Genomic DNA, 52437 nt, shown 5'->3' with positions numbered 1-52437 from the left:
GCCCTGGGGTGGCGAACACCCCAGGAATTCGCCCTAGCGGCGGCCCTGCAGGCCGCCGAATGAGATCCGGAAGCTCACCTTCCGGCCGGACCAAAATCCGGGGGACCCTCATGAGATCCGGAAGCTCACCTTCCGGCCGGACCAAAATCCGGGGGACCCTCAGGAGGAGCCTCGGCTGGATCTTGTGACGACTCCATCGGCTGCCCCACCGCAGGCCCGTGTCCGCGGTACGCCCCCGCAAACGAGCCTCGACACCCACAGCCGGGGAGTTGGAAAACCGAGCTTACCCGGTCCCTACGACCTTTAGCACCGGGGCGCCTGGACATGCGTCGCAGGCTCCCCGACCCGAAGGGTCAAGGAATCCGGTGCCGTCACGGCCGGCACCAAACCGATAAGCTCGGGGTTTCCACGCCCCAGGGCGGCGCGTACCACCCCGTGACCATGATAGGCGCGTCCCCGCCCTCAGTCCAAGAGCCAGAGAGGAGCTTTGCCGGGGCGAAGGATCGTCAGGTCGAGAGAGGCTCCCGGCCCCACGATCCCGAGGAGGCCGGCATGACCCAGGCATCGCACTTCACCATGACCCTCGACCTTGCGGTCCAGGACCCCTCCGCCGTTCTCGAAGCGGCGGCCACGCATCTGACCCGCACCGGCACCCTCGCTTCGGTCGAGGCGGCCCGCGCCCATCTCGCCGGCGACGTGCCGAAGGCCCTCGCGGCCCTGATCGGCCTGCGCAACCTCGCCTGGGCCGGGGGCACGGCGACGAAGATCGACTGCACGCCCAGCGAGGCCGAAGGCTCCGCTCAGGGCGGGCTCTGAGGCGATCGGCAGCCCGATCCGGCCCCCCTCCGAGCACGAGGGGGGCCCTTCCCCCGTGCGGGATCGCCGCGGCGAAGGAGCGGACCATGGCCGAGTACGTGATGACCACCGTGACCATTGGGGGGCTCCTGAGGGGGCAGGGGGCGGTCGAGGCGCTGATCGAGGCGGCGGGAGCGTATTTCGAGGACGCCGAGATCGGGGTCCGCGACGCCCTGTCCAGGGGCAGCAGCATCACCTTCGAGGCCCTCCAGAATTTCGGAAACACCCCTGGCCTCGACGCCTTCTGCCGGGCGCAGGGACTGACCTGGCATCGGTCGTGGGTCGCCCAGGTCGGGCAGTTCGGGGCCGGTCTGGAATACTGGCGCCCCGGTCTGGAGGCGCCGCTCGAGGAGGCCGCCGACGAGGGCGGCGCGCCGATGATGACGCTGGCGGCCCTGAGGCGCTGCCACCAGGCCCGTCAGACCCTGGCCAACCTGATCGATCGTCTCGGACAGGCCGACGCCGCCACCGTCCCGCCTCTGAGCTTGGCGGCGGACTGCGCCTGATCCGGCCCCGCGGCCCCCTTCCAGAGTCGGAGGGGGGCTTCGCCTGCGTGAGGGTTTCGAGGTCGGGGAGAGAGATGCCCGGCCGCCCTCGCGAAAGGACGATGGACCATGACCAGCGCGAAGGCCACCACGAAGACCGCTGCCAAGATCACCCTGACCGAGGCGGTCGCGATCCCGTTCGACAAGCTGGCCCTGAGCCAGGCGAACGTTCGCAGGATCGCGCAGGGGATGAGCATCGAGGATCTGGCCGAGGACATTGCCCGGCGTGGCCTGCTGCAGTCCCTGAGCGTGCGCCCGATCCTCGACGGGCAGGGCCAGGAGACCGGCCGCTACGAGGTGCCCGCTGGCGGCCGGCGCTACCGCGCGCTCGAGCACCTCGTGAAGACCCGGCGCATGACCAAGGGCACGAAGGTGCCTTGCATCGTTCGTCCGGCCGACAGCCCGATCAGCGCGACCGAGGACTCGATGGCCGAGAACGCCATGCGCGAGGCCCTGCACCCGCTCGACCAGTTCCGGGCGTTCAAGGCGCTCGCCGACGGCGGCATGTCCCACGCCGAAATCGCCGCGCGCTTCTTCGTGTCGGAGAAGATCGTGACCCAGCGCCTGCGGCTGGCCGGGATCAGCCCGGTGCTGCTCGACGCCTATGCGGCCGGGGAGCTGACGCTGGAATGCCTGATGGCGTTCTCCGTCACCGAGGATACCGAGCGCCAGGTCAAGGTGTGGGAGGCCCTGTGCAAGCGGGGCGGCGTGAGCAACTGGTCGATCCGGCAGGCCCTGACCGAGCGCACGGTGAGCGTGGGTGATGCCCGCGCCCGCTTCGTCGGCGAGGAGGCCTACGTGGCTGCCGGCGGCATCGTCCTGCGCGACCTGTTCGCCGAGCGCGGCGACGGCTGGTTCCAGGATGCCGCCCTGCTCGACCGGCTGGCCGAGGAGAAGCTGGCCGCCGTCGGGCAGGAGGTGGCGGCCGAGGGCTGGAAGTGGATCGAGGTGTCGCTGTCGCTGATGACGGGGCGGACCTACGGCCTTCGCACCCTGCGGACCCGCTCCGAGCTGAGCGAGGCCGAGGAGGCGGCCTTCGAGGCAGCGGTCGCCAGCTACGACGCGCTCAACGACGAGTACGGCTACGGCGACGACATCCCGGAGGAGGTCGCCGAGCGGCTGGCCGCGCTGGAGGCCGAGATCGCCGAGTATGAGCGGCGCTCCAACATCTACGACCCGGCCGACATCGCGATCGCCGGGGCCTTCGTCACCCTCGACTACGACGGCCGACCGACGGTGAGGCGCGGCTACGTCCGGCCGGAGGACGAGCCCGTCGCAGCCCCGGAGGGGGAGGCCGCGACGGCGGGCGCGACGCAGTCCATCGGCGCAGGCTCCACGGAGGCGGGGACGGATGGACGGACCGTCCGGCCGGAGCCAAGCGTGATGCGCACGATCATCACCATCGGCGGCGGCTCGGCGTCGTCGAGCCCCACGGCCGAACCGGAGGAGGCCGACCGGCCGCTCTCGGAGCAGCACCGGACCGAGCTGACCAGCTACCGCACCATCGCCCTGCGCGAGGCTTTGGCCGACGATCCCGAGTCCGCCTTCATCGCGGTCCTGCACGCCATGGTGATCCGGGTGATCGTCAACGGCTACCGCACCGGAACTTGCCTGGAGGTATCGACCACGTCGAGCCGGGTCGACCCCTCTGTCCAGGGCCTCGACGGTTTCCGGCCGGCGACCGCCCTCGACGCGCGGCGTGAGGCGTGGGCCAAGCGCTTGCCGGAAGACCACCCCGCGATCTGGGACTTCCTGATCGATCTGGCTCCGGAAGAGCGCACCGAGCTGTTCGCGCTCTGCGCGGGCTTGAGCGTCAACGCGATGCACACCCCCTACGACCGGCGCCCCGAGGCGCTGCCGCATGCCGACCGGCTCGCCCGGCTCGTCGGGCTCGACATGACCCGCGACTGGGCGCCGACGGCGGCCAACTACTTCGGCCGCGTCACCAAGACCCGGATCCTCGCGGCGGTGCGCGAGGCCAAGGGCGAGGACACCGCGCGCCTGCTCGACGGCCTCAAGAAGGGCGACATGGCGCGCGAGGCCGAGCGGCTGATGGCCGGCAGCGGCTGGCTGCCCGAGCTGCTGCGCACCCCCGGCCTCGACGCCGAGGGGGCGGCCGTGCCGGCCGACCCGGCCGCCAGGGGCGACGCCGCGATCGATGCGGTGGAAGAACCGAGCGAGGCTCTGCCGGCCTTCCTCGCAGATGACGCGGATGCGGCGGACACGGGGTACGCCATCGCTGCCGAGTGAGGCAGAGCCCGAGCCGGGTGGGTGTTGTGCGCTCGTGCCCGTCCCGGCCCCGATCGCTGCGAGCGTCCTGCATGACCGCGTCGGGGTCGGGGTCAACGGGCAAGCCGTTCCCGCTCGCCCGAGGGCTCGCGTGACCCCGCCCCGCGCCCGCGGTCGCCCCGACGCATCAGCGATCGGGAGGCCGGATGATGTGTCGAGTTCTGAACAAGCGTAACGGCACCCACGACTTGGCCGTCTACATCGGCCGCGGCTCGAAATGGGGCAACCCGTTCGTGATCGGCCGGCATGGAAACCGCGCCGAGGTCATCGCGAAGTACGGGCTGTGGCTGGCCGACCGGCATCACCTGCTGCGCGCGCTGGACGAGTTGCGCGGGCGCGATCTCGTGTGCTGGTGCGCGCCACTGGCCTGCCACGGCGATCTTCTGAAGTACCTCGCGAACGCCAGCCGCGACGAACGGATCGCGTGGTGGCGCGGGGTAAAGGAGGCCTACGCCATCGTTGCCGTGTAGCGCTCCACGCCGCCCAGCCTGTCTTGCTGACGTCTCCCCCCCGAGCCTCGCGGCTCGGGGCTTTTCGTCGAGGCCTTGGGGCTGGCCTGTGCCTCGCGCGGAGCCTCCGGCAGGAGCTTTCTCGTCTCCCGGTCGTAGTGGCCGAGACGCGTCCGCTTCGCCAGCCGGGCGCGCTTGCGCGTGTAGAACGGCGCGACCATCGGATAGCCCTCCGGCAGGCCCCACTTCGCCCGATAGGCCTCGGGTGTGAGGCCAAAACTCGTCAGGTGGCGCTTGAGCATGCGATAGGACTTGCCGTCCTCGAAGGAGATCAGCTCCTTCTCCTGGATCGAGGCCTGGATCTCCTCCCGCGTCGGCCGTTTCCGGCCATGGCCGAGCCGCGCTCGCATTTGCATCTGCGGAGGCAGGTCGACCGGTAGGGCCGGCGGACTGACCTCGTGCAGGACGAGGCCGCTCTGCGGTCCCTGTCGGATCTGCGTCAGGACTGCGCCGACCTGCCGGATCAGCGGACCCACCTCGTGCGGGCCGAGCCTGTTGTTGGCGAGATACGATGTCACGATGCGAACCGTCATGCCGACGTTCGAGCGGTCGTGGTCACCCTGCGGCCGTTCCAACCGACGGGTCCTCCTCCCAAGGAATTTGGCGGCCATCTGAAGCGTGGCCGTTGCGATAGTCAACACGAGACCCGATCGGAGATCGACGGGATCGTGTGTCTATCATGGGTCTTCATGTGGAGACCAGTAGAGCGGGTCGTATCACGAGAGTGAGAGGAGGCCGGACGGAGATGAGCCGGCGCGAGGACAGAGAAAGTCCTGCGGGTCGGCCGATCATCCGCCAGGAGGCCGCCCGTGAACGTCCCGATCCGTACCCAGCAGCTCCGTCACAGCACGGCCCTCACCTCGACCCCTACGCCGGAGAGTCTGATCCGGGCCGGTACGCGCCTCGCGGAAGGGCTCGCGCAGGGCCGGACGCTCGATGCCGCCGCCTTACGGGCGGCGATGGAAGTCGCCTGCGGCGGCAGCGACGCCGACGGGCTGTGGCTGTGGAAGGACGCCTACGAGGCCGGCGAGGTCGCCCAGGTGCTGTTCCTGCGCCGGTTCTGGCCGGCGATCCGGGCCAAGGCCACGACCCCGGCCGCGCGGCTCGCCCTGCTCGCCCGCATCACCGCGATGCTCCCGACCCAGACGCGCCGCTCCGAGGAGAGCGAGGCGTTCCAGCAATTCTCGACGCCGCTCGCCCTCGGCGCCGTCGCCGCGCTGGCCGCCATGCTGCGCCCGGGCGAGCGGGTGCTGGAGCCGTCGGCCGGCACCGGCCTGCTCGCGATCCATGCCGAGCTCGCCGGCACGCGCCTGCATCTCAACGAACTGGCCGCGACCCGCGCCGGCCTGCTCGCCGCGCTGTTCCCGGCCGGCGGCGTGACGCGGTTCGACGCGGCGCAGATCCATGACCGGCTCGATGTGGGCGTAATCCCGGACGTCGTGCTGATGAACCCGCCGTTCTCGGTCGCCGCGGGGGTCGAGGGCCGCTACCGTGACGCCACCGCCGATCACCTGCGCTCGGCGCTGACGCGGCTCGCCCCCGGCGGGCGCCTGGTCGCGATCACCGGTGAAGGGTTCCGGCCGGATCGCCCGGCGAGCGCGGGAGCGTTCGCGGCGATGGCCGAGCGCGGCGGGCGGCTGGTGTTCTCGGCCGGACTGTCCGGGCGGGCCTATGCCAAGCACGGCACGACGGTCGACGTGCGCCTGAGCGTCTTCGACCGGGTTCCGACCGGAGAGGCGGGTGAATCGGCAGCCCCGCTCGGGATCAGCCCCGACACGGCGTCGCTGCTGGACGCCGTCCTGGCGGGCCTCCGGCCCCGTTGCGCTCCGGTTCCCGCATCGGTCCGGGCCTCCGCCCCGGCTCCGCGCAGCGCCATCCCCGGCTTGGCCCGGCGCCAGGCGCCTGCGCGGCCGGTGCCTGCTATAGGCCCAACGCCCGCCCCGGCGAGTGAGGACGCCGAGCCGATCGCCTACACGGTCATCGAGGAGCTGCCGGCGACGCTGGTGGCCGAGGCGGCCCTGTACGAGGCCTACGCGCTGGAGACCCTGCGGATCGAGGGCGCCCACCCCCATCCGACCCCGCTGGTGCAATCGACCGCCATGGCCTCGGTGCGCCTGCCGCGGCCGAGCCATGCCCCGCGCCTCCCAGTGCCGATCGTGGCTCAGGGCCTGCTTTCGGAGTGCCAGCTCGAGACCGTGATCTACGCCGGTGCCGCGCACGCCCGCCACCTGCCGGGCCACTGGACCGTCGACGAGACCGGCACGATCCTCTCGGCCGCCGCCGCGGAGGCGGAAGGAGCGGTGCGCTTCCGCCAGGGCTTCTTCCTCGGCGACGGCACCGGCGCGGGCAAGGGCCGCCAGGTCGCCGGGATCATCCTCGACAACTGGATGCAGGGCCGGCGCCGGGCGCTGTGGGTGTCGAAGTCCGACGCCCTCCTGGAGGACGCCCGGCGCGACTGGCGCCATCTCGGCCAGGAGCCGCTCCAGATCGTGCCGCTGTCGCGCTTCGCCCCGGGCAAGCCGGTGACGCTGCCCGAGGGCATCCTGTTCACCACCTTCGCGACGCTCCGCGGCGGCAGCCGCAGCGGGGCGGGCTCGCGCCTCGATCAGGTCTGCGATTGGCTCGGGCCGGACTTCGACGGCGTGATCGCCCTCGATGAGGCCCATGCGCTGGCCAACGCCGCGGCCGGGTCGGGGGATCGCGGCGTGGTCGAGGCCTCGCAGCAGGGGCGTGCCGGGCTCAGCCTCCAGTATCGCCTGCCCGAGGCCCGCGTGCTCTACGTCTCGGCCACCGGGGCGGTGACGGTGGAAAAGCTCGCCTACGCCCACCGCCTCGGCCTGTGGGGCGGCGGATCCTTCCCGTTCCCGACCCGCACCGACTTCGTCTCCGCCATGCAGCAGGGCGGCCTGGCCGCCATGGAGGTGCTGGCCCGCGACCTGAAGGCGCTCGGCCTCTACACCGCCCGTTCGCTCTCCTACGCCGGCGTCGAGGTCGAGATGCTCGACCACACGCTCACCCCGGAACAGACGGCGATCTACGACGCCTATGCCGATGCCTTCCAGGTGATCCACACCCATCTCGACGCCGCGCTCAAGGCCTCGGGCGTGACCGGGTCGTCGGGGACGCTGAACCGGGCGGCGAAGTCGGCGGCCCGCTCGGCCTTCGAGTCGAGCAAGCAGCGCTTCTTCAACCACCTGCTCACCGCGATGAAGTGCCCGAGCCTGATCGCCGACATCGCGGCGCAGATCGAGGCCGGCCACGCCGCCGTCGTGCAGATCGTCTCGACCGGCGAGGCGCTGATGGAGCGGCGTCTGGCGGGAATCCCCTCGTCCGAATGGGGCGACCTTCAGGTCGACGTGACCCCGCGCGAGTACGTCATCGACTATCTCGCCCACGCTTTCCCGACCCAGCTCTACGAGCCCTACACCGACGCCGACGGCAACCTGCAATCCCGGCCGGTGACCGACGAGGACGGGCGCCCGGTCCAGTGCCGCGAGGCGGTCGAGGCCCGCGACGGGCTGATCGAGCACCTGTGCGGGCTCGAGCCCGTGCAATCGGCCCTCGATCAGATCCTCCATCACTTCGGCGTGGGGGCGGTGGCCGAGGTGACCGGCCGCTCGCGCCGGATCGTGCGCCAGACGGGCAAGGACGGCATCGACCGCCTCGTGCTCCAGAACCGCCCGGCCGGTGCCAATCTCAGCGAGACGCAGGCGTTCCAGGATGACGGGAAGCGGATCCTCGTGTTCTCCGACGCCGGCGGGACCGGCCGCAGCTACCACGCCGACCGGAGCGCGCAGAACCGGCGCCTGCGCGTCCACTACCTGCTGGAGGCCGGCTGGAAGGCGGACGCCGCGGTGCAGGGGCTCGGCCGCACCAACCGCACGAACCAGGCCCAGCCGCCGCTGTTCCGGCCGGTCACGACCGACGTGAAGGGCGAGAAGCGCTTCCTCTCCACCATCGCGCGACGCCTCGACACCCTCGGGGCGATCACCCGGGGCCAACGCCAGACCGGCGGCCAGGGCCTGTTCCGGCCCGAGGACAATCTGGAGGGGCCCTACGCCGCCACGGCCCTGCGCCAGCTCTACTGGGCGATCGTGCGCGGCGAGATCGAGGGCTGCCCGCGCCAGACCTTCGAGGCGATGACCGGACTGTCCCTGGTCGACGATGCCGGATGCCTGCTCGACGAGCTGCCACCGATCGGCCGCTTCCTCAACCGGGTGCTGGCCCTGCGCATCGCCCTGCAGAACCGCCTGTTCGCGGCGTTCGAGGAGCGGCTGGCCCTGGTGATCGAGGGCGCGATCTCGGCCGGGATCTACGACGTTGGCGTCGAGGTGCTGACGGCGGAATCCTTCGTCGTCACGGATCGCGAGGTGGCCTACACCCACCCCGAGAGCGGGGCGCGCACCCACCTCCTCACCATCGCCGAGCGGCGCCGGTTCCGGCCGCTCGACCTCGACGGCGCGCTCGCCTTCCTCGCCGACGGCTTCCGGCCCGTGGTCAACGCGAAGTCCGGCCGGCCGGCGCTGATGGGCAAGGCGGCGAGCGAGACCCGCGAGGACGGCTCCGTTGTGGCGCGGGTGCGGCTGGTGCGCCCGCTCCAGCGCCAGATCCTCGACCGCGACGCCTTCGACCGCTCGCGGTTCGAGGAGGTGACGCAGGAGGCGTTCCGGGCCGCGTGGATGGCCGAGCTCGCGGCCCTGCCCGAGTTCGAGGAGCGCACCCTGACCGTGGTGACCGGCCTGCTGCTGCCGATCTGGGACCGGCTGCCCGGCATCGACATGCGGGTGTTCCGCCTCGTGACGGATGCGGGCGAGCGCATCGTCGGCCGGGTGGTCGAGCCCGAGGACCTGCCCGTCACCCGGGAGCGGCTGAACCTCGGGGCCGGCACCGCCATGGCCCCGGCCGAGGCCTTCGCCGCCGTCCTCGGCGGGCGTGCCAGCCTCCAACTCGCCGGCGGCCTCCAGGTCAAGCGCGTCCGCGTGATGAGCGAGAACCGGGTCGAGGTGATCGGCGCGAGCGAGGGCGCGCGGGCCGGGCTCAAGGCGCTCGGGCTGTTTGCCGAGGTGATCGCCTACCGCACTCGCCTGTTCATCCCGAGCGGCGCGCACGGAGCGCCGATCCTGGCTGCGGTGTTCGAGCGGCATGCGCTGTTGCGTTGCGTCGCCACCTCCGCTCACGCTTGATGCCCGCACCCGACGGAGGCCGCCATGCCGACCCATCCCCCCGCCGCGGACATCGCCCGCCAACTCGCCGACGATGTCGAGGCGTTCTGTCGGCGCTACCTCTCGAACGGCCACCGCTCCGGCCGGTTCTGGTGCGTCGGCGACGCCTTCAACACCGCAGGCGGGTCGCTCTATGTGCGCCTGACCGGCCCGACCAGCGGCAAGGGCCGCCGCGGCAAGTGGCAGGACGCGGCGACCGGCGAGCACGGCGACCTGCTCGACCTGATCCGGCTCCAGTGCGGCGCCGGCTTGCGCGAGGCCCTGGCCGAGGCGCGGGCGTTCCTGAGCCTGCCCCTGCCGCCCGATGCGGAGCGGTCCCGCCCGCTCCCGGAGGCGCGCGACACGACCGAGTCGGCCCGGCGCATGCTGCGCTACGGCCGGCCCGTGATCGGCACACCGGCGGCACTCTACCTGCGCAGCCGTGGCCTTGAGCACGCCATCGGCCTGCCCAGCCTCCGCTTCCACCCTCGCTGCCTGTATCGGGCCTCGCGCAAGCACCCGGGCCCGGACACGTACCACCCGGCCCTGCTCGCCACCGTCACGGATCTCGCGGGCGCCGTCACGGCGGTCGGCCGGACCTGGCTCGCCGCGGACGGGCGCGGCAAGGCCGACTTGCCCAAGCCGCGTCGGGTGCTCGGCACCCTGATCGGCCACGGCGTGCGCTTTCCCGGCACCGCCACGGATCTCATGGTGGCCGGGGAGGGCGTCGAGACGGTGCTGTCGCTCCACCGCCTGATGCCGGGCGTGCCGCATGTGGCCGCGCTCTCGGCCGGGCACCTCGGCGCCCTGATCCTTCCTCCCGGCCTGCGCCACCTCTACATCGCCCGCGACGCCGACGAGGCCGGCGAGCGGGGAGCCGCGATCCTGCGCCGCCGCGCCGAGGCCGAGGGTATCTTGGTGACGGACCTGGATCCCCGTGAGGACGACTTCAACACAGACCTGCGCCATCTCGGTCCGCGCGATCTCGCCCTGCATCTGGCGCCACAGCTCGACCCGAACGACGCGGCGGCCCACCTCCGGTTCGAGGCGGCGGCGGCCTGATCCGGTCTGGCCGATCGAGGCGTTCGGCTGAGGAGCCGCCGGCTGTTCCGGGCCGGACGAGAGCCGGCGTCCACGGCCTTCTCGAGAGGGCGACGGATGCCGGGCCGGGGGCCTTGGGTGCAACGGCCCCGGCCGACGATTTTCCGCCGCCGCCTGACGGCGGCTTTGCATCGCGAGGCAAAATCGACGGCCGGGCGCCGTCCTCCGCTTCGCTCCGGCCCGCGCATGCGCGGGTGCGCCAGGCTCCCGGGCCCGGCCTTGGGTCGCCACAAAGGCCGCGATGGACGCGAGCCTCGGACCCCGAGGAGCCCGCGATGCTCGATCACACGATCCACGATCTCGATGCCGACCTGCCGACGGCCGATGCGTCCCTGCTCGACGAGTTGGCGGTCACCGGCTACCGCCCGTTCGAGGAGCACGACGATCCCCGGCCGCTCCCGGCCCAGCGCGCGATGGACCAGGGCCTGCGGGGAGCGATGAGCGCCCTCGAGGAGGCCTTCGCCGACACCCGCCTGGAGGACGATCTCGAGGACGTGCTGTGGGGCTTCGTCAACGTCTTCCACCGCCGCGTCGAGCAGATCGAGCGCAAGCTCGACGAGAACGAGCAGGCGCAGAAGGCGAGCCAGCGCGAGCAGGACGGCAGCGAGGTGCTGTCGGTCGAGCTGGAGCGCCTCACCGCCCTCGGGCTGACCCTGTCGGAGCGCCGCAACGCCTTCGAGTACGCCCGGGACACCGCGGCTCATCTGTTCACACGCACCACCCGGTCGCTGTGGCGTCCGCACTCGGGCTCGCGGGTCAACCACGCCACCATGACCGCGGCGATGATCGACTCGCGCGACTACATCAGCGCGCGGCGGCGGGCCGAGACCGAGATCCACCTGCCGCAGGGCACCCGCATCGCCTTCACCGGGGGCAAGGAGTTCCAGGACGTCACGGTGATCTGGGACACCCTCGACAAGGTCCGGGCCAAGCATCCCGACATGGTGCTGCTGCACGGGGGCGGGACCGGCGCCGAGCTGATCGCGGCCAAATGGGCCGAGAACCGCAAGGTCGCCCAGGTGGTGTTCAAGCCGGACTGGAAGCGCCACAGCAAGGCGGCCCCGTTCCGTCGCAACGACACGATCCTGGAGCAGATGCCGATCGGCGTGGTCCACTTCCCCGGCGGCGGCATCAGCGACAACCTCGCCGACAAGGCGCTCTCGAAGGGCATTTCCGTGCGGCGGGGCGTGAAGGCCGGCGCTTAGGCGCCGGACCCCTCCCTGAAATTGCCTGAAACAGCTAATTCAGGCATAATGGGCGAAACGAGGAGGTGGCAATGGCGAGTTTCACCCTGACGGATCTCGGCAACCGGTCCGGCGAAGTGGTCGAGGCGGCGTTCGGCGGTCCGGTCGACATCACGAAGCGCGGCAAGCGCAAGTTCGTCCTGCTGACGGCCGAGCAGTTCGATCGTCTCGCGGGTGCCAGCCGCCAGCGCGCGCATCGCGTCGAGGATCTGGCCGGCGTGGAGCGCGACGAGATCCTCGCCGGGCTCGATGCCGTCGCGCAGGATGAGGGACGGGATGATTGAGCCGCAGCACGGGGACATCATCCTCTATTCCTACCTTTGGGCGCGCGAGTACGACCGGGGCGAAGAGGCGGGTCGCAAGGCGCGTCCGACCTGCGTCATGCTCATCGTCGCCGGCAAGGACGGCCGCCAGAGGCCCCTCCTGTTCCCGATCACCAGCCAGCCTCCGGGCTCGTCGCCCCATTTCGTGGAGGTGCCGGAGACCGAAGCTCGCCGCGCGAAACTCTACACCCCGGCCTGGATCATCGTGGACGAATTCAACACCGACGATCTCAATGCGTCATGGGCGATCGAGGACGCCACGCCACTTGGGCGGTTCTCGCGGAAATTCATGTCCCGGATCGCGGCGGCCGCCGCGGTCGCCATCAGGGCCGGCACCGCTCGCCGCATTCCGAGAACGTAAGCAGACCGCTCCAGCCATTTGCGCTCAAGTGCCGGGCAAATGCCATGCCTCCCCGCGCAACGCGGCGGCATGGCGGCTGTAGGCGCGCTCGAAGGCAACCTGGACACGAGGGTCGGCCACGATTTCCGAGACGCTCGCGGCGATCCGGTCGTAGTCGGAGCGAGGAATCCGCACCTCGGTGTGCTTGTCGCGGTACACCACCCGGCGCACGCCGTCCTCGTCCTGCTCGGACAGTACGAAGCCGTAGCGCTCGCAGGCGATCCGCTCCTCGTCCCGAAGCTGGAACCCCTCGATCAGGTCGCCCACCTGATCGACGCCGATCGCTTCGATCGTCGAGAACCCGAGATCGATCGAGAGCCGCACATCGCACGGATCGGCGACGTCGAGGGAAATCCGAGTGCCACGAGCAGACACGGATCTCAGCCGGGCCCATGACGGGTCCGGGATCGAGGGGCGAGCCGTTTGCGACGAGTCCATGCAATCCCTCCATCCATCAACGAGAATGAGACCCCTCACTGCCGGGTTGGGGTCGTTTCTTCGATCTCCCGCAGACACAGATCGAGGACCCGCCGTCGGGCCCCGGAACAGGCAAGGCGGTTCCACAGGTCGAGAAGTTCGAGCGTCTCAAGATGCTCGACCGGCAATTCGGCCGGATCGCGGAACGCCGACGGGGAGAGGCCGAGCAGCCGGGCAATCTCTTCGAGGTGCCGCCTGGTGACGGAGCTGTCGGTCATGAGGCGAGCATCATAGCCAATAAGAGCGCGTTGCCCTAGGGTTGTAGAACTTTCAATTAGGTAGCGCACTGCATCGGTCGCCGGGGAGCTGCCCGCGTCAGGCTGAAACGACCCTCCCCAGCGGTCGAGCTGCAGACGGGGAGGGCGGTGGCAGCGTCGTCCCGCGCTGGGGCCATCACGAGCGGCGGCGGTGCGTGGGAGGGCGCCCTCCCGAGCCACCCTGGAGACCCGTCGCGGGTCGGAAACGGCCAGCGCGCCCCGTCCGGCCAGCGCGGTGGCCGGCCGATCCGACCCTGCGGAACCGGCGGTGAACCGCGGCAGCGAGGTTCGCCACAGCGACGGACCGTCCCAACACGATGGCGACAAGGGAACAGACGCCGTCCCCGCCCGCAACCGTCCGGCCCGACGATTTTCCCCTGGCGCTGCGCGCCATTCCTCGCGGGACAAAATCGTCGGTCCGGCCAGTCCTCCGCTGCGCTGCGGCCCTTCGGGTGCGGTCGGCGCCGTCGCCTGTTTGAGGGGTCGCATCGCGCCGGGACGGTCCCGAGCGCCAGGGAGACCCAGCCGATGCCGCGCCCCACCTCGACCCTCCCCGCCCACACCCGCTTCGCCCTCGTCACCCACGTCGCGGAACTCCAGGCCGAGCTGGCCTCGGTCACCTGCCCGCGCGAGCGCCGCACCATCGCCGCCGAGCTGAAGGCCGCCCGGGCCGCGGTCGCCCAGCTCTCCACGGAGGGCTGAGGCCCTCTCCCGAGGCCGCCGACGGGCGGCCTTCGATCCATCGCGAGCGGCAGGCACACCCCTGGTTCGTGCCTCGCGGTGAGCCCGGTCACAGGCCGGGGTATCGGCGCGCGCCGCTCCGGCACCGGTCGGTCGGTCAGGCCGCCTCACGGCCGCCGATCCCAGCGTCATTCGCATCGGAGGCCGCGTCCTGAACGCCGGCATCGGCGGCATCGTCCTGCACGTCCCGTGTCTGGAAGCGATTGGCGCCGACCAGGGCGCGCATCTCGGGGCGGCGGTAGTAGACTGGACGGCCGCAGCGGATCGGCTCGACGCCGCCGACGAGCAGGATCTGCTCGTCGCGCCGCATGGTGTTGATGATCTCGTCGGGCATGATGAGCGCCCGCTTCTGCAGGCTGGTCGAGGCCGACAGGCTCACCCCGCCCGAGCCCTTTCCGCCGGAGCGGGCCTGCTGGCTGTAGGAGACGATCTCCTGGGTATAGGACCCGCACCGCTCGGACAGCCACTTGGCGGTATCGACGTCGGTGATCGCGGAAAACGACTGCCACGACGTCGACTCGAACCAGGCGGACACGGCATCCTTGTCGCCCCATTGCTGGCGGAGCTGGCCGAGCGATTGGTACACGAGCACCATGGCGATGCCGTACTTGCGGCCGGCATCGCGGGCGACCTCGATCAGGCTCATGTTGCCGAGGCGGGCCGCCTCGTCGAGGATGAAGGCGACGCGACCGTCGAGCTCGCCGTTGGCGTGATAGAGCGCGTTCATCAACCCGCCGATGATGACACGCGCCAGGCCCGGATAATCCTGAAGCGTCTGGAGATCGAGCGAGACGAACACGTCGAGATCGTCGTCGATCAGGTCGAGGCTGGAGAAGTCCCCGTCCGACACGATGGCGGCATATTCCTTGAACGAGAGCCAGTTGGTGAGGTCGGCCGCGGTGGCGTAGACGCCCGAGAAGGTCTGCTGCGCCATGCTCTTGAACGGGCCGAGCGCCAGCTTGGCGAACGAGCCCTCGTTCTCGCTACGAAGGATCAGGATCAGCCGGTCGATGAAGTCCGTTTCGGGCTCGGAGATGATCTCGCGCAAGGCGCGCAGGGTGCGTTTTCCTTCGTAGGCTTGGTTCAGGCAGATGTAGGCCAGGACGCCCCGAATGAGCTGAAGCGCCGAGTTGCGAAAGAAGTCCTTGGGATCGTCGCGCTTGACCGGGCCGGTGGCGATCCAGCCGACCACGGCCGAGATGTCCTTCTCGGCGCTGTTCTCCCCCTGGCCGATCCAGTCGAGCACGTTGAAGCCGCTCCTCGGGTCCTTCGGGGTGATGCAATGGATCGGCCGCTCGACATTCTTCCCACGGAGGGCGCTGCGGTACTGCGCGAGCATCGGATGCAGCTCGGTCGAGGGATCGAGCACCACCGCGTTGCCCGGCCACGACAGCAGCATCGGGACGACGGCGCCGGTGGTCTTGAAGCCGCCGGAGCCGGAGAAAACGAGGCCGTGGGTCGAACCGAAATCGCAGTTGAATCCCATCAACGGCTTGCGCCCGCCCGAGCCCCAGGTCCTGGGATCGTTCGGCTTGAACACGCGCGAGGTGCTCTTGGGATCGAGGTCGGGCCGGTACAGCTCGCCGAGGACCAGGTCTCCCTGTTGCGGGAAGATCTCCCCGGCGAGCTTCATCGTCGCCCACTCGGCATCGCCATGGGCGGCCGATTTCGAGCGGATCGGCTTGTTGTAGCCGCGTGTGGTCCGCTTCACCCTCACCAGTGAAACCAGCGGCGTGATGAAGGCGACGAAGCCCGCGAACGTCACGGCGCAGAACAGCGGAATGTCGGTTCTGCGCAGGAGCGCCCGGCCATCGGCACCGGGGTCGAGGGTGACGAGGCGCAGGTACTCGGCGCGCAGAGTCCAGGCGATCAGCCCGATCAGGAACAGCGAGACGCCGGCCGCGACGACCCGGCCGCTGTCGCCCGGCCTGGTCAGGCCAGCGGCGGCGAACAGCACGAGGGCAGGGAACGCCACCGCCGCGACGCGGAGAGCCTGGAGCATAATCGAATGCCCCGGTTCGACCACGTAGATACCGCCGAGCAGCGGCGGCAGGATCGTGCCGATCAGGAGATGGAGCGCGAACCCGATCGCGACGACGAGGGCGGCGATGACCCACTTCATGTCTTGAACTCCTTGTCACCGCGCCGGGCGAGCTGCTCGACGACGTCGGGATCGCGGAGGCGCTCGGCGCCATCCAACAGGAGGCCGAGCAGGACGTTGCTCGGGAGATCGGCGAGGCCGGCCTTGATGACGAGGCCGCCGAGCTGGATCTTGCGATAGGCGTCGGCGCGCCGTTCCTCATGCCGCTTGGTCATCAGCTCCCTCTGGAGCTTTTCCAGCGCTTCGAGATCCCTTTGCCTTTGGCTCTTCCACCGCCGGTGCCCCTTCACGAAATCGGGTGACGATCGCCTGGAACTCCCGAGCCAGATCCTCGTCGGAGATGTCGATTCCACCGATGCCGGACTTGATCGCGAGGTTGCCGAGCCGCTCGGCTTCGGCCTTGTCGTGCGCCTTCAGCTTCGCCTGCAGCGCCGTGATCTCGTTGACGATCGTCTCGCGCGACTTCGATCTGGCCATGGATACAGTATTCCAGTTTTGGTTGCGGCTGAGAAAATTTACCACTGACTTTACGGCAATCAACCTCGGCTTTTGAGGGGTATGCTCCGCGTCTCACGCCTGTGATGCGCGGACCACAGCAGTGAGGCTGAGCCAGTCGACCGAGGGGAGCGAGCGGAGCCTGAGCCTCCCCTCCTCCTTCCGGCGTGGCCCGCCGATGCCAACGGGCTACGGTCTCCGATCCGGCCAAGCTTGCTTCGCCGCATGGAGCGGTCGGGGCGGCTCTGGTTGTCGGAGGATGCGCCTCATTCCGGCATGGGACTGCGTACGAATGGCGTTCTCGCTGTCCGGCTCCGCCGGGCGGATGGATGGCCCCGATAGGGGCCTCTTCAAAGCAGAGCTGCGGCGCGCAGCGCCTCCGCAAAGTCGCCTGAGTTTACGAAGGGGCGCACTTATGGGGAAATTTGCATTTCCCTGCATTAGCTGGTAAGGCCAAGCTCGGGTATCCCTCGCATGGCCATCTACCACCTCAGTGCTCAGGTGATCAGCGGTGGCGCCGGCAAGAGTGCCGTTGCCGCCGCTGCCTATCGCCGTGCCGCGAACATGGTGCGCGAGGTGACGGGCAAGATCGTCACCTATGAGGGCAAGCAGCACGTTGCACACACCGAGCTGGCCCTTCCGGCGCAGATACCAGCCTGGTTCCGCACCGGTATCGACGGCCGCAGCGAGAACGGCGCTTCGGCCTATCTGTGGAACGCCGTCGAGCGGAAGGAGGGGCTGAAGGGCACCGGGTACGCGATGGAGATGAACATCGCGCTCCCGGTCGAGTTGACCCGCGAGCAGAATATCGCCCTTGCCCGAGAGTGGATCGAGAGCGAGATCACCGCGCAGGGAATGGTCGCGGATTGGGCGCTCCACGACGTGCCGGGCAACCCGCACATCCACGTCATGATCCCGCTGCGCAAACTCACCGATGCCGGGCTCGGGCCGAAGTTCGATTTCGCCAGGGACCGCGAAGGAAACATCCTCTACCGCGACGACGGTAAGCCTCGCTACGAGCGACTGGCCGGGCCGATGAAGCACCTGATCCCATGGCGCCGATCATGGGCCGAGACGGCCAATCTGCATCTTGCGAAGGCGGGGCTGGACCGGCGGATCGACCACCGTTCTCATATCGAAGCCGGGATCGCGATCGAGCCGACCGACCACATTGGTGTCCAGGCCTCGAACATGGCCGGGCTCGGCAAGGTGGCCGACCGTGTCGCCGAGGAGAAGGCCCGGCGCGTCCGCAACGCCCAGACGATCATCGACGATCCCGAGACGCTGCTGCCGATCCTGTCGCGCGAGAAGAGCGTGTTCGACGAGCGGGATATCGCCCGGGCGGTGTTCCGCTACATCGACGATCCGGAAGCGTTCGAGGCGGTGCGCCTGCGGCTCGGGCAATCGCCCGAGCTGGTGGCGGTGGCCGAGGAGGTGTTCGACCCGCAGAGCGGGCGGGTGATCGCCCGGGCGCGCTGGACGACGCGGACGCTGCTCGAAACTGAGATCCGGATGCAGGCCGCCACCGGACGCCTGTTCGGGGAGACGTCGCACCGTGTGTCGGACGGCGCCCGCGATCGGGCCTTCGCGGCGCGTCCGGAGCTGTCCGAGGAGCAGCGCGAGGCGGTGCGTCACGTCACGGGAGCTGCGCGAATTGCGGCCGTGGTCGGGTTTGCCGGCGCGGGCAAATCGACCATGCTCGGGGTGGCATGCGCCGCCTGGACCGAGGCCGGCCATCGCGTCGTCGGCGGGGCGTTGGCCGGCAAGGCGGCGGAGGGGCTGGAGCGCAGTGCCGGGATCGCGAGCCGGACCCTGGCCTCATGGGAACTCGCCTGGAAGAACGACCGGGATCTGCTCGGTAGCGGCGACGTGTTCGTGCTCGACGAGGCCGGCATGGTCGCCTCCGAGCAGCTCGCGCGGATCGTTAGGGAAGTGGAGCGGCGTGGGGCCAAGCTGGTGCTGGTCGGCGACGCGATGCAGCTCCAGCCGATCGAGGCCGGCGCCGGGTTTCGGGCGATCACCGAGATCATCGGCTATGCCGAACTCGCCGAGATCTGGCGTCAGGCCGACCCGGCGATGCGCCGGGCGAGCGTGGCCTTCGCGCGCGGCGAGACCGCCGCGGCGCTCGGGGTGTATCAGGAGCGCGGCCTGGTCCGGTTCACGCCCGACCGGGCGGCGGCCCGCGCGGCACTGATCGCGGCCTGGAGGCCGGATTACCTCGGGCAAAAGCCCGACGGGCGGCCGACCGAAACGCTGATCCTGGCCCAGACCAACGCCGACGTTCTGGCGCTGAACGCCATGGCCCGATCCGCCCTGAAGGCGGACGGGATGCTGGCGGGCGAGGCCCGGTTCGTGACCGAGCGAGGGGAGCGGATGTTCGCTCCCGGCGACCGGGTGCTGTTCCTCGAGAACGACCGCTCGCTCGGGGTGAAGAACGGCATGCTCGCCACGGTCGAGGCGGCGGAAGCCGGCCGGCTCGTGGTCCGGCTCGACCGGGACGGCCGCGGTGACGGGGATCGGATCGAGGTGCGGGCGGAACTCTACCGCAACCTCGATCACGGCTATGCCGCGACCGTGCACAAGAGCCAGGGCGCGACCCTGGATCGGGTGCATGTGCTGGCCACGCCCGGCATGGACCGGCACCTCGCCTACGTGGCGATGTCGCGCCATCGCCAGTCCGTGGTCCTGCACGGAGCGCATGCCGACTTCCTCTCCCCGGGCCGCCGGGCCAAGCTCGGCGCAACTCCGACGACCGCGGCGCTCGACACGGCCGCGCTCGCCGGCATGGCATGGCGGCTCGGGCGCGATGGAGCGAAGGCCTCGACCCTCGACTATTCCGGCGAGGCGGCCTTCCGCGAGGCGGCGGTGGAACTGGCCGCCCTCGATCCCGTGCGGATGTCCCGCGACCTGACCACCCTGGCCGGTCGGATCGAGGCCGATGCGTCGATCCCGGTCTCGGTCGGCCCGGATGCTGTCGCACCGGAGCCGCAGGCCGATCGGGACGTTGCCGAGGCCGATCGCCAACTCCTGAGCGCCGCTCTCGCCGGTCCGATTGCTCCGTCGATGTCGCCGGCACTGGCGGCGCTCGATGCCGCCTTGTCGCGGCTGGAGCACGCGGAGACCGAGATTGCCGACCGGGTCCGGCCGCAGGATCTTCGTGCGCTCGCCTCCGCCTTCGCCGAGCGTCGCAGCCTCGACGGCCACGCCGCGCTCGCCCCCGCCCTGGTCCGCCGCGCGCGGGCGATGCTGCGCCAGGCCCAGGCGCACTGGCACCGGTTGCACGGCCTCGCCACGCGTCTGTCCGAGGCGTGGGGGGCGCTCGCCGAGCACCACGGGGTCTCGGCGCATGCCAGGGGGCAGGCGCCCGACCCGGGCGCCCTGACCGAGGCTGCGCCGGCCACGGTTCAGGAGCCGCAGGCCCCGCTGACACCGTTCCTCGCCGCGGTCGATCTCGGGGGCAACGGCCTCAAGGCCGCCCTGTATGCGCGCGTCGATCCCGCGCGCGATCTGAAATCCGAAACGGACTCGCTTCAGCGCCGGCTGCGGACCGCGCTCGACAAGCCGGGGCCGGTCTACGCCGCGATCCTCGCCGAGCTGCGGCAGCGGAATTCCGTCTATCGGGAGCGGATCGGCGCCCTCCTGTCCGATCCGGATGCCCATGGCGGCCTGCGCGGTCGCAAGGGCTGGTTCGTGCCCAAGCAGGAGAAGGAAGACCGGGCCCGGGCCGAGACCGCATTCGCGCAGGCCAAGGCCGAGGCCCTCAAGCTCAAGCACGCCTTCGAAGGTGTGGCGGAGTCGGGTCGCGACGCCGAGGTCGCGTACCGCCAGCGCCTGACGATCGAGGTGCCGGGGCTGAGCCCGGCCGCGGCGGCGGCATTGGCGAAGGTCGGCCGCACGCCGGCGACGAAAGCCCTCGACGAGGCCGTGGCGGAGGCGGTGGCGACCCCGGAACTGCGAACTGAGGTGCTGGCCTTCGCCGAGGCCGTCGGGCGCCGCTTCGGCGCCAACGGGTCGATCGGCCATGACGCGGAACGCGGCCTCGGTCCGGGGCAATGGCTCGACAAGGACGAGCGCGCGATCCTGAGCGGCGGTGGCTACGTCGCCTCCTACGTCAAGGACGGTTCGCTGTTCCGCGAGCGCTTCATGAGCCGGGCGCAGGAGCGGGACCTGGAGCAGGGCCCCGATCTCGGGCTCTCGCTGTGATGCGGGCGCCACGGAGCCTGTCTAGGCGCCGGGGCGACGATGGGTAAGGGTAGGAGGGAGAGCGCAGCCGAGAGGTGGGCCGTCGCAGGACGGATCGAGAGGATTGGCCTGTGCCGGGGCGGCCGGGCTCAGCTGAGGGACGACACCATGAGCTTTCGTGATCTGCCGACGCTGGTGACCCGGCGCGAGGAAGCGGTGATCCTGCTTCAGGCCATCGCCTCGGGCGTCGACGAGGCCGAGCTGGCCCCGTTCCTCATGGCGTTGATGACCTACGAGGCCGAGCAGGCGGCGGCGATGATGCGCGGCTCGGGCAACGAGATGAGCGTGCGGGTGCAACTGGGCGCCCTGCTCGCCGAGACCGGCCTCGTCACCCAGGACGAGGTGTTCGCCGCGCTCGACGCCCGCCGGGCCCTCGGCCGGGGAGAGGCGGCATGAGCGCCGACCCCTACGTGTATGAGGGCACCGACGTCCTGCGGAACACCGCCGACATCCGCGATCCGCAGGCCCTGGCCGAGCGCGAGCAGATCGTCTCGTTCCGGGCGATGATCCAGATGCAGAAGGAGCCGGTGCTCGGAAACTTCGACCTGGCGCACTACGCCGCCATCCATCGGCGGCTGTTTGGCGAGATCTACCCCTGGGCGGGCGAGACCCGCACGGTCGAACTGTGGAAGCCCGAGATCGTCCTCAACGGCCAGAGCGTGGCGTACAGCCCGCCGGCGGCGATCGAGGGTCGCGCGCGATCCGCCCTGGAGGGGCTTCGCCAGCCGCCCGGCGACCTGAAGCAGGACCGCCCGACGATCGTCTACGCGCAGGCCTTCGCCGCGTTGTGGCAGGCCCACCCGTTCCGGGAGGGCAACACCCGGACCCTGCTCGCCTTCATGGAGCAGCACGCCCGCCATCATCATCAGCCGCTCGACCAGGGTCTGATCAACCGGGTTCCGAGCGAGACCCGCGACGCCCTCGTCCTCGCCACGCGCGGCAAGATCCGGCCGCTGGCCGAGATGGTCCAGAACGCGCGCTACTCGGAGGAGATGCGGGCCCATCCGGTGCTCGGCCGCCTGTCGGCCGATGCGGTGGAGGCGCTGCGCCTGATGGGCGCGCCGCGCATCGTCCTGCCCGAGCCCGGCACCCAGGTCCGCGGGCAGGTGATCGCCACGAGCTACCACCATGCCCTGATCCGCGACAGCCGCCAGGTCTCGGCCGTGCCGCTCGATGCCTTTCACAGGATGCCGCGCAACAACGACCGCGTCGACGTGCGGGTGCTGCCCGAAGGACGACGCCCCGAGGTGGAGCAGCCGCGCGAGGACGCCGTGCGATCCCAGATCGTCGGCCGCGTCCTGATCCCGGCGTCCTTCCTGGTCCTGAACGGCCAGCGGCCGGATGAGGTCGGCCGCAACGCGATCGAGATCCCGGGGCCGAGCGAGACCCTCGCCGAGGCCCTGAGGACGCGCTCGCCGCAGGAGATCGCCGCGGACCCCCGGCTGGCCCAGGAAGTGCGCCAGATCGACAAGACCCTGATCGACCGCTTCGGGCGCGAAGGGTCGGTCGTGCTGATCGAAGGTCTGTCCAGTGAGGCCGGGAAGCTGCTGCCGCAGGGTCAGAACCTGGAGGAGATCCGCGCCGTCCTGAAGCCTCTCCTCCGGGCCGTGGTCGCCGACGACAAGCTGCAGACGAGCCTCGCCCAGCAACAGCAGCTCGGCCGGGACGAACCGTCCCTGGGGCGCTCGGCATGACGCCGCTGTTCCGCGAGCCGGTCGCGACCACGAGCCCCGGCCGGATCGTCGCCCTCGGCGCCGTCGGCCTCATCACCCTGGCCATGCTCGGCCTCGTCTGGTGGACCTTCTCGCCGGTGCTCGGCCAGATCTACGCCGGTCTCCGGCTGGCCGAGACCGCCACCCTGTGGCGGTTCACCGGTTGGGGCCGGTACTTCATGACCATACCGGCCGGGCAGCCCTTCGCCTTCGTCGCGATCTACAAATCGTCGGTGGGCTTCGGCCTGGCGGCGACCGGGCTTACGGTGCTCCTCGGCATTCTCGCCTGGCGCAAGCGGAGCCGCGAGCACATCGAGGTTCTCATCACGGCTCCCGCACAAGGGTTCTCGCAGGAGGCCATCCTGGCCGCCTACGCGCCACCGCAATGCCTGGTGCGGGCACCTCGGGCCGAAGCCGAAACCGGGCCCGTCGCGCCAGTGGTGGCCAACCCGTTCAAGGGTTTGCGTGACCTGCGCGATGCGCGGGCGGTGGAGACCGTGGCGGATTCCGTGCCCTGGCACTTCGCCGCGGCCCTGTTCCTCACGCTCGACGCGACGGCTCCGCTCAAGGACCGGAAGGCCCATGCGACCGTCCTGAAGGCCGCCTGGGCCGCCGCCGAGCGCTTTGCCGCGGATCCGGACGCCGAGCTGCCGGAGGCGACCGTGGCGGATCTGCGCAGCCTCATGGTCCTGGCGATCTCGGACCATGCCGGCCGGAACACCGAGATGCTCGATCAGCTCCACGATCTGATCGGAGCTTGCGACACGCTGAATGTCGCCATCACTCAGGTTGCGAGCCTCGCCCTTGCGTCGGGCCGGCTGTTCTTTCCGGATTATGCATGGCTATGCTACGTCGATCCTGCCTTGCAATCCGCCATTACAAGCTATTAGATTTTATCATGATGAAGTATTCGGTGGGAGAATGAGCGTGCTGGAAGACGCGATATCCGCGACGGACAAAGCGGGTGACCTTGCTCAAGAAGCTGCCGTCCGAACGGCATGGGTCATCATCCGGAAGCGGACACCACGCCATAAGCGGACACCACGCCATGTTGGACCGAGCATGTCATCACGATCCATCGACGCTTCCGAGCCACTGCAGAAGATGTCCGCGTCAGAGGCGCCCCCATCCGGAGCGGGATGTAGGCTCGATAGGCGGCGATATTCAGCCGGGGAGCGTCGAGTGGCACGAGCAGCCGCCCGCTGATCGCCTCCTACACGGTCGTGGACGCCTACGTGGTCAAAGACCTTGGCGTGCATCCCGTCCTCCTCGACTGGTGCTCGAACCTCCTGCGCTTCGTCCTGCTCGCACCCCTGGTGCTGCGGAACCGCGACCAGGTCCGCTTGCGGATGACGGGCCGATGGCACCTCGCCATCGCGGTCGGTCTGCTCTCGCCACTGTCCTACATCTTCGTGCTGCTCGCCCTCGACATGGGCGCCCCGCTCAGCGTCGTGGCACCGGCCCGCTAGATGTCGATGATGGTTGGAGCCCTCCTCGGGCTGATTGTGCTGCGCGAGGCGGTCGGGCGCTGGCGGCTGATGGGCTGCCTCGTGCTAGGGGTCGGGGTCGTGCTACTCGGCCGAAGCTGACTGGTTCGTCGCGGGCTCGATCAGGAGTTGCACGACATCGAAATCGTGCAGGACGCTTCTGATGGACGTTACCCAACTCGCCGCCGTTCTCGTACCCCTGGGGATCTGGCTACGATCCATACGGCCAACCTACATTTCACGTAGTGGGTGGCAACGGCCACTTTGAGGCGCCCCTGATACAGCCGAACGGTGGGGTCGGATCGAATGTGGAAGCCTCTGGATCGTCGCAAAACTCTGTCGCGAAAGGCAGCCTTTTGCGTCAGATTTTCGAGACAGAAATTTCTCTGATCTGTCAGCGCCTGAGACTTTGTCGCGAAATTTAGGATTTACGCGACAGCATGGACAGCGCGTCGGTGATAAATGCTGTTTTAGCGTTGGTGTAACTTTCTCGATCGGAGCCGAACCTATCGGCAAGGCGTTGCTTAAGAAGCCCATAGGTGCGCGCCGCGTCGGGGTTGGCGCGCAGGTAGTCGCGAAAAGCTATATGTCGCCCGAGTTCTGGATTGCCGGCTGCACATACGTAGAGGTGATGTGTCGGCAGCCTGCTTGGCTGAGCGAACGCATGGCGTCCCTCAATCCCTCTTTCTCCCTCATAACTTTAACCAAGTTGCGAGAGCTTGCCGATTACAAGAGGGAGATCGGATTCGGCAGGAATAACCACATCAATGTCGATTATGGGCTTTGCGGCTAACTCGGGGACCGAAGTGCTTCCGATATGCTCAATCTCAAAAGCTGTCCACCCTAGTGCCGTCGCGATTTCATCCCTGATCTGAACAAAGATTTTGGGCCAAATTGGATCATACGGCACGATAACTACAGGGTTGACCATTTTTTCCGACCAATGGCTTTTGTCGCGAAAATCCCGATTAAATCTCAAGTTCTGCAACAGAAGTTTGTGTCGTCGCAAAATAGGGCCTTTCGCGACAGCGTCCTGCCACCGGTACCTCAGATCAGGATGCGCTCGATCTCATCGAGGTTCACTTCGTCGCTGCGGCGATCGTAGAGCTGTGTGGTGCGGATCGAAGCGTGGTTGGCGATGGTGGCAGCGCGCTCCAGGGTGCCGCCGTTCTTCAGGTAGGCGGTGATGCCGGTGGCCCGGAAGGTGTGGTTGCCGATCTTCGTGGCGATCCCAGCCGCTTCGGCGCGTCGCCGGACCATGGCGTAGGCGTTGGCCGCCGGCAGGGGCGTGCGGGTGAGTCGGCCGGTCCCCCGGCCGACCGTGCGGAACAGTGGCCCGTCGCCGTCTCCACTGAGGCCGGTGCCGTCGAGGTAGGCGTGCAGGTAGCTTTCCAAGTTGTGGTGGCAGGGCAGGTCCACGGCCTTGCCGCCCTTCTCGTGCAGGCGCACCCAAAGGCGGCGGTTCTGCACGTATACGTCTTCCATCCGCATGGCGGTGGCCGCGCCGATCCGGGCGAAGGTGTAGACCATCAATCCGATCAGCGCCCGGTCGCGCAGGCCGATCGGCATGCCCACGTCGATGGCGTCGAGGATGGCACGGGCCTCGTCTGGCGCCAGGACCGGGGTCTTGCCGCGCTTGATCACGTGCCGCGGCCCGCGGACGGCGGTGGCGGGGTTGAAGGGGAGCACGCCGCCGGTGGCGAGCCAGTCGAACAGCATGCGGATGGCGGCGAGGTGCTGCTTGACGGTGGGGGCGGTGTGCCGGCGTCCTAATTCCTCGACGTAGGCGGCGACATGGATCGAGCTGACGGCGGTGATTGACGGCAGGCCGCGCCCATCGAGCCATGCGCAGAACGCGCCGACCGCCCGGACATAGGCGCGGCGGGTGTTGGGGTTCCTGATCTGGGCAGTGAAGAACTCCAGGAAGCGGTAGGCGGCGCGCTCGCCCGCCGCCGCCACGAGGGCGGGGGCTGGGGCTGGGGGCGACTCGGAGAGTGGAACGAGCGCGCTCATTCCGCCTCCGGAAGCTGGGGCATGATCGACGTCAGATCGCTCTCGACATCGATGTCGTAGTGGGCGGCGAGCACGGCGATCTGCTGCCCGATCGTGGCCCGCAGGGCGCCGAGCGCCACGAAGAACCCGGCATCCGCTTCGAGCCCCCCATCGTGATGATAGAACAACCGGAACTGGAGCTGAGCGTCGTCGTGGAAGCGGCGGCACGCCTCGCGGATCGCCCGCACGGCCGCGACGGCGAAGGCGCCTTCGTCCAGGCTGCGCAGCGCCGTCGTGCAATCTTTGCGGAGTTCGCGCAGGGACCATTCCACGTCCCCGCGTACTTCGAGCTGCATCGGGTTGTAGAGGGCGCGCCGGTCTTCGAGGGCGAGCAGGAAGTCGCGGACCCGGGCACGCTCGGAGGGTCCCGGGTCGGCCCACTGGATGCCGCCGATCGGCAGGCTGATCCCGGTGATACGCCGCGCCGTCTCGGCCGTCACGCGGCCGGCCTTCCTCGCCCCTTTCGCCATCGCTCCATCCCCTCCATCTATATATGATAAAGGACATTATCAGATATTTTCTGGGCCGAGAAATGCGCTTGGCGCCCGCTGACTCACGCGGTAGCATGGTGGAACGCTATCCGCCTTTCTAGAGAGAGGCCGCCGATGAGCCTCAACGTCAAAGATCCCGAAGCCCACCGGCTAGCCCAGGCCATCGCCCACGCCACGGGGGAGAGCATGACCCACGTGGTCCGGGAGGCCCTGCGCGCGCGCTACGCCCAGATCGAACGGCGCAGGAGCCGCGCGAGCGTGGACGAGCTGCTGGCGATCGCCGACCGCGCCGCGGCGCACGTGAAGCGTCCCTACGCGGATCACGCCGACCTGCTCTACGACGCGCACGGATTGCCGCGATGATCGTCGACACCTCGGCGCTCGTCGCCATCCTCTACCGCGAGCCCGAGGCGGTCGCCTTCGCCCAGCGCATCCACGACGCCGAGGTCTGCCGGCTGAGCGTCGTCACCCATGTCGAACTCTCGATGGTGGTCGAGAGCCAGCTCGGCCCCGAAGGAGCACGGCAGGCGGACGCCTTCATCCGGCGCGCCGGCATCGTCATCGAGCCGGTGACGCTCCAGCACGGGGAACTGGCGCGTCAGGCGTTCCTGGATTTCGGGAAGGGCCGGCACAAGGCGGGGCTGAACTTCGGCGATTGCTTCTCCTACGCCTTGGCCAAGGCGACCGGCGAACCGCTGCTGTTCAAGGGCAACGACTTCGGTCAGACCGATCTCCCGGCCGCCTGATATCCTGCCCGTGACCGAGCACCGGCCACGCTGAACCACCGCTCCAGCCGCCACCGCTTCCACCCCAACCTGTTCCACACAGCCTCCACACACAGCCGCCATAAAGGCGCCGGGCGGATCAGTGGTCCCGCCCGGCGGTGTTGCCTCTTACGTGCCACTGCCGGTCATGTAAGAGGTCACGACGCCGATCAGCACGGCCAGGATGGTGATGCCGGACCCGACGATGAACCCGATCAGGGAGCGCCCGGCATCCTCGCGGGCGTTGTCGTCCTGCGAGCTCTTGTAGAGCTTCACGCCCGAGATGCCGGCGAGCGCGATGCCCACGACGCCGAACAGGATCGTGAACACGATGCCGAGGTTGTTGCCGCCCTGCGCGATGCTGGAGGCGTTGAGCGACGAACTCGCCGCTTTCTGACGCGCCGTCTTGAGGATCTCCAGCGGTGCCGACGGATCGCCGGTGGTCGATTGAGCCCAGGCAGGCAGAATGCTCATGCCGATCATCGTCGCGCTCGCGAGCGCACGGTACTGGATATCCTTGACTTTCACGGGAGCCTCCATTGTCATGATGCGGTTCTGGATCGGTCGATCGGAGGTCGATCGTCACTCGAGATTTCCCCCAACACCCCATCGACGATCGTCTTGGCGATCCGGTCCTCTCCGAACCGCGCCAGCGCGGCCACCCGGCCCCACGCCTCGATGGCCGTGCCATCGGGGAAGCGGATCGCCAGGATGCGCAGCGCCTCGTTGACCGCCATCCGGCGGTACAGCTCGTCGCGCACCAGGCGGTCCTGCGCCTGGGTGGTCAGGGCCCACAGCATCCGGGGGCCGAGCGCGTTGTTCAGGACGATCCAGCGCTCCTCCTCGCGCAGCTTGAACCGCGCCAGCAGGTTCGCGCCCCGCCGCCCCTGCGGGCCGTGGACCTGGCGCTCCAGCGCGCTCTTGACCGCCTGATCGAAGCCGAAGGTCTTGCGGGCCTGCTCGCGGATCTCGTTCGAGTCGGCGTTGAGCACCATGACCGTCGAGGCCATGTCGGCGAGCGTGTCGAAGTCGGCGAGCAGCTGCGAGACCAGGATCAGCTCGAGGCCCCATTTGCGGCCCTCGCGGGCGTCGGACTTGACTTGGCTGGCGATCGTCTCGACGCCGCCGGTCAGGTGATACTCGTCCATGCACAGGCGCTTCGGCGTCTCGGCGATCTCGTGGTAGCGCGCCTCCCAGTAGCGGACGTATTCCCCCCGCAGCGCCTCGTCTGCTGGGACATCCATCTTCGGGATCTCTTCCGAGAAGCCGGAGATTTTCGACAGGTAGACGTGCCGCGCGATCATGAACATGAGCGCGTTGTTGCGCTCGGCCTCCGGGGATTTGTGGCGCAGGGCCACGTCCTGGACGTCGATCGACACCACCCGCGCCTCGCCGAGGTCGAGCCGGGTCGGGCGGGCGAACATCGGGAACTTCTCGATCGCGCTCTCCAGCGAGCGCTGGACCAGGCGCACCAGCTCGGGCGTGAAGTCGGCCGCCATCATCGGCTCGCTGATGACGCGGGCGAGATCCTCCAGGATCGGCATGGCGTAGCGCTGTGCGCGTTGGGCGGCGGTGTAGAGCCGGCGCTCGACGAATGTGTCGACGAGGCGCCACCACTGGACCTTGCCGGTGACCGGGATCTGGTGATCGGCGATCAGCCGGTCGAGCTCGGGATCGATGTTGGGCTGGTAGATCGCCGGTGAGGACGAGAACTGCAGGTCGCTCTTGAGCTGGTAGACCCGGGTGACCAGGCGCGGGATCAGGAGCGCCACTTCCGGACTGGCGACGTTGAGGAGCGTCGTCAGGAAGTTCTCGACGAAGGTGCGCTCGCGCTCCAGCGGCGTCCGGCGGCCGAGCCCGAGATCGAACGGGTTGACGGCATAGTCGGGCGTGTTGAGCGGGCGGACGTAGAGCGCCTCGTAGCGCCGCTCGGGCGGGAGGGCGTTGCGCACCAGCTCGATGAAGCCCGACGAGCTGACGCCGACGTCGATCACGGCGAGGAACGGCAGCACCGCGCCGGTGCCGAAGGCCGCGAACTCGACGTTGAGCCGGTTCATCAGTACGCTCTTGCCCGAGCCGGGCGTGGCGTAGATCAGCGTCAGCCAGAACAGCTGCTCGGCCGACAGCGCTTCGTAGGGCACCGGCTTGCCGTCGGGCGTGGTCAGCATGGTCTGACCCTGCCTGAAGATCGGCGCGGTGCGATGGAACGGCAGCAGGGCGGCCAGGTCGCCGAGCGGCGCGATCGAGCCCGGCGGCACCTCCGCCTGGACCGTCATCCCGGCCACGGTCTCGCACAGGGCCCGCAGCGGATTGTGGGGCGCGTCGGTCATCACCGCCTCGCCCCAGGTCATCATCCCGCTCATCAGGTAGGAGCGCCGCCGCTCCAGCAGCCCCGGATCCTCACCGGGTTCGGTCCAGGTCGTCGCGATGACGCGGCCCTTGACGATGGCCTCGCCGTCCTTGTCGACCACGTCTTCCAGCTCGCGCAGGGCCCGGAACAGGTTCTTGTTGGTCGGGCTCGCGAACCCGAGGAGTCCGGCCAGCACCTTGCGCAGGCGGAAGCCGATATCGCCGTCGCGCAGCGCCTCCAGATGGAAACAGACCCGGAACGGCATGTCGGCGGTCTTGCTGGTCGCCTCCAGCAGCGTCTCGAGCAGCCGGTTGAACGGCAGGATGGTCGAGGGGAACATCCGCATCACGGCGAGGGCGTAGCGGCGCCCGCCCATGTCGAGGGCGCGCATGTTGCTCGCGGCTTGCGCGTTCGAGGTCATGATCTGGCGCGCGACCGTCGGCGTGAAGAACTCCGAGACGTCGTCGTCGTGGCGCTCCTTGGCGCCCGGATAGCGCCGGGTGCCCGGCCCGTAGGGCGTCCAGCCGTCCGGGGTCTCGTGGTAGAGCACCGCGGCCCGGATCTGTTCGAGGTCGCGCCGCCGGCCCTTGTCGGTGGGCGAGAGCACCCGGCCCTCCAGGCGGGCTTCGCCGAGCGCCTCCATGATCCGGCGCACGAAGGCGCCGTGGACGCCGTCGAGGGAGCCGAGACGCAGGAACGGGTTCTGGGCCTCGCGCGCCGGGGGCAGCTCCTGCCAGGCCTTGCGGTTGGCCTTCTGTTCCTTGCGCACATCGTCGGCCGCGCCGGCCGAGGGCCGGGTCCAGGCGGCGAGCAGGATCGTCTCCGCCCGCGTCCGGCCCTCGAGCACTGTGCGACCCTCCTCGATCAGCGCCTCGACGGCCAAGCCCTTCTGGCGGGCGCGGCGGCCCTGCTGCTGGACGAAGGGATCGAGGATCCGGGCGGTGTTGAGCGAGGACTCGTAGGAGATCGTGATCTGGTGGCCGGGACGCTTGAGGATCTGCGCGATGCCGCCGGCGAAGCGCTCGACGACGTTGTGGAGGTAGTCCTCGGGCGAGACGATCGAGCGGGTTCCGTCGATCTCGATCAGGGTGAGCTGCGAGCCGTCATGGGCGTAGACGACGGGCTCCGCGCGCTCGGGGTCGAAGCCGGCGAGATCGCAGAACTTGTCGGCGGTCCTCACTGGCCGAGCCCCAGCAGGACGGCGAACTGGTAGACCGGCACCGCCAGGGCGAAGAGCCAGGCTCCGAGCAGCGCCGGTACGACGGCCCGCATCAGGGGAGCGGGCCGGACGAACAGGGCGCAGTAGACCTGGAACCCGGCGAACACGATGGCCGCGCACGACAGCATGATACTGGCCGGATAGTAGACGACCATCAGCGGCTGGGAGGTGATCGCGCCATCCCGGCCGCGAACGAGGCTGTCGTAGAACAGACCCGTCAGGATGAGGCAGCCGCCCACCCCCATCCCGCCCACGTGCAGCATGCGCCTCAAGGAGGGATCGCTGCAGACGAGACGGGCCCATGCCGGCGCGGCGAAGACTGCGAAGATGCCGGTGGCGAGCGTCAATGCAATCGCCGTCCGGCTCACCACGGGATGATCGACGAGATAGAACGCGGTATTGGCCGTGAGGCGGTCGATCGCTTGCATGGGCGGCGCACCTAATCGGCGAAGTAGAAGGAGAGCTGGCCGATCAGGATCGTCACGCAGGTCATCGCGCTGCCGATCACCGCGGCCACGATCCAGTTCCCGGCCGTGCCGTCGCCGGACGTGTTCGCCTGATAGACCCGGGTCAGCGCGTAGCCGGTCAGGACGACACCGGCGACGGCCGCCCCGACGACCAGCAGCCACGCGAGGGCCGGCATGCCGTCGATCAGGCCGCGCAGGACGTCGGCGATGCCCTTGGATCCGCTCATGGCCGCCTCGCGTAGGAGACCGGCAGGGTCTCGGGGCGGTAGCCGGTGCCGTAGGCCGGGTCGGGCCCGTAGCCGGTCCCGGCCGCCACACGGGCGGCGTCGAGCGGCACCACGACCGGCTGCAGGAAGACGATGCCGACGGGGAAGTTGACCGGGCTGCTCAGCGTCGGCGGACGGCTGAAGCTGCGCGCCGCCGCGGCCGTCATCGCCTGACCCACCGGCTGCGCCGCGCCCATGCCGGCGGTCAGCCAGTCGATCTTGCGGCCGGACTGGACCGCGTAGCCGTCGCCGTAGACGGTGTTGGTGTTGAGCTGCGTGAGCTGCTGGCCGACCTGACCGATGCCCTGGAGCAGCCCGGCGACGACGAGGCCGCCGTAGCGCTCGAGCACATGGTTGTCGACGTCCTCGGCCACCCCGGTCCGGGCCTGGTCGACGGTGATGGCGATCGCCTGCATCGGCCCCTGGCGACCGTCCTGCAGGATCATGGTGGTGAACCGGATCGACCCTTGCGTCTGCGAGTAGACGATCTGTCCCATCAGCCGGATGCCGTTGAGCGGACCGGGCTGCTGGCGCTCGTCGAGGTCGACGATGGTGGCGAAGATCGGCGCCGCCGGGTCGTCGGAGTTGAAGCCCCGATCGAGCACCGCGTAGGCGACGTCGCCGGCCCGCGCGACCGTGGCGTGGCGGATGCCCGGCCCGAACGGTCCGGTCACGACCGGCGCCGCGGCCGGGCGCGCCTCGGGGGGCTTCACCCGCTCGCCCTTGGCGAAGGAGCGCACGAGGAAGCCGCCCGGCGCCGGCTTCAGCAGCGCCTTGATCTGCTCGTTGATCGCCGCGACCTGCTCGGGATCCGCCGTCGGCTGGACCGGCGCGTCCCTGTAGACCGTGTGGACGACGTCCCGGTCGCGATAGACGATCCTTTCCGGTGGCGGCGCAGGCTCGGGCGGCTTCTCCAGCGCGGCGTCGGGCATCTCGCCGAGCGTCGCGCCGCGGCTCTCGGCGATCACGGTCGGGGCCACATACGGCTTGCCGGCCTCGGCCTTCGCGTCGGCGGCCTGCCGGTTGACGCCGGCCCGGCGGTCGGCCTCGGCCCGGCCGACCGGCTTCATCATGTTGTTCCCCGGGTTCGGGGTCTGCCCCCGGATCTCGGAGGCGCCGCCGACACCCCGGTCGAGGCCGGGTGCATCCGACAGGATGAAGGCCGCCGATGCGACCGCGACCACCATGACGACGCCACCGAGGGCGGCCGTCTGTTTGCTGTCGAGCATGGCCGTCTCCTTCTAAAACTCGATGCTGATGGCGGTCTCGGAACCGTCGCCGCGCTCGGCGACGAGGCGCGAGGCCGGGCGCAGGAACTCGTAGATGCGGAAGCCCTCCGGGGCGTCGGCCGACGCCACTGGCTGCGGGCTCACGAGCGAGCCCTGGAGTCGGACGTACATCCGGTCGCGGTAGAGCCAGGCCTGTGCGCCGTTCGCCACGAGCCTCTGCGCGCCGGAAGGCGGCGTGCCGGCCCCGAACAGGTGCAGCAGCGCGGTGGTGTCGGGCGCTTCCGCGCCCCGAGCGGCAGGCCGCCCGCCGCCCTTGCGCACCGGGCCCGTGCTCGCGGCGGCGACCTTCACGGGGGTCAGAGGCGAGGTTCCGGCCACCCGCACCGTGACCGGGATGTCCACCGTCTCGCTCTGCCCGGAGAGGACCATCAGGGGGATCGGATAGGGCACGTTCTCCAGCCGGATCAGGATGTTGCCCCAGGTGTCGAACCGGCACGGCATCAGGTTGATCGAGGTCGGCCGGTCCGATCCGGCCGCGGCCGCGACCTGGGTCGAGCCCATCGCGGCGTCGACGCCGCAGCCGGTGCCGTCCTGTGCGAACAGACGCGGATCGTAGGCGACCGAGGCGATCGGCCAGGGATTTCCCTTCCCGTCGACGAAGGTGATCGGCGAGACGATGCCGTAGGCCAGATGCAGGGTCTCGGGGGCGGCCCGGCTGACCTCCTGCGTCACGCTCAGCAACCGGGGCTCCGGCCGGGGCATGCGCCCGTCGCGCCCCGGGAAGTTGCCGGCACCCTGCGCATCCTGCACCGCACGGCGGATCCCCTGGATCTCGTCGGGCTTGAGGATCACGCCCTTCGAGCTGCCAAGCATGCGCTGGCGCAGCTCCTCGAGCTCGCCCGCCGTCAGAGGGCGCGGTGCCGGCGCGGGGGCCGCATTGGCCGCCGCACCGACGGGCGGAACGCCGGTCGGAGGGACGCCGAACGGGCGGCGGACCGCTCCCCCGGGCGCCGGGGCGCCCGAAGCGGGTGGGCTCGCGTTGCCGGATGCGCTGCCTGCGGTCGCAGCCGCATCGACATCGGCCGGCTGCCCGGCCGCATGAACGCCGTGGGCGCGCGCCGCCGGAGCCGCGCCGAGGAGGGCCGCGAGCAGGCAGCCGGAGACCCGGACGCGGGTCGAGGCGTGACCGACACGCGTCATGGATGCACCTGATTGGCGAGTTGCTGCGTCGAGATCACCGAGTCGATCGCGATGCCATTGGGGTTGATCGGCGAGGGGTCGATCCGGACGATCGTCATGGTCAGCAGCCGGCGCTCGACCTTGGTCTCGACGTTGGTCCGGTAGAAGATCTGCAGCGGCACCTCGACGACCCAGTAGTAGCGGCCCGACGCCTTGCCCTCTTCGGAGATGTTGGCTGGGTCCGTCGTCACGGCCGAGACGGTCTGGTAGCCGAGCACGACCTTCTGGATGATCCCGCTCTCCTGCAGAGCGGCCCGGTAGCGGTCACGGCCCTTCGGCGTGAAATGCTGCGTCAGGGCGTTGTTGATGAGCGCGCGCCAGTTCGCGTAGTCGTAGGAATTGAGCTGGACGGCCGCCGAGACCGCGAACTCCTTCAGCCGGGCCTGGCTGATGTTGGGCTCGGTCAATGGGATCGCGTCACAGACGGCCTGCGCGTCCGACGTCCAGATGAACTGCTTGATCGGGAAGCGGTAGAACGCGTTGTAGAACAGCAGCCCGTTGACCACGAGCGACAGGCACAGGAACACCGACAGCATCAGGATCCAGTTCCACTGGTTCCTCAGCATCATCTGGCCGGCATCGACTTCGCGGGAGATGCGCTCGGCCGATTTCATGGCTCGGACTTTCCGGCCTGCGCCGCGTCCGGGAGCGGCAGGGGACGGCTCAGGGTCCGCACCTCGCAGCCGAACACACCGCCATCGGCGACGTAGGGGATCACCTCGGCCCGCTTCAGGCAGAGGTAGGTCAGCCACATGGTCCCCATGAGCGACGTGAGGACGGCGCTGGCGAGGAACGCCGAAGCCCGCGCATAGCCGTTGAGCTGGTCGGCCAGGGCCGAGGGCGACAGGCAGCCCCGGCTCGACGGCAGGCTGAACGCCCCCAGGGATGAGCGGCGGGCCATGTCAGCTCCCGGTCAGGACGGAGCGCAGCTTGGCGTCGTCACCGGCCTCGTACCCGACCATGATGGCCAGCCGCCCGTCGGGACGGGGTACGAACAGGGTCGGCACGCCCGGGCGCAACTGCGGCGCCGCTGCGAAGATCGAGGCAAAGGCTTGCCTGTTCTCATCGAGCTTGGCCGTGATCTCCGGGCTCGGCGCGGCATTGGCCGTGAGCTTGCCGTCGAACGAGCTGGCGAGCGCCGCGGCGCGGTCCGGCGCCGACAGGATCGCCGCCGCCATGCGGTTGCCGACCTCCGGATTGCCGAGGACCACCACCGGCACCCAGCGCGCCGCGACCTTGCCGTGCAGGGCGGTGAAGGCGGCGTGGCAATAGGGACAGCGCGGGTCGAAGAAGATCGTCGCCACCTGACCCGGCGGCGTCCCGGCCGGGATGTCGTCGATCCCCTCCAGCTTGGCCAGCGTGTCCGTCACCTGCCTGGCGATCTTCGGATCCTCGATCGTGGCGAAGCTCGCCGAGGGCGTGGCCGGAGTGGTGGACGGGACTGAGGCCTGTGCCGCCTGGGCGACCGGCTGCGGAGCCGCGGCCGACAGCGTTCCGATAGCCGGCGCAAGACCTGCCGTAGAGGGATGATTTGGGAGCGCTGCCAAAGGCTGAGTAGGCGCGCCTGCAACGATCTGAATCTGTACGGGAACCCAATGTCTATCTGTGGCAAGATAGACACAGGCAACCAGGGATGCTGCCCAAGCTATGTGTTTTACTGCGCTCTCCATGCCCAGGCTGTCCACCTACAGTCGCTAAGTCCTCGGTTGCGCTCTTATTGCGAAGCATGGCGCGACGTGTCAATTAAACCGCCAAGCGTATCGGCGTCAAAAGCTCGACATGAGGCATGCCACAATGTCTAAGATGCACATAAGGCCCAAATGTGTTTTGTATGCAATTCGTGAAATACTTTCACATCGGCAAAATTAACTTAGATAATCGGCACAGAAACCAAGCAGCAAACAAGAGCTAACAAAAATTGGTTGGAGCATCCCAGCGTGGAAGGTGCAATGCAGCAAGGTATTAAGGTTGCGTTAACGGTTGCGTTAACGGTTGCGGTGGTGGCGGTGCAATTGGCCGGAGCGGCCCTGGTTGTCGCCGGTACTGCTCATGCTGGTCCGACGAATAGTGAGAACGAGAAGAAAAATCGTTCAAGATTTGAGTATCATGACGGTCATGCCGAAGAAAGACGGCCTTACCGTCGGCCTGATCCTGATACAGACCCCACTAATCTACGTTTCGAAGAGTTGCGGGAGCGCATAAATCGCTTTGAAGAAAGGCTAGAATTTTTGGAGAATAACGTAAAAAGGGATAGGTAGGTGAACAATGGCTATTCCTGATCTCGGCAGCATGCTGGTTTCGTTGAGTGAGGTATTCCCGCTCATCGTCAATCTGATCTTTTTGGTCATTGCCGTGCTGGGGATCTGGTTCGGAACCTCCGGCCTCTATGCACTCTACAGCGTGGCTGCCGGCGAGCATAAGTTCTCCAACCGACCGGTGACGATCGATACGGCCTTCGGCAAGCTGGTGCTCGCAAGCGCAATGATCGTCGCGCCGGTCCTGTTGTGGAAGTTCGCCAACTCGTTCGTGCTCGGCGGCGATATCACCTACAACATGTTCAACTATGGTTCCTCGGCGCGCGGATCGACCTGCGATCAGATCCGCACGGCCATCACATACTTCTTCATGAGCCTCGGCGCGCTCGCCTGGCTGATGGCGGGACTGAAGCTCTACAAGGCGACCTCGGGCCACCATGAGGGTGCCGGTTCGGCCTTCCTGTATCTGGTCGGCGGCACGCTCAGCTTCTTCATCAACGACGTGGCCCAGCTCGTCGGCACCACGATCCACATGGACGTGTCGCTGTCGAACGTCTGCACGATGATCGGAGGTTGAGGTGCGGCACGCCTCCCTACCGATCCTGCCCCGTCCGGTTCTGGCGTCGGAACAGCCCGTCGAGCTCGGCCGCCGCGAAGGCGCGCAACGGCGCCCTCGCCTCGAACAGCCGACCGTGCTCGAGCTGCCACGCGCGATAGCGCGACACCATCGCGGTGGCGCAGATCACGAGGCAGAGCAGCAGGGCCCCGAGCAGGGTGAGCCAGGACCGCGCGTAGATCGCCCAGGCGGCGGCCAGCACGCCGATGATCTCGGCCGCCACGAACAGCGTCAGCGCCTGCTGCCGCTCATGGACCGCCAGCGTTCTCGGGTCGGTGCCATCCAGGGCGTAGGTCCGGCCGAGTTCGGTCAGGGAGAAGGACGCGTCGCATTTGGGGTTGTCGCAGCGGCGCAGGTCGAGCGCCTCGGGATCGCTCATCAGCCGGCCACGCCGGCAGCTCGGGCAGAGGGCGTGGGTGCCGCCCAGCACCGTCCCGCTCATGGCGGCGAAACTTCGGTGTTCCGGTCCGATCCGACGCCCGAGCCGGTCCTTCGCGAACGAGAAGATCCCCATCTGAGCCACCCGTTGGAGAATTCACTGCAACGGCGCTTATGTAGCAACCCAAGATGGCGCCGCAAGATAAATATACAGTGGACGAAGTGGGGTGCGGATATGAGCGAAGTTCGTTGGAAGTCGGCGCTTCGATTTGCGCTGGTGCTGCTCGGTATTGCCGTTCTGCTTCCAGCCTGCGTCAGCACCGGAGGCAGTACCTCGGGGCACATCGATGCCAAGCTGCGCGAGCACGGGGTCTGAGCCATGCGCCTGACGGAATGGATCCTGTCCGCCGCGCTCGGGACGACCGCTCTGGGCGCCGTCGCCTGGCCGGCCGGAGCCCAGGTCGCCAACACGTACTGCGCCCAGAACCCGGCGGCCTGCGCCCCGGTCGCGGCGACGGGAGGCTACGGCGCCGGTTACGGCCCCCCGGGCTACGGTGCCGGCTACGGCTACGGCTACGGCGCGCCCGGTTATGGGAGCGGCGGCTATGGTGGGGGCTACGGCTACGGTGCTCCCGGCTACGGCGGGGCGGGTTATGGTGGGGGGTACGGCTATGGTGGCGCCGGCTACGGCGGCTACCCGCCGCCGGGCTACTACCCCAACCCCTACGGCCCCGGCGGCCTCGCCCAGGCCAACGCCCTCAACGCCATCGCCACCGGCCCCCGGACCCTGCCGGGTCAGGATGGGCAGCCCTTCGCGCCCAACGTCGGCGACACCACGGCAGCGCCGGCCCCGCCGCACCCGGCCAACAGCGACTTCTCGCGCTATTCGGCCGGGGTCTTCGGCGATGCCAACCGCCCGACCAAGGTCGTGCAGCGCACGGCCCGGACCGCCGGGATCCAAGACGGCTACCGCGACGAGTCCCGGCGGATCGCCGCCTATCTCGACACGCCCGAGATCGCCGCCCGGCTCGATGCGAAGTACCCCTTCCCGACGGTGATGATCGGCCCCGACATCGTGCCGCCGGTCGTGTCCGAGCTGCGCGAGGTGCGCCGGACCCCGAACCGCACCCTGCTGGTCACCACCCTCGGCTCGTTCGAGATCCTGCGCGACGCCCGGGTCACGGTGCAGCCGCCGAACTGGCGCGACTATCTCACCGTCACGCCGGCGCCCGAGGCCAGGACCACCTGGACCCCGCCCAAGGGCGATGTCGAGCAGGCCAACTGGGACGTCGGCTACAAGGGCGGCCTGGAAGTGGGGGTGGAACAGGCCCGCGCCGCCTTCGACGACGGGCTCGCCCGCCTCGACCGGGATTTCTCCGGCATGCGCCGCTACGGGGATCTCGCCGCCCAGGGCGCGGTCAGCCTGCCGATCGTCAGAGCGCGCGCCACCGCGCTCAAGGTCGGCCGCAACGGCCGCTCCGCCGCGATCGATCAGCGCCTGCTCAAGATCGTCGTCACCCCGAAATTCCTGCGCACCGCCTCGGCGGCTGCGGCGACGCCGGAGTGAGCCATGCAGTGGACCGGTAAGACCCGATACCCCGAGCAGGAGATCGTCGTTCACGGCCGCGACGAGGTGACCCGCCTGTTCCTCCATGCCGTGGCGATCGGCGCCTCGGACGTGATCTTCCAGTCCGGGCGCCCGGTCCTGGCCGCCATCCATGGCGATCTCTTCGCGCTGACCCGCGTCTGGCTGCAGCCGAGCACGATGGCGCGCATCGCCACCGACCTGAGCTCGACCGACTCGATCATGTCGAAGCTGTTCGCGGCCCAGGACTTCGACCGCGCGGTCACGATCGAGGACCGGACCGGCAGCGGCCGGGACGCCGAGCCGATCCGGCACCGGTTCCGCATCAACGTCACGGCCGGGTACTACGAGGGTGATACCGGCGTGCAGATCGTCTGCCGCCACATCCCGGCCGAGCCGCCGACCGTGGCCACCCTTGGGGTCGACGACGACGTCGTCGCCCAGTCGACCCCGGCGCAAGGGGCGGTGATCGTCGCCGGCGAGACCGGCTCGGGCAAGACGACGACGCTCGCCGCCCTGATCCGCCGGATCCTGGAGGAGGAGACGCCGATCCACGGCAACATCCTCACCTACGAGGCGCCGATCGAGTTCGTGTTCGAGACCGTGCCGTCGGCGAGCTGCACCATCATGCAGCACGAGATCGGCCTGCACCTGCCCTCGTTCGCGGCCGGGGTGCGCAACTCGCTGCGGCGCAAGCCCGGTCTGCTGCTCGTCGGCGAGCTGCGCGACATGCAAACGGTCATGGCTAGCGTCGAGGCCGCCCAGACCGGCCACCCGATCTACACCACGACCCACGCCAACGACGTCGCCCACATCCTGCGGCGCCTGACCCTGCTGTTCCCGGCCGACCTGCAGGTCCAGGCCTTCCACGACGTCCTGGGCAGCAGCCACATGCTCGTGTCGCAGCTCCTGGTGCCGCGGGTCGGCGGCGGCCGGGTCTGCCTGCGCGAGTGGCAGGTGCTGACCGGCTCGGTCCGCCGCGAGGTGGCCCGAGCCGGCATGGCCGAGTCCGTCGACACCCTGCGGACGATCATCGGCCGCGGCGAGCAGGGCCGCTCGATGAAGGTCACGGTGGCGATGGCGCTCGAGCAGGGCGTGATCGACATCGCCACCGCCCGCCGCGTCCTCGAACGCTACGGATACGGCGATGCCCGTCTCGCGGCGTAGCCTCTTCACCGGCCTCGCCGGCACCTTGGCCGGTTCCGTGGTCGGCCTCGCGGGAGGCGATCCGGCCTACGCGGCGGCACTGGCGGGCGCCGCCGCCGCCTTGCCGCCGCCGGTGCGGTTGTGGCTGCGCCGCGACCGCACCGGCGAGGAGGTGAGCGCGATCGTCCGGACTCCGGATGGCTACAACGGGCGCGACCTCCTTCTGCTCTCTTGGCTCCTGCGCGATGTCGGCGACGGCAGCTCGGCCGTCTGGATCGACCCGCGCCTGTTCGACCTCCTCGCGGCCGTGCAGGGCGCGATGAGCGCCGTCCACGGGTCGGTAGTGCCGCTGATCGTCACCTCGGGCTACCGCACGCCGCAGCACAATGCCGGGCTCGAGGGGGCGGCCCGGGCCTCGCTCCACCTCGCCGGCCGCGCCGCCGACCTGCGCGCGGTCGGGTACGGGGCGGATGCGGTAGCGGTTGCCGGGGCGCTGTGCGGTCGCGGCGGTGTCGGGATCTATCCGAACTTCTGCCACCTCGACATCGGCCGCACCCGGGTCTGGACCGGCGGGCGCAAGGCGCCGCCGATCGGCCAGCCGGCACCCGGCTCCCCGATCACGAAACCGAAGGCGCCCGTATGAGCGACCGTCATCTGCCCTGGCGCTGGTCGGCCGTGCCGCTGCGCTTCTTCGGCCTGCACGGCAGTATCGCGGCGTTCTTCCCGGCGCTCATCGCCACGGGACTGAGCCGCTACACGTTCATGGCCCTGTTCATATACGCGGGATATCTGGCATACTGCAATCATCGCAAGATGACACCCTTGCGATATGTCAAATATCTTTGGGCTAAATACATCGAGGGTGGAAAATGGCCGGCGTTCTAAACCCGACCCCATATCGGATCCGCAGGGTGCTGGCCGGCGCCGTCCTCGGGGCAGGCCTCGCGCTCACCGGCCCCCTCCCGGCCGGGGCCCAGACGGGCTCGAACTGCATCGTGCGGCAGGCGGCCGATGCGGCCGTGCAGCGCCAGATCGCCTTGATCGACGCCGCCAAGGTCAATCCGAGCGCCTTCTTCAACGGGCCGAACTCCTGCATCCCCGGGGACCTGCTGAAGCGCTTCGATCTGTCGAACTTCATTCCGGACCTGTCCGGCTTCCTCGCGAGCGGCGCGCAGAACCTGATCGGGTCGGTGATCGACGCGGCCAAGAGGCAGGTCTGCCAGATCCTCGACGATCAGCTTCGCGACACGATCCGCAGCATCAACCGGCAAATGGGCAGCTTCCAGACCTCGGTCTCGGGCGATTTGTTCCGGCAGCTCAACGGCTCGATCTCGCCGATCAGCCTGCCCAACATCACCGGCCTCGGCTCGTACAACCACGTCCAGAACACGGCCTTCGGCTCGGCCCTCACCCTGAACCAGGCGCCGCAGAGCGCGAGCCCGGTCGTGGTCCAGGAGGACTCGGCCAGCCCGAACGCCATCCCGGGGATCTCGACGCCGTCCACGCCCGGCAGCAGCTACGGAGATATGTATCGATGACCCGCCGTTCGATCCTGCTCTCCGCCAGCCTGGTCCTTGCCGTTGCCGGGTCGGCCCAGGCGGAGAAGCTCAGCTTGCCGATCGGCGAGTGGGGACACCTGTCTTCGCACGGTCTGGCGTGTAGTCCTCCGTTTCTCAAATTTGAAAAAGACCGTGTGATCAAACGCCTTGGTGGTGGCGAGGGGCGCTGCCCGGTCCAAAAAATAAAACGCGAAGGAAAGGCTTTAATTGTCGACGTGAAGTGTCAGTACGATAAATCGATACCAGAAGATTATATGGCCGGCGGGGACGATGATGACGACTCGTTTTCTCTCGTCATAAAAAGCACAACACAAATCCTGTTCAATAATTCGCCTCACGGGCTTTGCCCCTCTGGCGGTGGAGGCGGCAAGTGACGCGCAAACGCTCACATGCTCTCGCCATTGTTGTGCTCGCTTTGAACTGCGAAGCTGCAAGTGCCGGAACGTGCCTTACCGCCGACATCATGAGCCCGGCTGGTCAGCGAGTCTCGTCCCCCTATGGCGTCAATAGAACAGGCCGGCCGGGAGCCTCGGCCGGTTATCACCAAGGAATGGATATCGTAAATAATCAGGGCTTTGGAACAAAAATATATTCCGGCTCATCAGGGCCGGTATCATTTCATAATTTCAAAGGCGGTGGCGTCATTGCTGATGTCATATCCGGAGATACACGTTTTCTATATCTCCACATGAATACGACGACGCTGCCCGATGGTCGCTCCGGTCGAGTGTCGGCAGGTGACCAAGTCGGCACGATGGGCTGTGAGGGCATGAAGCGTTGTGCTCCCCATCTCCATCTCGGCACGCTCCTGAAGGGCAGCGTCCTTGCCGGGACCGGCACCAACGGCCGGGTCTGGCGGATGGGGTCCGGCAAGGGCGCGAGCCCGATGACCGCCGACGCGATCAAATCGGCCCTCCCGCAGGCTTGGTACTACGTCAATCCCGAGCCGTTCCTGCCCCGCCAGCTCCCGATCTCCAACCCGTACCCCGACATGGCCGGCGGGCTGCGGAAGACGACCCTGCCGAAGACCTGCGCGCCGGGCGCCAACGAAGGCGCGGCCAGCGAGACCGTCTCGCAGTCCGACAGCCAATCCCAGCAATCCGCCATCGCCAGCGCGGCCGAGAGGGCCACGGGCTCCGAGGACCATGCGGTCAAGGTCGCCAACCAGCCCAACCGCAGCCTCTACATCGAGCTCGCACGCACCAACGCCGCGGAGTTGGCCGCCAACACCTTCGACTACGACGCGCAGATGGATGCCGCCCTCGCGCAGCTCGTCGCCCTCTACGCCCTGGATGCCCGCAAGGAGGGCCGCCCGTGACGAAGCCCCTCCCCCTCCTGACAGTGAGCGCCGCGCTGGCCGTCGCCCTGGCGCTGCCGGCTCAGGCGCAGGGCCTGTTCCCGCAATGGGAGATCTCCCTGCAGCGGGTGTTGTCGGGCATGCGCGTCTCCGGCGCGCAGTCGAGCGCCACCGCACTCCAGATCACCAATGGCGACAAGGCCAGCGCCGAGGCTGCCGCCTCCACCCTGGCCAGCCAGGACAACGCCCTGCGGCTGGCCCGCGCCCAGCATCAGTACGGCTACGACACCGGCACGGGCTACGCTGCATGCGACATCTCGCTCGGGCTCTCGCAGGCGAGCGACAGTGACGTCTCCGCGACCAAGGCCCGCCAGGCCTTCGGCTCGGCCGACCGTCGCTGGCTCACCGAAGGCGGCGATGCCGCCGCGCACATGGGCGCCTCGCTCGATCAGCGCCGCAGCTTCTATTGCACCCCCTCCGAGCAGCAGACCGGCTGGTGCAAGGGCGCCCAGCCCGGCGGCTACGGCGCCGGCGACTCCGACGCCGCCCCCTGGCTGTTCAACCGCAACTACGGTGCCGAGGAGGTGATGACGGCGGCCGACTATCTCGATGTCGTCGCGCCCCTGCCCACGGTGAAGCCGAACCCGCGGACGGCCGAGGAGGATGCCGCCCTCGTCCAGGCCCGGCGCGAGGGCGCGATCATGAGCGGCGCCCGTGCCGGCCTCGTCGGCGTCCTCGTCGGCGGCATGGGCGGCGACCGCCGCCAGGGAGCCACGCCATGACGGTTCGCACGACCGCGCTTGCCGGGCTCGCCACCCTCGCCGCGGCGATCGGCGTTTCGGCGCCAGCGCGGGCGCAGAGCTGCGTCGGCGTCGAGCAGCGCGTCAACCTCCAGACCTCCGCCCTGACCACGGCGATCGCGGGGGCGATCACCACCACCGAGGCCGGCCTGATCGCCCAGGAAGTCGCCGAGCGGGCGCGGCTGCTCTCGGCCGTGAAGGTGCTCACCGCGCAGTCGGCCGCCGGCTCCGATCAGATCGCCAACGGCTTCCGCGCCTCCAGCCAGGCGCTGGCCACCACCGTCGTCACCCAGGACCAGCGCCAGGCCGTGGCGCTCGCCACCCACCGCTACGGCTCGATCGGCTACGATCCGTGCGGCTCGAACACCAAGGCTCAAGCCCTCTACACGGCCATGACCGGCTCCACCGCCGTCCGTCAGCAGATCGTCACCCCGGTCCGGGCCCAACCCGGCCGCTATGCCGATCCGAAGGACTGGGTCGCCGACGTGACATCCGGCGAGGCCCCCGACGGCGCCGCGCTCTACGGCGGCGACCCGGACGCCGCGTCGAAATTCATCAACGCGATCGTCGGGCCGCCCGACCCGCAGCCGCGGAACACGGGCAGCACGGCGACGAACGACCTCGACAGGCTCGAGAAGACCGGCCGCGACAGCTACCGCTCGATGACCGCGGTCGTGCTCGCCGACATCGCGGCCGACTACCGGCCGGACGGTCCGATCGCCAAGACGCGGGCCCTGTCGGGCCACTGGCAGGGCAGCGACGGCGGCGCGGCGTGGGCCGCCGGCGTCAGTGGCCAGCACGACCGCGGCATCATCCAGGATGCCGTGCGGATGGAGGCCGCCAACCTCGCCCTCCTCGCCCACCAGATCAAGCGCGGCATGCGCACCGAGGCCACCGCCGCGGCGCTGCTGCTCGCCATGGTCAACGCCCGCATCTCGAACACCGTGCCCTCGCCCAGGCGCGGCTCTCCGACTCCCGCGAGCTTCCAGACGCCATGATGAAGCCGATCCTCCTCGCCGCGGCCCTGGCCGCCCTCGCCTCCCCCGTGGCCGCGCAATCCTGCTTCGTCGTCGATCCGCTCTGGATCGCGGGCCACACCCGGGCCACGGGGGCGTTGGAAGCCCAGGTGACGACGCTCGGCACCACCATCGCCACCCAGCGCAGCCTCACCCTGGAGATGCTGCTCTCGGCCATGAAGGTGCAGACCGCCCAGGTCTCCACCAACGGCGAGCGCGAGGTGAACCTCGTCAGCAACACCCAGCAGGCCGTCGCCGCGACCCTGTCACAGGTCGCCCAGCGCCAGGCCCTCGTCGATGCCCGCGAGCAGTATTCCTACGACACCGGTCAGGGCGTGAACGCCTGCGGCTCCATCGACCTGATGAACGCGACCAACCGCTCCCTGGGCAACGTCACCATGACCGGCCGGGAGACCTATCGCGAGCTCGACGTCGCGCCGGGCAAGAACGTCCCGATCTTGGAGGCGACGCGCGCCCGCCTGAAGGATCCGACCAAGGCCGACGCCGCCATCCTGTTCGATCCCTCCGCCAGCGACGAGGACCGCAAGACCGTCATCCAGGACATGGCCGGCCTGCCGATGCCCAAGCCGACGGCCGCGATGCCGGGGGCGGAAGCCGACCTGATGATGCTGCGCGCCCGCCGCGTCGAGGCCCTGCGCTCGCCCGCCCTGGTGTCGCTCAGCGCGGTGCGCGGGATGTCGATCGCCGAGGGTCACGAGGTCGGCAGTTCCGCCCCCTCCCCGCTCGCCCAGCTCGAGGCGCTGATCGGCCAGTACGGCGGCGGCCCGCAATACGAGGCGTGGTCGGCCGGCCTCGCCGGCCAGTCCGAGCACGGCCTGCTCATCGAGCTCACCCGCATGCGCTCGATGTCGCTGGCTTTGCGCCAGCAGCTCATCGAGCAGCAGGCCCGCACATCGGCCGTCCTCGGCACCATGCTGGCCGCCCAGGCCGGCGGCAATCTCTAGGGGCCCGCATGTTCCGCAGGATCACGGCCGCCGCCGGCAGCCTCGGGTTCCTCGCCGCCGCCACGGCGGCAGAGGCCCAGACCACCGGCAAGGAGATGTTCACGCCGGTCCAGAACGACCTGGCGCTCGTGAACCTGCGCAAGTTGCTCGGTTGCGTGGTCGACGGGGTCTGGACGGCGGCCGCCTGCACCGACGACCGGCCGCTCACGGTCGCGCTCGGCTACTTCAACGTCGGCTGCCTGATCGTTGCGACGATCCTGGCCTGCTACCTGCTCTATTCGATGGTGGCCGACACCGCCAACGACGGCGCCGTCTTCGGCCGGCAATCGAGCGCCAAATACACCCTCCTGCGGGTCATCACCGGTGCGATCCTGAGCCTGCCGATCAAGAGCGGCCTGTCGCTGGTCCAGATCCTCGTGGTCCAGCTCGCGGTCTGGGGCTCGGGCTTCGGTGACACCCTCTGGACCCGCGTCGCCGGGACACAGCTCAACGGCATGTACGGCACGCTCACCAGCCCGACCCAGGCCCTCGGTGACTTCGTGCTGCGCGGCAAGCTCGCTCAGGTGCTCGAAGGCCGCCTCTACGGCTATGTCTGCGCCCAGGCCCTGCAGACCTACGCCAACAACGTCTCGGGTCGCACCGATGCGGCCGCGGTGCGTCCAGAGACGAAGACGGAGACGAACTCCATCAATCCCTGGTCCAGCGCGCGGGCCACGATCTACTATTTCGCCGACACCAACGGCTACTTCCACAGGTCGGACAACCTCTGCGGCTCCGTCGTCTACGAATACACCAAGATCAGCGCAAATCTGACTGACGCCAACGACGCCGGCACCACCAGGATGCTGCTCGATCTCGCCGAGCAGCAGAGCCAACGCAGCTTCCAGGCCGCGATCGGCAGTCTCGACGCCGCCGCGACCGGCATCGCCAGCACCATCAACTCCGGCAGCCGCGACGATCAGGCGATCAAGGCCCGGATCAAGCAGGCGATCGACACGGCCTACAACACCGCCACCCAGAGCCTGACCCAGAGCAACAACGGCCAACTCGATCAGGCGCTGCGCAACTACCTCACCAATGCCTCCGACAACGGCTGGCTCGCGGCAGCGCTCTGGCAGCGCTCGCTCAGCCTCGTCCAGGCCAAGCTCCTGGCCGCCTCGGAGGGGCAGAACGCGGCAGTCCGGGTCGTGCCTCCGGCCAACATCAACTCGTATATCCCGTATTTCGGCCATAGCGCCTACGCCCCGCTCGTGGCGGAGGCGCAGCGGAACCTCACCTACGTCGTGAGCTTCGGCGGTTATATCGCCGCGCAAGGGTCGGGCAGCATCGCCAACGTCGCGAGCGACAATCCAGCCGCGCAGAACAATCCGTCCGACCTCTTCGCCCGGGGCTTGGCGCAGATCTATTCCAGCGTCCTCGGCATCATCAGCCAGCCCGAGAGCACCACCTGGAAGGATCCCGTCCTGCAAGTGCAGGAGATCGGTCAGCGCATCGCGTCGATCGGGGCGGGTGCGACGGGAGGAGGCGTCGCGCTGAGCGGGTTCGATTGGGTTTTGGGAAGATTTGGCGTCAACGACGATAATTCGTGGAGAGTGGTAGCCCAAGAGATTTCTTGGTTCGTCTATGTCCTGGCGCTCATTTTGTTCGTTGCCGCATTTCTGCTGATCGGACTCGTTCCGTTCGTCGTCATCGTCCACTTCCTGATGGCGACCTTCAACTGGTTCCTCGTCGTCGCCGAGGCGATGATCGCCGTGCCGATCTGGCTGCTGACCAAGTTCATGCCTGCGCGCTCCGACAGCTTCGTCGGCAACAGCGGCCAGGGCTACATGTTCTTCCTCGGCATCCTGCTCCGGCCGCCGCTGATCGTGATCGGCATGCTGGTGTCGCTCCTGCTGATGCGGGTCGGCATCGACATCACCAACATCTTCTTCCGCGGCGCGCTGGCGATGATCGCGCCCGACGGCACCATCGCCTACGCCATGGTCGGAACCGCCGGGCTGTTCGTCTACGCCGTCGTCCTGTTCTCGATCGTCATCACCTCCGCCGGTCAGATCAGCGCCCTGCCCGAGACCGTGCTGTCGTGGATCGGCGGGCAGATCGAGCGCCGCACCGGCGACCATGCCGCCGTCGCCGTGGCCGGGATCGTCGCGCCGCGCTCACCCGGTCAGATCTCACCCGGATCGATCAACCGGACGGTCAGGGACGCCCGCATGGGCGGTCAGACGATGCTGTCGAAGCTCCGTGGTGGAGACAAGTGATCGATGGACGACGCTTCTCCCAAGACCGTCGCCACGCAGTTCGGGATCGCGGCGGCCCTCTCCTTCTCGGCCATGGCGCTCCCCTTCGTGCCGGAGGCGATCCTTGCTTATGCAGGCTACCGCTACCTGCGCCACTTCACCTACGGCTGGCGGACGTGGCGCGCACCGGCGCGCGTTCCGCTCCATCTCGGCCGGCGCGGCTACCGCGACGCGACCACGCGTCGGCGCGGCGATGCCACCTGGCCGATCGGCCTTGCCGCTACCGGGCAGGTCTGGCTCCGGCGCGAGGACCTGGTGCAGGGACTGAGCTTCTTCAGCGACGGTCCTGACTGGCACAGCGAGGTCGCGGCCAACCTCGTGTTCGGCGCTTGCCTCAACCGGATGGGCGCCATCGTTGTACAGAGTACCGCCGCGGACATGATGACCGCCCAACTGGCCGAGGTGGCCCGGCCCTTCGGTCGGGACGGGGAGATCAGGGCTGTCGATCTCAGGCAGGCGCCCCGGCAGCCCTTGCTGATCTCCACCGCCAACCTGGCCGACGCGATCGCCGACCTGAGGCTCGGACCCGAGGCCAGCGCCGTGAACCGGGCGCTGCTGCCGATCATCGAAATGCTGGCCAGCCGGTATCGGAAGAGCGCGCTCGATCTCTACCAGGCCTTCACCGACGAAACCGCCTTCAAGCGCCTCCTCTCCGGCGAGTACGAAATCGACCGCAAGAACGTCAGCGCCGACACGGCGTCTTCGGCCGACGGCGCCGCCTTCCGTGCGGTGCTCAAACCGCTCAAGGAGATCCCGAAGGACCAGCGCGAGACCGGACGAAAGGCCCTCGTCGCTCACGCCGGTGAACTCGCGGCCCTGACCAGCGTGTCGTTGACGAACGGTCTCGATCTGAAAAAGGCCCTCCTCGCAGGCGGTCTGGTGTGCATTCGGCCGTCCTCGCCCCTCACCACCGCTCTGGTCATCGCGCGCTGCACCGAGGCGCTGGCCTCCATGGCGCCCGGCCAGGCCGCGCACACCCTCGTGCACATCGTCTATCCCGACGTGCTCTCGGGCGTCTCCGCGCAGCGCTTCCGCGAGGCTGCTGCGAAGGCGGGGGCGATCGGGTCGCTCGCCCATCCGGCGAGACCCGCGCATCACGTCCAGAAGGCGATTCGGAAGGGCGGAGCCCTGCGGATCCAGAGTCGGCAGGTGAAAGGAGGTGTCATCCCACTCAGAGGCAAGATCGCGTCCACGCTCAAGGATTGCCCGTTCGACTTGGACCTTGGTCTGCCTGATCTTCCTGAATCAAACGACTCAGAGATGGGGGCCGATGCTGGTAATCGCTGACGAGACGCTTGGGCGTGTAGAAAACGTGAATCCGGTTGACTCTTTCCGGTGCGCCGCCCGAGATGACCACTCACCCGCTCCCCATGGGAGCACCTGCAACGACCGGAGAGACCGCCGCCGTAGTCGACCCCTGAAAAGCCATCGGCCCCCATCTCCCGGCAAGGAGATGAGGGCCGAGTGACCGTCACGAAAGTGGCTGTGTGAGCCCTAAAACCAGCTCCCACAAGCCACGGATCGCCCCCGGGCGTCAAGCGAGAAATTGCATTTCTCGTGACGGAGAGGCTTTGCCTGGAGTGAGCCCGCTCTATTGGAGCGGCTTTGATGACGCGCGGCCCGACCAGGAGAGGATCGGGCGTCATGACTGCTACCCGTGGTAGCCTCGGCGAGGCTGCCAGACGAATCACCGCGCCCTTCGGAGCGCGATCACTCTCCCATGCCCAGATCGCCGCGCAGGCGGATGCCAACCGGCGTCCTACGGGCGTCGTGGCGGAGAAGTGGCGCGTGCTGCACGATCTGACCGACGCTCGTGTGAGCTTCGGCCTGTCGGCCGCGACGCTCAACGTGCTGGAAGCCCTGCTGACCTTCCATCCCGAGACCGTGCTGGCGCCCGACCCGGAGGCGGATATCGATCTGATCGTGTTCCCCTCGAACCGGACCCTGGCGGCGCGCGCGCGCGGGCTGTCCGAAGCCGCCCTGCGGCGCCACCTCTGCGCTCTGGTCGAGGCGGGCTTGGTCATCCGGCGCGACAGCCCCAACGGGAAGCGCTACGCGCGCCGCGGCGAGGGCGGTCAGGTCACCCACGCCTTCGGGTTCGACCTGACCCCCCTCGCCCTCCGCGCCCAGGAGATCACTGCGACAGCCGCGGCTGTGCGCGCCCAGGTGCAGGCCGAGGAAGTCGCTCGCGAGAAAGTCAGCTTGCTCCGCCGCGACTGCGCCAAGCTGCTCGACGCCCTGATCGCACTCGACGGCGAGCACACAAGCGCCTCCGACGCGTCTGCCGCGGGGCTCCAGGCACAGTACCGGGCGCTCCTCGCTGCCTATCCCCGCCGGCCGGAGCCGGCCGACGTCACCACCCTCGGCGATGGTTTGGAGGCCCTCGCCCTGGCTGTGAGCACAGCCCTGATATCACGCACGGAATCCAAGAAAATGAGCGGCACTGCCGCTCATTCGGAGCGACACAAACAGAGTTCAAAACCTGATACCCTTGTTTATGAAAGGGCATCCGGGGATGAGCAGAAGGAACCCACGGAGCCAGAGCCGGGCAGCTCCCGGCCAGCGACCACCGTATCTGCAATCCGCTCGACCTATCCGCTCAGTTCCGTGCTTGAGGCCTGCCCTCAGGTGGAGGAGTTCGCACCCTCCGGAATCCGGTCCTGGCACGATCTGCTCGACACCGCCGACCGAATCCGCCCCATGCTCGGCATCAGCCCATCGGCATGGCAAGATGCTCAGGATGCCATGGGGCCGGAGGGGGCCGCGATCACCCTCGCGGCGATCCTCGAGCGCAACGATGAGATCAAGAATGCCGGTGCCTACCTAAGGTCACTCACAGATCGCAAGCGCTCCGGCAAGTATTCCCTCGGGCCTGTCCTTCAGGCCCTCCGCAGTTCGCGATTACAGGCCCGACGCGTCGCATGATGGGCCCTGTATATGAGCCAACGTTCGATTTGAGAGCGTTCTGACTTGGCTGTAATATGCCCCGGCATCAGAGGTTCGCGTACCGACTGAGAGATCTGGGATGTGTCGCGAGCGACTCGACTGGTTCGAGTGAGTATATTTTAGGGTGGTCTGAGCAAAGGCAGCGGAGAGGAAAGATGCAGTTCAAGATCTGGCTGATCGGTATCGGTCTCATGGCGATTGGGTTGACGGTTTTATATTTCAAGATAAAATACATCATAATGCCTTATAACAGGTTCGTTTTTGAGAACTCGAACGAACACGGCGTTGTTGCTATTGCGGATTGGGATGCGGCCGTTAAATTCCGAAAGTATCAAGCCAAGAAGGAATTTCTTGAGACGATTATCGGATGGCCTAGTGCTATAGTTTTTGTAATAGGGTTTCTTATGTTCCTGTCTACGACGACAATTTACTTCGCTGTTTAGACAATCGAGCAAGGTTATATGATTGTCAGATCCTTCTCGGGGCGAAACATCCTGCGGCATGCTTTGATGCTGCAAGGCCGCCGCTGAACCTGCCCACTCCAGCCTTCGCACCACAGAGGCCTCTCTCACCCCGCTCCCTGCCCTTCACAGGGCCCTGCGCACAGGTGGCCTCGGGTGCAGTCGGTGATGGAGCCGGCGGAGCCATGTGCGATCTCTGGAGCGTCAACGGCGAGGGCCTCGACCGTGGCCCATCCCGAAGAGCAGGACATGCGCACCCAGCTCGACCGCCTGTGGGAAGTATATGCAGCCTTTGCCGATGCCACCTTCCGGCAAGGCTTCGCGCGCGATTCCCACGCCCATTTCTGGGAGATGTACCTCGGCTGCCGCCTTCTGTAAGCCGGCAAGCGCCTGATGCTGGCCACCGAGCGGCCGCGCCGAGGCGGCCAGCCCGATATCTGCGTGCTCGAGGACGGTGGCTGCATCTGGATCGAGGCGATCGCGCCGGAGCCGGGGAGGACGGCGTGCGCGGGCCGAAGCCAATCAATCACGGCGGCAGGTTCGGTTCAATGCCGACCCGCCAGGCGCAGCTCCGCACGACCGGAGCCCTCTTGAAGAAGACCAAGGTGTTCGAGCGCTACCTGCTCCAGCGCGTGGTCGCTCCGGAAGACGTTCGGATCATTGCCATCGGCGCCGGCAGTTTCGGCCTCTACGCGACCGAGCACCCGCTCCCGCTGATTGTGTCATCGGTCTTCCCGATCGGCGACGCCTACGTCACGCTCGACCGTGACACGGGCGAGGTGGTCGGTGGAGGGTACGAGCCGTCCTACAAGATTGAACGGAAGGGCCCTGCTCAGGATCCGATCCCCCGGACGGCGTTTCTTGATCCAACCTTCGCGCAGATCACCGCGGTCGTGTGGTCGCGCGTCAGCATCGGCAACATGGCCAGCGCAGAACGGCCTCTCACCCTTGTCAGCGGGCGTTGAATACTCCCTGATTGTGGGCATCGAAAATTCCCTGGTCGGTGCCCTGGCCCGTAGGGTCGCGACGCCCCGCGCCCTCTCGGGCTTTTCCATCCTCA

General features: G+C 68.6%; 54 protein-coding genes and 1 pseudogene. 36 read left to right on the top strand and 19 right to left on the bottom strand.

All coding sequences use genetic code 11. The features are described 5' to 3' along the window. Nucleotides 1-552: 552 nt before the first annotated feature. From MFF24_RS24580 to MFF24_RS24565, 4 genes are all read left to right on the top strand, one after another. Complete coding sequence (locus tag MFF24_RS24580; RefSeq protein ID WP_238228646.1) at nucleotides 553-816, top strand: hypothetical protein; 264 nt, start codon at nucleotides 553-555, stop codon at nucleotides 814-816. Nucleotides 817-902: 86 nt separating this feature from the next. Further along, nucleotides 903-1361, top strand: coding sequence for a hypothetical protein (locus MFF24_RS24575; protein WP_238228645.1), 459 nt, complete (start codon nucleotides 903-905; stop codon nucleotides 1359-1361). Nucleotides 1362-1469: 108 nt separating this feature from the next. Then, nucleotides 1470-3650: a ParB/RepB/Spo0J family partition protein gene (locus tag MFF24_RS24570; protein ID WP_238228644.1), complete on the top strand. Its 2181-nt coding sequence runs from the start codon at nucleotides 1470-1472 to the stop codon at nucleotides 3648-3650. A 227-nt stretch (nucleotides 3651-3877) separates the two neighbouring features. Beyond that, the gene (locus MFF24_RS24565; RefSeq protein ID WP_308445614.1) at nucleotides 3878-4159 is read left to right on the top strand and encodes a DUF4326 domain-containing protein; all 282 of its coding nucleotides are present in this window, start codon (nucleotides 3878-3880) and stop codon (nucleotides 4157-4159) included. Here MFF24_RS24565 and MFF24_RS24560 read toward each other — a convergent pair. After that, entirely contained in the window at nucleotides 4138-4773 is a 636-nt protein-coding gene (locus MFF24_RS24560; protein WP_238228643.1) for a Ros/MucR family transcriptional regulator, read from the bottom strand. The genes MFF24_RS24565 and MFF24_RS24560 overlap by 22 nt on opposite strands. A gap of 234 nt (nucleotides 4774-5007) precedes the next feature. Here MFF24_RS24560 and MFF24_RS24555 point away from each other — a divergent pair, with 234 nt between their 5' ends. The 5 genes from MFF24_RS24555 to MFF24_RS24535 all read left to right on the top strand — a co-directional run bounded on the left by MFF24_RS24555 (nucleotide 5008) and on the right by MFF24_RS24535 (nucleotide 12428). After that, on the top strand, nucleotides 5008-9381 hold the full coding sequence (locus MFF24_RS24555) for a strawberry notch family protein (protein WP_238228642.1): 4374 nt from the start codon (nucleotides 5008-5010) through the stop codon (nucleotides 9379-9381). A gap of 24 nt (nucleotides 9382-9405) precedes the next feature. Beyond that, on the top strand, nucleotides 9406-10461 hold the full coding sequence (locus tag MFF24_RS24550; RefSeq protein WP_238228641.1) for a DUF7146 domain-containing protein: 1056 nt from the start codon (nucleotides 9406-9408) through the stop codon (nucleotides 10459-10461). A 314-nt stretch (nucleotides 10462-10775) separates the two neighbouring features. Next, nucleotides 10776-11705 (top strand): DUF2493 domain-containing protein, encoded by a 930-nt coding sequence (locus MFF24_RS24545; protein WP_238228640.1) that lies wholly within the window; start codon nucleotides 10776-10778, stop codon nucleotides 11703-11705. 71 nt (nucleotides 11706-11776) lie between these two features. Beyond that, nucleotides 11777-12028 carry a type II toxin-antitoxin system prevent-host-death family antitoxin gene (locus tag MFF24_RS24540; protein WP_238228639.1) on the top strand — a complete coding sequence of 84 codons (252 nt, stop codon included), beginning with the start codon at nucleotides 11777-11779 and terminating at the stop codon, nucleotides 12026-12028. Next, nucleotides 12021-12428, top strand: coding sequence for a hypothetical protein (locus MFF24_RS24535; protein ID WP_238228638.1), 408 nt, complete (start codon nucleotides 12021-12023; stop codon nucleotides 12426-12428). Before MFF24_RS24540 ends, MFF24_RS24535 begins: the two co-directional genes overlap by 8 nt. Before the next feature lie 24 nt (nucleotides 12429-12452). Here MFF24_RS24535 and MFF24_RS24530 read toward each other — a convergent pair whose 3' ends face one another. Next, nucleotides 12453-12791 (bottom strand): hypothetical protein, encoded by a 339-nt coding sequence (locus MFF24_RS24530; RefSeq protein WP_238228637.1) that lies wholly within the window; start codon nucleotides 12789-12791, stop codon nucleotides 12453-12455. 149 nt (nucleotides 12792-12940) lie between these two features. Beyond that, nucleotides 12941-13162: a hypothetical protein gene (locus tag MFF24_RS24525; protein WP_238228636.1), complete on the bottom strand. Its 222-nt coding sequence runs from the start codon at nucleotides 13160-13162 to the stop codon at nucleotides 12941-12943. Nucleotides 13163-13729: 567 nt separating this feature from the next. Between MFF24_RS24525 and MFF24_RS24520 the strand changes: the two genes are divergently transcribed. Next, entirely contained in the window at nucleotides 13730-13903 is a 174-nt protein-coding gene (locus MFF24_RS24520) for a hypothetical protein (protein WP_238228635.1), read from the top strand. Between the two features lie 136 nt (nucleotides 13904-14039). On the opposite strand, the gene MFF24_RS24515 is transcribed toward MFF24_RS24520, so the two are convergent. Genes MFF24_RS24515 through MFF24_RS24505 form a run of 3 tightly spaced genes read right to left on the bottom strand, consistent with a single transcriptional unit; the run spans nucleotide 14040 to nucleotide 16520 of the window. Beyond that, the gene (locus MFF24_RS24515) at nucleotides 14040-16064 is read right to left on the bottom strand and encodes a conjugal transfer protein TraG (protein WP_238228634.1); all 2025 of its coding nucleotides are present in this window, start codon (nucleotides 16062-16064) and stop codon (nucleotides 14040-14042) included. Further along, the gene (locus MFF24_RS24510) at nucleotides 16061-16258 is read right to left on the bottom strand and encodes a conjugal transfer protein TraD (protein WP_238228633.1); all 198 of its coding nucleotides are present in this window, start codon (nucleotides 16256-16258) and stop codon (nucleotides 16061-16063) included. Before MFF24_RS24510 ends, MFF24_RS24515 begins: the two co-directional genes overlap by 4 nt. Further along, a complete protein-coding gene (locus MFF24_RS24505) occupies nucleotides 16242-16520 on the bottom strand; it encodes a TraC family protein (protein WP_238228632.1) in 279 nt (92 codons plus the stop codon). The genes MFF24_RS24510 and MFF24_RS24505 overlap by 17 nt, the downstream gene beginning before the upstream one ends. Before the next feature lie 492 nt (nucleotides 16521-17012). On the opposite strand from MFF24_RS24505, the gene traA reads away from it, so the two are divergent. The 5 genes from traA (at nucleotide 17013) to MFF24_RS24480 (ending at nucleotide 23961) form a co-directional block, all read left to right on the top strand. Next, nucleotides 17013-20741, top strand: coding sequence for a Ti-type conjugative transfer relaxase TraA (traA, locus tag MFF24_RS24500; RefSeq protein WP_238228631.1), 3729 nt, complete (start codon nucleotides 17013-17015; stop codon nucleotides 20739-20741). Nucleotides 20742-20888: 147 nt separating this feature from the next. Next, on the top strand, nucleotides 20889-21176 hold the full coding sequence (locus MFF24_RS24495; RefSeq protein WP_238228630.1) for a hypothetical protein: 288 nt from the start codon (nucleotides 20889-20891) through the stop codon (nucleotides 21174-21176). Beyond that, nucleotides 21173-22474, top strand: a complete 1302-nt coding sequence (locus MFF24_RS24490) for a Fic/DOC family protein (RefSeq protein ID WP_238228629.1) — start codon at nucleotides 21173-21175, stop codon at nucleotides 22472-22474. The genes MFF24_RS24495 and MFF24_RS24490 overlap by 4 nt, the downstream gene beginning before the upstream one ends. Further along, nucleotides 22471-23382: a hypothetical protein gene (locus MFF24_RS24485; RefSeq protein WP_238228628.1), complete on the top strand. Its 912-nt coding sequence runs from the start codon at nucleotides 22471-22473 to the stop codon at nucleotides 23380-23382. Before MFF24_RS24490 ends, MFF24_RS24485 begins: the two co-directional genes overlap by 4 nt. Nucleotides 23383-23727: 345 nt before the next feature. After that, complete coding sequence (locus MFF24_RS24480) at nucleotides 23728-23961, top strand: hypothetical protein (RefSeq protein WP_238228627.1); 234 nt, start codon at nucleotides 23728-23730, stop codon at nucleotides 23959-23961. Between the two features lie 439 nt (nucleotides 23962-24400). On the opposite strand, the pseudogene MFF24_RS29110 reads toward MFF24_RS24480, so the two are convergent. The 3 genes and pseudogenes from MFF24_RS29110 to MFF24_RS24470 all read right to left on the bottom strand — a co-directional run bounded on the left by MFF24_RS29110 (nucleotide 24401) and on the right by MFF24_RS24470 (nucleotide 26501). Beyond that, nucleotides 24401-24910, bottom strand: a pseudogene (locus tag MFF24_RS29110) (GrpB family protein). A 116-nt stretch (nucleotides 24911-25026) separates the two neighbouring features. Next, complete coding sequence (locus MFF24_RS24475) at nucleotides 25027-25992, bottom strand: tyrosine-type recombinase/integrase (RefSeq protein WP_238228626.1); 966 nt, start codon at nucleotides 25990-25992, stop codon at nucleotides 25027-25029. Then, nucleotides 25989-26501, bottom strand: a complete 513-nt coding sequence (locus tag MFF24_RS24470) for a DUF6650 family protein (RefSeq protein WP_238228625.1) — start codon at nucleotides 26499-26501, stop codon at nucleotides 25989-25991. Before MFF24_RS24470 ends, MFF24_RS24475 begins: the two co-directional genes overlap by 4 nt. A gap of 135 nt (nucleotides 26502-26636) precedes the next feature. On the opposite strand from MFF24_RS24470, the gene MFF24_RS24465 reads away from it, so the two are divergent. Further along, entirely contained in the window at nucleotides 26637-26885 is a 249-nt protein-coding gene (locus tag MFF24_RS24465) for a type II toxin-antitoxin system VapB family antitoxin (RefSeq protein ID WP_238228624.1), read from the top strand. Continuing rightward, nucleotides 26882-27268, top strand: coding sequence for a type II toxin-antitoxin system VapC family toxin (locus MFF24_RS24460; protein WP_238228623.1), 387 nt, complete (start codon nucleotides 26882-26884; stop codon nucleotides 27266-27268). The genes MFF24_RS24465 and MFF24_RS24460 overlap by 4 nt, the downstream gene beginning before the upstream one ends. Nucleotides 27269-27415: 147 nt before the next feature. On the opposite strand, the gene MFF24_RS24455 is transcribed toward MFF24_RS24460, so the two are convergent. The 9 genes from MFF24_RS24455 to MFF24_RS24415 are packed head-to-tail and all read right to left on the bottom strand — an operon-like array spanning nucleotide 27416 to nucleotide 35426. Beyond that, the gene (locus tag MFF24_RS24455; protein ID WP_238228622.1) at nucleotides 27416-27814 is read right to left on the bottom strand and encodes a hypothetical protein; all 399 of its coding nucleotides are present in this window, start codon (nucleotides 27812-27814) and stop codon (nucleotides 27416-27418) included. Between the two features lie 14 nt (nucleotides 27815-27828). Then, nucleotides 27829-30816: a putative type IV secretion/conjugal transfer ATPase gene (locus MFF24_RS24450; RefSeq protein WP_238228621.1), complete on the bottom strand. Its 2988-nt coding sequence runs from the start codon at nucleotides 30814-30816 to the stop codon at nucleotides 27829-27831. Next, entirely contained in the window at nucleotides 30813-31283 is a 471-nt protein-coding gene (locus tag MFF24_RS24445) for a hypothetical protein (RefSeq protein ID WP_238228620.1), read from the bottom strand. Before MFF24_RS24445 ends, MFF24_RS24450 begins: the two co-directional genes overlap by 4 nt. Nucleotides 31284-31294: 11 nt before the next feature. Beyond that, the gene (locus tag MFF24_RS24440) at nucleotides 31295-31549 is read right to left on the bottom strand and encodes a hypothetical protein (protein WP_238228619.1); all 255 of its coding nucleotides are present in this window, start codon (nucleotides 31547-31549) and stop codon (nucleotides 31295-31297) included. Continuing rightward, nucleotides 31546-32817 carry a DotG/IcmE/VirB10 family type IV secretion system protein gene (locus MFF24_RS24435; protein ID WP_238228618.1) on the bottom strand — a complete coding sequence of 424 codons (1272 nt, stop codon included), beginning with the start codon at nucleotides 32815-32817 and terminating at the stop codon, nucleotides 31546-31548. The genes MFF24_RS24440 and MFF24_RS24435 overlap by 4 nt, the downstream gene beginning before the upstream one ends. A gap of 12 nt (nucleotides 32818-32829) precedes the next feature. Continuing rightward, nucleotides 32830-34017 carry a DotH/IcmK family type IV secretion protein gene (locus MFF24_RS24430; RefSeq protein WP_238228617.1) on the bottom strand — a complete coding sequence of 396 codons (1188 nt, stop codon included), beginning with the start codon at nucleotides 34015-34017 and terminating at the stop codon, nucleotides 32830-32832. Continuing rightward, nucleotides 34014-34670, bottom strand: a complete 657-nt coding sequence (locus tag MFF24_RS24425; RefSeq protein WP_238228616.1) for a DotI/IcmL family type IV secretion protein — start codon at nucleotides 34668-34670, stop codon at nucleotides 34014-34016. Before MFF24_RS24425 ends, MFF24_RS24430 begins: the two co-directional genes overlap by 4 nt. Further along, a complete protein-coding gene (locus MFF24_RS24420) occupies nucleotides 34667-34957 on the bottom strand; it encodes a hypothetical protein (RefSeq protein WP_238228615.1) in 291 nt (96 codons plus the stop codon). The genes MFF24_RS24425 and MFF24_RS24420 overlap by 4 nt, the downstream gene beginning before the upstream one ends. Before the next feature lies 1 nt (nucleotide 34958). Further along, on the bottom strand, nucleotides 34959-35426 hold the full coding sequence (locus MFF24_RS24415; RefSeq protein WP_238228614.1) for a thioredoxin domain-containing protein: 468 nt from the start codon (nucleotides 35424-35426) through the stop codon (nucleotides 34959-34961). 567 nt (nucleotides 35427-35993) lie between these two features. On the opposite strand from MFF24_RS24415, the gene MFF24_RS24410 reads away from it, so the two are divergent. Next, nucleotides 35994-36314 (top strand): hypothetical protein, encoded by a 321-nt coding sequence (locus MFF24_RS24410; protein ID WP_238228613.1) that lies wholly within the window; start codon nucleotides 35994-35996, stop codon nucleotides 36312-36314. Nucleotides 36315-36321: 7 nt separating this feature from the next. Continuing rightward, nucleotides 36322-36888, top strand: a complete 567-nt coding sequence (locus MFF24_RS24405) for a hypothetical protein (protein WP_238228612.1) — start codon at nucleotides 36322-36324, stop codon at nucleotides 36886-36888. A gap of 16 nt (nucleotides 36889-36904) precedes the next feature. Here the strand turns inward: MFF24_RS24405 and MFF24_RS24400 are convergent, their stop codons facing one another. Continuing rightward, nucleotides 36905-37369, bottom strand: coding sequence for a hypothetical protein (locus tag MFF24_RS24400; protein ID WP_238228611.1), 465 nt, complete (start codon nucleotides 37367-37369; stop codon nucleotides 36905-36907). A 171-nt stretch (nucleotides 37370-37540) separates the two neighbouring features. On the opposite strand from MFF24_RS24400, the gene MFF24_RS24395 reads away from it, so the two are divergent. The 17 genes from MFF24_RS24395 to MFF24_RS24310 all read left to right on the top strand — a co-directional run bounded on the left by MFF24_RS24395 (nucleotide 37541) and on the right by MFF24_RS24310 (nucleotide 52342). After that, on the top strand, nucleotides 37541-37681 hold the full coding sequence (locus tag MFF24_RS24395) for a hypothetical protein (RefSeq protein ID WP_238228610.1): 141 nt from the start codon (nucleotides 37541-37543) through the stop codon (nucleotides 37679-37681). A gap of 3 nt (nucleotides 37682-37684) precedes the next feature. Beyond that, the gene (locus tag MFF24_RS24390; protein ID WP_238228609.1) at nucleotides 37685-38872 is read left to right on the top strand and encodes a type IV secretory system conjugative DNA transfer family protein; all 1188 of its coding nucleotides are present in this window, start codon (nucleotides 37685-37687) and stop codon (nucleotides 38870-38872) included. Between the two features lie 3 nt (nucleotides 38873-38875). Beyond that, complete coding sequence (locus MFF24_RS24385; RefSeq protein ID WP_238228608.1) at nucleotides 38876-40057, top strand: type IV pilus twitching motility protein PilT; 1182 nt, start codon at nucleotides 38876-38878, stop codon at nucleotides 40055-40057. Continuing rightward, on the top strand, nucleotides 40038-40679 hold the full coding sequence (locus MFF24_RS24380) for a YcbK family protein (protein ID WP_238228607.1): 642 nt from the start codon (nucleotides 40038-40040) through the stop codon (nucleotides 40677-40679). The genes MFF24_RS24385 and MFF24_RS24380 overlap by 20 nt, the downstream gene beginning before the upstream one ends. Beyond that, on the top strand, nucleotides 40676-40921 hold the full coding sequence (locus MFF24_RS24375) for a hypothetical protein (RefSeq protein WP_238228606.1): 246 nt from the start codon (nucleotides 40676-40678) through the stop codon (nucleotides 40919-40921). Before MFF24_RS24380 ends, MFF24_RS24375 begins: the two co-directional genes overlap by 4 nt. Next, nucleotides 40906-41574 carry a hypothetical protein gene (locus MFF24_RS24370; protein WP_238228605.1) on the top strand — a complete coding sequence of 223 codons (669 nt, stop codon included), beginning with the start codon at nucleotides 40906-40908 and terminating at the stop codon, nucleotides 41572-41574. Before MFF24_RS24375 ends, MFF24_RS24370 begins: the two co-directional genes overlap by 16 nt. Beyond that, nucleotides 41571-41969 (top strand): hypothetical protein, encoded by a 399-nt coding sequence (locus tag MFF24_RS24365; protein ID WP_238228604.1) that lies wholly within the window; start codon nucleotides 41571-41573, stop codon nucleotides 41967-41969. The genes MFF24_RS24370 and MFF24_RS24365 overlap by 4 nt, the downstream gene beginning before the upstream one ends. Nucleotides 41970-42058: 89 nt before the next feature. Then, nucleotides 42059-42913, top strand: coding sequence for a M23 family metallopeptidase (locus MFF24_RS24355; RefSeq protein ID WP_308445615.1), 855 nt, complete (start codon nucleotides 42059-42061; stop codon nucleotides 42911-42913). After that, nucleotides 42910-43674: a hypothetical protein gene (locus tag MFF24_RS24350; protein ID WP_238228603.1), complete on the top strand. Its 765-nt coding sequence runs from the start codon at nucleotides 42910-42912 to the stop codon at nucleotides 43672-43674. Before MFF24_RS24355 ends, MFF24_RS24350 begins: the two co-directional genes overlap by 4 nt. Continuing rightward, nucleotides 43671-44690, top strand: coding sequence for a hypothetical protein (locus MFF24_RS24345; protein ID WP_238228602.1), 1020 nt, complete (start codon nucleotides 43671-43673; stop codon nucleotides 44688-44690). The genes MFF24_RS24350 and MFF24_RS24345 overlap by 4 nt, the downstream gene beginning before the upstream one ends. Continuing rightward, nucleotides 44687-45673, top strand: coding sequence for a hypothetical protein (locus tag MFF24_RS24340; protein WP_238228600.1), 987 nt, complete (start codon nucleotides 44687-44689; stop codon nucleotides 45671-45673). Before MFF24_RS24345 ends, MFF24_RS24340 begins: the two co-directional genes overlap by 4 nt. 8 nt (nucleotides 45674-45681) lie before the next feature. Next, nucleotides 45682-47931: a DotA/TraY family protein gene (locus MFF24_RS24335; protein ID WP_238228598.1), complete on the top strand. Its 2250-nt coding sequence runs from the start codon at nucleotides 45682-45684 to the stop codon at nucleotides 47929-47931. A gap of 87 nt (nucleotides 47932-48018) precedes the next feature. Then, nucleotides 48019-49257: a hypothetical protein gene (locus MFF24_RS24330; protein ID WP_238228596.1), complete on the top strand. Its 1239-nt coding sequence runs from the start codon at nucleotides 48019-48021 to the stop codon at nucleotides 49255-49257. Between the two features lie 357 nt (nucleotides 49258-49614). Further along, on the top strand, nucleotides 49615-50895 hold the full coding sequence (gene repC, locus MFF24_RS24325) for a plasmid replication protein RepC (RefSeq protein WP_238228594.1): 1281 nt from the start codon (nucleotides 49615-49617) through the stop codon (nucleotides 50893-50895). 176 nt (nucleotides 50896-51071) lie between these two features. After that, nucleotides 51072-51359 (top strand): hypothetical protein, encoded by a 288-nt coding sequence (locus MFF24_RS24320; RefSeq protein WP_238228592.1) that lies wholly within the window; start codon nucleotides 51072-51074, stop codon nucleotides 51357-51359. A 243-nt stretch (nucleotides 51360-51602) separates the two neighbouring features. Further along, complete coding sequence (locus MFF24_RS24315) at nucleotides 51603-51755, top strand: hypothetical protein (protein ID WP_238228590.1); 153 nt, start codon at nucleotides 51603-51605, stop codon at nucleotides 51753-51755. Between the two features lie 212 nt (nucleotides 51756-51967). Further along, a complete protein-coding gene (locus MFF24_RS24310) occupies nucleotides 51968-52342 on the top strand; it encodes a hypothetical protein (RefSeq protein ID WP_238228588.1) in 375 nt (124 codons plus the stop codon). Nucleotides 52343-52437: the final 95 nt, after the last annotated feature.

The organism is Methylorubrum aminovorans, assembly GCF_022179725.1.
GTDB lineage: Bacteria > Pseudomonadota > Alphaproteobacteria > Rhizobiales > Beijerinckiaceae > Methylobacterium > Methylobacterium aminovorans.
The sequence above is the reverse complement of the archived record's forward strand: the minus strand, read 5'-3'. Positions and strand labels throughout refer to the sequence as shown.

What these genes read in the sequence shown, in the direction of transcription:
- MFF24_RS24515 (WP_238228634.1), bottom strand. Translation starts at nt 16,064, where the DNA reads ATGAAGTGGGTCATCGCCGCCCTCGTCGTCGCGATCGGGTTCGCGCTC.
- MFF24_RS24380 (WP_238228607.1), top strand. Translation starts at nt 40,038, where the DNA reads ATGCCCGTCTCGCGGCGTAGCCTCTTCACCGGCCTCGCCGGCACCTTG.
- MFF24_RS24385 (WP_238228608.1), top strand. Translation starts at nt 38,876, where the DNA reads ATGCAGTGGACCGGTAAGACCCGATACCCCGAGCAGGAGATCGTCGTT.
- MFF24_RS24485 (WP_238228628.1), top strand. Translation starts at nt 22,471, where the DNA reads ATGACGCCGCTGTTCCGCGAGCCGGTCGCGACCACGAGCCCCGGCCGG.
- MFF24_RS24375 (WP_238228606.1), top strand. Translation starts at nt 40,676, where the DNA reads ATGAGCGACCGTCATCTGCCCTGGCGCTGGTCGGCCGTGCCGCTGCGC.
- MFF24_RS24340 (WP_238228600.1), top strand. Translation starts at nt 44,687, where the DNA reads ATGATGAAGCCGATCCTCCTCGCCGCGGCCCTGGCCGCCCTCGCCTCC.
- MFF24_RS24420 (WP_238228615.1), bottom strand. Translation starts at nt 34,957, where the DNA reads ATGGCCCGCCGCTCATCCCTGGGGGCGTTCAGCCTGCCGTCGAGCCGG.
- MFF24_RS24550 (WP_238228641.1), top strand. Translation starts at nt 9,406, where the DNA reads ATGCCGACCCATCCCCCCGCCGCGGACATCGCCCGCCAACTCGCCGAC.
- MFF24_RS24320 (WP_238228592.1), top strand. Translation starts at nt 51,072, where the DNA reads ATGCAGTTCAAGATCTGGCTGATCGGTATCGGTCTCATGGCGATTGGG.
- MFF24_RS24580 (WP_238228646.1), top strand. Translation starts at nt 553, where the DNA reads ATGACCCAGGCATCGCACTTCACCATGACCCTCGACCTTGCGGTCCAG.
- MFF24_RS24540 (WP_238228639.1), top strand. Translation starts at nt 11,777, where the DNA reads ATGGCGAGTTTCACCCTGACGGATCTCGGCAACCGGTCCGGCGAAGTG.
- MFF24_RS24405 (WP_238228612.1), top strand. Translation starts at nt 36,322, where the DNA reads ATGGCTATTCCTGATCTCGGCAGCATGCTGGTTTCGTTGAGTGAGGTA.
- MFF24_RS24445 (WP_238228620.1), bottom strand. Translation starts at nt 31,283, where the DNA reads ATGCAAGCGATCGACCGCCTCACGGCCAATACCGCGTTCTATCTCGTC.
- MFF24_RS24370 (WP_238228605.1), top strand. Translation starts at nt 40,906, where the DNA reads ATGGCCGGCGTTCTAAACCCGACCCCATATCGGATCCGCAGGGTGCTG.
- MFF24_RS24490 (WP_238228629.1), top strand. Translation starts at nt 21,173, where the DNA reads ATGAGCGCCGACCCCTACGTGTATGAGGGCACCGACGTCCTGCGGAAC.
- MFF24_RS24535 (WP_238228638.1), top strand. Translation starts at nt 12,021, where the DNA reads ATGATTGAGCCGCAGCACGGGGACATCATCCTCTATTCCTACCTTTGG.
- MFF24_RS24355 (WP_308445615.1), top strand. Translation starts at nt 42,059, where the DNA reads ATGAGCCCGGCTGGTCAGCGAGTCTCGTCCCCCTATGGCGTCAATAGA.
- repC (WP_238228594.1), top strand. Translation starts at nt 49,615, where the DNA reads ATGACTGCTACCCGTGGTAGCCTCGGCGAGGCTGCCAGACGAATCACC.
- MFF24_RS24425 (WP_238228616.1), bottom strand. Translation starts at nt 34,670, where the DNA reads ATGAAATCGGCCGAGCGCATCTCCCGCGAAGTCGATGCCGGCCAGATG.
- MFF24_RS24440 (WP_238228619.1), bottom strand. Translation starts at nt 31,549, where the DNA reads ATGAGCGGATCCAAGGGCATCGCCGACGTCCTGCGCGGCCTGATCGAC.
- MFF24_RS24390 (WP_238228609.1), top strand. Translation starts at nt 37,685, where the DNA reads ATGCGCCTGACGGAATGGATCCTGTCCGCCGCGCTCGGGACGACCGCT.
- MFF24_RS24470 (WP_238228625.1), bottom strand. Translation starts at nt 26,501, where the DNA reads ATGGCGAAAGGGGCGAGGAAGGCCGGCCGCGTGACGGCCGAGACGGCG.
- MFF24_RS24570 (WP_238228644.1), top strand. Translation starts at nt 1,470, where the DNA reads ATGACCAGCGCGAAGGCCACCACGAAGACCGCTGCCAAGATCACCCTG.
- MFF24_RS24395 (WP_238228610.1), top strand. Translation starts at nt 37,541, where the DNA reads ATGAGCGAAGTTCGTTGGAAGTCGGCGCTTCGATTTGCGCTGGTGCTG.
- MFF24_RS24545 (WP_238228640.1), top strand. Translation starts at nt 10,776, where the DNA reads ATGCTCGATCACACGATCCACGATCTCGATGCCGACCTGCCGACGGCC.
- MFF24_RS24475 (WP_238228626.1), bottom strand. Translation starts at nt 25,992, where the DNA reads ATGAGCGCGCTCGTTCCACTCTCCGAGTCGCCCCCAGCCCCAGCCCCC.
- MFF24_RS24575 (WP_238228645.1), top strand. Translation starts at nt 903, where the DNA reads ATGGCCGAGTACGTGATGACCACCGTGACCATTGGGGGGCTCCTGAGG.
- MFF24_RS24505 (WP_238228632.1), bottom strand. Translation starts at nt 16,520, where the DNA reads ATGGCCAGATCGAAGTCGCGCGAGACGATCGTCAACGAGATCACGGCG.
- MFF24_RS24365 (WP_238228604.1), top strand. Translation starts at nt 41,571, where the DNA reads ATGACCCGCCGTTCGATCCTGCTCTCCGCCAGCCTGGTCCTTGCCGTT.
- MFF24_RS24430 (WP_238228617.1), bottom strand. Translation starts at nt 34,017, where the DNA reads ATGACGCGTGTCGGTCACGCCTCGACCCGCGTCCGGGTCTCCGGCTGC.
- MFF24_RS24520 (WP_238228635.1), top strand. Translation starts at nt 13,730, where the DNA reads ATGCCGCGCCCCACCTCGACCCTCCCCGCCCACACCCGCTTCGCCCTC.
- MFF24_RS24400 (WP_238228611.1), bottom strand. Translation starts at nt 37,369, where the DNA reads ATGAGCGGGACGGTGCTGGGCGGCACCCACGCCCTCTGCCCGAGCTGC.
- MFF24_RS24335 (WP_238228598.1), top strand. Translation starts at nt 45,682, where the DNA reads ATGTTCCGCAGGATCACGGCCGCCGCCGGCAGCCTCGGGTTCCTCGCC.
- MFF24_RS24510 (WP_238228633.1), bottom strand. Translation starts at nt 16,258, where the DNA reads ATGACCAAGCGGCATGAGGAACGGCGCGCCGACGCCTATCGCAAGATC.
- traA (WP_238228631.1), top strand. Translation starts at nt 17,013, where the DNA reads ATGGCCATCTACCACCTCAGTGCTCAGGTGATCAGCGGTGGCGCCGGC.
- MFF24_RS24460 (WP_238228623.1), top strand. Translation starts at nt 26,882, where the DNA reads ATGATCGTCGACACCTCGGCGCTCGTCGCCATCCTCTACCGCGAGCCC.
- MFF24_RS24525 (WP_238228636.1), bottom strand. Translation starts at nt 13,162, where the DNA reads ATGACCGACAGCTCCGTCACCAGGCGGCACCTCGAAGAGATTGCCCGG.
- MFF24_RS24465 (WP_238228624.1), top strand. Translation starts at nt 26,637, where the DNA reads ATGAGCCTCAACGTCAAAGATCCCGAAGCCCACCGGCTAGCCCAGGCC.
- MFF24_RS24495 (WP_238228630.1), top strand. Translation starts at nt 20,889, where the DNA reads ATGAGCTTTCGTGATCTGCCGACGCTGGTGACCCGGCGCGAGGAAGCG.
- MFF24_RS24435 (WP_238228618.1), bottom strand. Translation starts at nt 32,817, where the DNA reads ATGCTCGACAGCAAACAGACGGCCGCCCTCGGTGGCGTCGTCATGGTG.
- MFF24_RS24345 (WP_238228602.1), top strand. Translation starts at nt 43,671, where the DNA reads ATGACGGTTCGCACGACCGCGCTTGCCGGGCTCGCCACCCTCGCCGCG.